The sequence below is a fragment of the Streptomyces sp. NPDC002566 genome (genome assembly GCF_042889585.1).
Classification (GTDB): Bacteria; Actinomycetota; Actinomycetes; order Streptomycetales; family Streptomycetaceae; genus Streptomyces.
On record NZ_JBIARD010000008.1, the window covers coordinates 253,073 to 310,743 of the forward strand.

42 protein-coding genes, 1 other RNA gene and 1 pseudogene (2 of these 44 running past the window's edge) are annotated in these 57,671 nt (G+C 72.1%); 17 read left to right on the forward strand and 27 right to left on the reverse strand.

Features of this window, described 5'->3' with window-relative positions; all coding sequences use genetic code 11:
• The 15 genes from ACFYXA_RS30075 to ftsE form a co-directional block, all read right to left on the reverse strand.
• Positions 1–1,572, reverse strand: the 5' portion of a protein-coding gene (locus tag ACFYXA_RS30075; protein WP_389038759.1) for a HelD family protein. It extends 816 nt beyond the left edge of the window; the window shows 1,572 of its 2,388 coding nt (coding positions 1–1,572); it begins with the start codon at positions 1,570–1,572; the stop codon falls past the left edge of the window.
• A 137-nt stretch (positions 1,573–1,709) separates the two neighbouring features.
• Entirely contained in the window at positions 1,710–2,489 is a 780-nt protein-coding gene (locus tag ACFYXA_RS30080) for a zf-HC2 domain-containing protein (protein ID WP_352252655.1), read from the reverse strand.
• A 50-nt stretch (positions 2,490–2,539) separates the two neighbouring features.
• Complete coding sequence (locus ACFYXA_RS30085) at positions 2,540–3,061, reverse strand: sigma-70 family RNA polymerase sigma factor (protein WP_010039908.1); 522 nt, start codon at positions 3,059–3,061, stop codon at positions 2,540–2,542.
• A 277-nt stretch (positions 3,062–3,338) separates the two neighbouring features.
• Positions 3,339–3,527 carry a hypothetical protein gene (locus ACFYXA_RS30090; RefSeq protein ID WP_389038763.1) on the reverse strand — a complete coding sequence of 63 codons (189 nt, stop codon included), beginning with the start codon at positions 3,525–3,527 and terminating at the stop codon, positions 3,339–3,341.
• Between the two features lie 77 nt (positions 3,528–3,604).
• Complete coding sequence (locus ACFYXA_RS30095; protein ID WP_389038766.1) at positions 3,605–4,237, reverse strand: CGNR zinc finger domain-containing protein; 633 nt, start codon at positions 4,235–4,237, stop codon at positions 3,605–3,607.
• A 178-nt stretch (positions 4,238–4,415) separates the two neighbouring features.
• Positions 4,416–5,600 carry a uroporphyrinogen-III synthase gene (locus ACFYXA_RS30100; RefSeq protein WP_389038769.1) on the reverse strand — a complete coding sequence of 395 codons (1,185 nt, stop codon included), beginning with the start codon at positions 5,598–5,600 and terminating at the stop codon, positions 4,416–4,418.
• Between the two features lie 120 nt (positions 5,601–5,720).
• Positions 5,721–7,127 (reverse strand): nitrate/nitrite transporter, encoded by a 1,407-nt coding sequence (locus ACFYXA_RS30105; protein ID WP_352252663.1) that lies wholly within the window; start codon positions 7,125–7,127, stop codon positions 5,721–5,723.
• Between the two features lie 177 nt (positions 7,128–7,304).
• Positions 7,305–8,642 carry an acyltransferase gene (locus tag ACFYXA_RS30110; RefSeq protein ID WP_389038773.1) on the reverse strand — a complete coding sequence of 446 codons (1,338 nt, stop codon included), beginning with the start codon at positions 8,640–8,642 and terminating at the stop codon, positions 7,305–7,307.
• On the reverse strand, positions 8,642–10,714 hold the full coding sequence (locus tag ACFYXA_RS30115; RefSeq protein ID WP_389038909.1) for a bifunctional polysaccharide deacetylase/glycosyltransferase family 2 protein: 2,073 nt from the start codon (positions 10,712–10,714) through the stop codon (positions 8,642–8,644). Before ACFYXA_RS30115 ends, ACFYXA_RS30110 begins: the two co-directional genes overlap by 1 nt.
• 354 nt (positions 10,715–11,068) lie before the next feature.
• Positions 11,069–12,115 (reverse strand): hypothetical protein, encoded by a 1,047-nt coding sequence (locus ACFYXA_RS30120; protein ID WP_389038776.1) that lies wholly within the window; start codon positions 12,113–12,115, stop codon positions 11,069–11,071.
• Between the two features lie 823 nt (positions 12,116–12,938).
• Positions 12,939–13,336, reverse strand: a transfer-messenger RNA (tmRNA) gene (ssrA, locus tag ACFYXA_RS30125).
• A 97-nt stretch (positions 13,337–13,433) separates the two neighbouring features.
• Positions 13,434–13,967 (reverse strand): SsrA-binding protein SmpB, encoded by a 534-nt coding sequence (gene smpB, locus ACFYXA_RS30130; RefSeq protein WP_242620632.1) that lies wholly within the window; start codon positions 13,965–13,967, stop codon positions 13,434–13,436.
• Positions 13,968–14,083: 116 nt separating this feature from the next.
• Complete coding sequence (locus tag ACFYXA_RS30135) at positions 14,084–15,265, reverse strand: S41 family peptidase (protein WP_351099101.1); 1,182 nt, start codon at positions 15,263–15,265, stop codon at positions 14,084–14,086.
• Positions 15,266–15,333: 68 nt separating this feature from the next.
• Positions 15,334–16,251, reverse strand: a complete 918-nt coding sequence (gene ftsX / locus ACFYXA_RS30140; protein WP_351099103.1) for a permease-like cell division protein FtsX — start codon at positions 16,249–16,251, stop codon at positions 15,334–15,336.
• A gap of 36 nt (positions 16,252–16,287) precedes the next feature.
• Positions 16,288–16,977, reverse strand: coding sequence for a cell division ATP-binding protein FtsE (gene ftsE / locus ACFYXA_RS30145; protein WP_130436517.1), 690 nt, complete (start codon positions 16,975–16,977; stop codon positions 16,288–16,290).
• Between the two features lie 226 nt (positions 16,978–17,203).
• Here ftsE and ACFYXA_RS30150 point away from each other — a divergent pair, with 226 nt between their 5' ends.
• Positions 17,204–17,395: a hypothetical protein gene (locus ACFYXA_RS30150; protein ID WP_130436516.1), complete on the forward strand. Its 192-nt coding sequence runs from the start codon at positions 17,204–17,206 to the stop codon at positions 17,393–17,395.
• 123 nt (positions 17,396–17,518) lie between these two features.
• Here the strand turns inward: ACFYXA_RS30150 and ACFYXA_RS30155 are convergent, their stop codons facing one another.
• The 4 genes from ACFYXA_RS30155 to ACFYXA_RS30170 form a co-directional block, all read right to left on the reverse strand.
• A complete protein-coding gene (locus ACFYXA_RS30155) occupies positions 17,519–18,427 on the reverse strand; it encodes a hypothetical protein (protein ID WP_389038788.1) in 909 nt (302 codons plus the stop codon).
• Positions 18,428–18,698: 271 nt separating this feature from the next.
• Positions 18,699–19,805, reverse strand: coding sequence for a peptide chain release factor 2 (gene prfB / locus ACFYXA_RS30160; RefSeq protein ID WP_130436514.1), 1,107 nt, complete (start codon positions 19,803–19,805; stop codon positions 18,699–18,701).
• Positions 19,806–19,904: 99 nt separating this feature from the next.
• Positions 19,905–21,146: a serine/threonine-protein kinase gene (locus ACFYXA_RS30165; protein ID WP_389038791.1), complete on the reverse strand. Its 1,242-nt coding sequence runs from the start codon at positions 21,144–21,146 to the stop codon at positions 19,905–19,907.
• A 197-nt stretch (positions 21,147–21,343) separates the two neighbouring features.
• The gene (locus tag ACFYXA_RS30170; RefSeq protein WP_389038794.1) at positions 21,344–23,083 is read right to left on the reverse strand and encodes a serine/threonine-protein kinase; all 1,740 of its coding nucleotides are present in this window, start codon (positions 23,081–23,083) and stop codon (positions 21,344–21,346) included.
• A gap of 436 nt (positions 23,084–23,519) precedes the next feature.
• Here ACFYXA_RS30170 and ACFYXA_RS30175 point away from each other — a divergent pair, with 436 nt between their 5' ends.
• From ACFYXA_RS30175 to ACFYXA_RS30200, 6 genes are all read left to right on the forward strand, one after another.
• Positions 23,520–27,221 (forward strand): FHA domain-containing protein, encoded by a 3,702-nt coding sequence (locus ACFYXA_RS30175; protein WP_389038797.1) that lies wholly within the window; start codon positions 23,520–23,522, stop codon positions 27,219–27,221.
• Between the two features lie 214 nt (positions 27,222–27,435).
• A complete protein-coding gene (locus ACFYXA_RS30180) occupies positions 27,436–28,812 on the forward strand; it encodes an ABC transporter substrate-binding protein (RefSeq protein ID WP_389038801.1) in 1,377 nt (458 codons plus the stop codon).
• Positions 28,813–28,879: 67 nt separating this feature from the next.
• A complete protein-coding gene (locus ACFYXA_RS30185; RefSeq protein WP_389038804.1) occupies positions 28,880–30,163 on the forward strand; it encodes a carbohydrate ABC transporter permease in 1,284 nt (427 codons plus the stop codon).
• A gap of 180 nt (positions 30,164–30,343) precedes the next feature.
• Positions 30,344–31,240 (forward strand): carbohydrate ABC transporter permease, encoded by an 897-nt coding sequence (locus tag ACFYXA_RS30190; protein WP_352252133.1) that lies wholly within the window; start codon positions 30,344–30,346, stop codon positions 31,238–31,240.
• Positions 31,241–32,084: 844 nt separating this feature from the next.
• Positions 32,085–34,289: a CDP-glycerol glycerophosphotransferase family protein gene (locus ACFYXA_RS30195; RefSeq protein WP_389038809.1), complete on the forward strand. Its 2,205-nt coding sequence runs from the start codon at positions 32,085–32,087 to the stop codon at positions 34,287–34,289.
• Between the two features lie 8 nt (positions 34,290–34,297).
• The gene (locus ACFYXA_RS30200; protein ID WP_389038813.1) at positions 34,298–36,541 is read left to right on the forward strand and encodes a CDP-glycerol glycerophosphotransferase family protein; all 2,244 of its coding nucleotides are present in this window, start codon (positions 34,298–34,300) and stop codon (positions 36,539–36,541) included.
• 100 nt (positions 36,542–36,641) lie between these two features.
• On the opposite strand, the gene ACFYXA_RS30205 is transcribed toward ACFYXA_RS30200, so the two are convergent.
• Positions 36,642–37,055, reverse strand: coding sequence for an organic hydroperoxide resistance protein (locus tag ACFYXA_RS30205; RefSeq protein ID WP_130436506.1), 414 nt, complete (start codon positions 37,053–37,055; stop codon positions 36,642–36,644).
• Positions 37,056–37,200: 145 nt separating this feature from the next.
• Between ACFYXA_RS30205 and ACFYXA_RS30210 the strand changes: the two genes are divergently transcribed.
• Positions 37,201–37,812, forward strand: a complete 612-nt coding sequence (locus ACFYXA_RS30210; protein WP_389038816.1) for a MarR family winged helix-turn-helix transcriptional regulator — start codon at positions 37,201–37,203, stop codon at positions 37,810–37,812.
• A gap of 96 nt (positions 37,813–37,908) precedes the next feature.
• Positions 37,909–38,889: a UDP-glucose 4-epimerase GalE gene (gene galE / locus ACFYXA_RS30215; protein ID WP_352252142.1), complete on the forward strand. Its 981-nt coding sequence runs from the start codon at positions 37,909–37,911 to the stop codon at positions 38,887–38,889.
• 42 nt (positions 38,890–38,931) lie between these two features.
• Here galE and ACFYXA_RS30220 read toward each other — a convergent pair whose 3' ends face one another.
• Entirely contained in the window at positions 38,932–39,558 is a 627-nt protein-coding gene (locus ACFYXA_RS30220; RefSeq protein ID WP_130436504.1) for a TetR/AcrR family transcriptional regulator, read from the reverse strand.
• Between the two features lie 184 nt (positions 39,559–39,742).
• Between ACFYXA_RS30220 and ACFYXA_RS30225 the strand changes: the two genes are divergently transcribed.
• Both ACFYXA_RS30225 and ACFYXA_RS30230 read left to right on the forward strand, forming a co-directional pair.
• Positions 39,743–40,660 carry an ABC transporter permease gene (locus ACFYXA_RS30225; protein WP_389038821.1) on the forward strand — a complete coding sequence of 306 codons (918 nt, stop codon included), beginning with the start codon at positions 39,743–39,745 and terminating at the stop codon, positions 40,658–40,660.
• A complete protein-coding gene (locus tag ACFYXA_RS30230; protein WP_389038824.1) occupies positions 40,653–41,504 on the forward strand; it encodes an ABC transporter ATP-binding protein in 852 nt (283 codons plus the stop codon). Before ACFYXA_RS30225 ends, ACFYXA_RS30230 begins: the two co-directional genes overlap by 8 nt.
• Positions 41,505–41,589: 85 nt before the next feature.
• Here ACFYXA_RS30230 and ACFYXA_RS30235 read toward each other — a convergent pair whose 3' ends face one another.
• Both ACFYXA_RS30235 and ACFYXA_RS30240 read right to left on the reverse strand, forming a co-directional pair.
• Positions 41,590–42,591, reverse strand: a complete 1,002-nt coding sequence (locus ACFYXA_RS30235; RefSeq protein ID WP_389038912.1) for a hypothetical protein — start codon at positions 42,589–42,591, stop codon at positions 41,590–41,592.
• A gap of 228 nt (positions 42,592–42,819) precedes the next feature.
• Positions 42,820–46,545: pseudogene (locus ACFYXA_RS30240) on the reverse strand (NAD-glutamate dehydrogenase); the annotation flags it as partial.
• A gap of 583 nt (positions 46,546–47,128) precedes the next feature.
• On the opposite strand from ACFYXA_RS30240, the gene ACFYXA_RS30245 reads away from it, so the two are divergent.
• Positions 47,129–47,695: a DJ-1/PfpI family protein gene (locus tag ACFYXA_RS30245; RefSeq protein WP_352252150.1), complete on the forward strand. Its 567-nt coding sequence runs from the start codon at positions 47,129–47,131 to the stop codon at positions 47,693–47,695.
• Between the two features lie 7 nt (positions 47,696–47,702).
• Here the strand turns inward: ACFYXA_RS30245 and ACFYXA_RS30250 are convergent, their stop codons facing one another.
• A complete protein-coding gene (locus ACFYXA_RS30250) occupies positions 47,703–48,527 on the reverse strand; it encodes a helix-turn-helix domain-containing protein (RefSeq protein ID WP_389038829.1) in 825 nt (274 codons plus the stop codon).
• A 236-nt stretch (positions 48,528–48,763) separates the two neighbouring features.
• On the opposite strand from ACFYXA_RS30250, the gene ACFYXA_RS30255 reads away from it, so the two are divergent.
• From ACFYXA_RS30255 to ACFYXA_RS30265, 3 genes are read left to right on the forward strand one after another with little or no spacing between them, the layout of a single operon-like run.
• The gene (locus tag ACFYXA_RS30255; RefSeq protein ID WP_389038832.1) at positions 48,764–49,435 is read left to right on the forward strand and encodes a DUF4097 family beta strand repeat-containing protein; all 672 of its coding nucleotides are present in this window, start codon (positions 48,764–48,766) and stop codon (positions 49,433–49,435) included.
• 27 nt (positions 49,436–49,462) lie between these two features.
• On the forward strand, positions 49,463–50,419 hold the full coding sequence (locus ACFYXA_RS30260; RefSeq protein WP_389038835.1) for an ATP-binding cassette domain-containing protein: 957 nt from the start codon (positions 49,463–49,465) through the stop codon (positions 50,417–50,419).
• Complete coding sequence (locus ACFYXA_RS30265; protein ID WP_389038838.1) at positions 50,416–51,228, forward strand: ABC transporter permease; 813 nt, start codon at positions 50,416–50,418, stop codon at positions 51,226–51,228. Before ACFYXA_RS30260 ends, ACFYXA_RS30265 begins: the two co-directional genes overlap by 4 nt.
• 119 nt (positions 51,229–51,347) lie before the next feature.
• Here ACFYXA_RS30265 and ACFYXA_RS30270 read toward each other — a convergent pair whose 3' ends face one another.
• Entirely contained in the window at positions 51,348–52,010 is a 663-nt protein-coding gene (locus tag ACFYXA_RS30270) for an HAD family hydrolase (protein WP_389038841.1), read from the reverse strand.
• Between the two features lie 72 nt (positions 52,011–52,082).
• Positions 52,083–52,601, reverse strand: coding sequence for a DUF6912 family protein (locus tag ACFYXA_RS30275; protein WP_389038844.1), 519 nt, complete (start codon positions 52,599–52,601; stop codon positions 52,083–52,085).
• A 332-nt stretch (positions 52,602–52,933) separates the two neighbouring features.
• On the opposite strand from ACFYXA_RS30275, the gene ACFYXA_RS30280 reads away from it, so the two are divergent.
• Positions 52,934–53,719, forward strand: a complete 786-nt coding sequence (locus ACFYXA_RS30280; RefSeq protein WP_389038847.1) for an Rv3235 family protein — start codon at positions 52,934–52,936, stop codon at positions 53,717–53,719.
• 88 nt (positions 53,720–53,807) lie between these two features.
• On the opposite strand, the gene secA is transcribed toward ACFYXA_RS30280, so the two are convergent.
• Positions 53,808–56,651, reverse strand: coding sequence for a preprotein translocase subunit SecA (secA, locus tag ACFYXA_RS30285; protein WP_352252166.1), 2,844 nt, complete (start codon positions 56,649–56,651; stop codon positions 53,808–53,810).
• A 443-nt stretch (positions 56,652–57,094) separates the two neighbouring features.
• Between secA and ACFYXA_RS30290 the strand changes: the two genes are divergently transcribed.
• Positions 57,095–57,671, forward strand: partial view of a GNAT family N-acetyltransferase gene (locus ACFYXA_RS30290; RefSeq protein ID WP_389038851.1) — the 5' portion only. It continues 20 nt past the right edge of the window; the window shows 577 of its 597 coding nt (coding positions 1–577); the start codon lies at positions 57,095–57,097; its stop codon lies off the right edge, out of view.

The window sequence follows — 57,671 nt, forward strand, 5'->3', positions numbered from 1 at the left end:
GTCGAGCATCGCGATGTCGTGCACGGAGTGGCCGTCCCGCTTGAGGGAGCGGGCGACCCTGCGGACCTCGCCGGGGTTCAGGACGCGGCGGGCCCACCGGCCGAGCCGGCGCTCGTCGGCCATGGCCGCCAGGACGGCCTTCGGCGTCAGCTCCGGCCACCAGGCGTCGAGGAACCCGATGAAGGAGTCCTCGCCCGTGACGTCCTCGTCGAAGGAGGAGCGCAGCTCGGCCGCCAGTTCGGGGTCGCTGTGCCGGCCGGCGGCGCCGGAGCGCTCCCACAGGGCGTCCAGGAGGAGCTTGCGGGCGCGGGGGCGCAGCAGGTTCACCGGCGCGGTGCCGCCGAGCGCGGCCCGGCGGATCCGGTCGAGCTCCTCCGCCTCCAGCTCGAGACGCCGTCCGAAGGCGACGACGCGCAGCCGGGTGGGCGGGCCGGCGGGGGTCTGGCCCGCCGGTTCGCCGCCGTCGAGGGTGAGCTGTCCCGCGTCGGGGGCGGGGCGGCCCTGTTCGAGGGCTCCGCGGGCCGCTTTGCGCAGCACCTTCAGCATGCGGTACGAGCCCTTGGCGCGGGCGACCGCCGGGGAGTCGTACAGGGTGGCCTGGACGCCGTCGACCAGGGAGCCGATGGCGCGGATGGCGACCTGGCCCTCCTCGCCGAGGGAGGGCAGGACGCCCTCGGTGTAGGCGACGAGCAGGGGGGTGGGCGAGACGATCAGGATGCCGCCCGAGTAGCGGCGGCGGTCCTGGTAGAGGAGGTAGGCCGCCCGGTGCAGGGCGACGGCCGTCTTGCCGGTGCCGGGGCCGCCCTCGACGTAGGTGACGGAGGCGGCGGGGGCGCGGATGACGAGGTCCTGCTCGGCCTGGATGGAGGAGACGATGTCCCGCATGGTGTGGCCGCGGGCCTGTCCGAGGGCGGCCATCAGGGCGCCGTCGCCGACGACGGGCAGCTCACGCCCGTCGAGGAAGGCTCTCAGCTCGGGGCGCATCAGGTCGTCCTCGACGCCGAGGACGCGACGGCCCTTGGAGCGGATGACCCGGCGGCGCACGACCCGGCCGGGGGCGACCGGGGTGGAGCGGTAGAACGGGGCGGCCGCGGGCGCCCGCCAGTCGATCACCAGCGGGGCGTAGTCCTCGTCGAGGACTCCGATGCGGCCGATGTGCAGGGTCTCGGCGATGTCGGCGGTGTTGTCGTCCCGCACGGCGCCGTCGGCGGGCTCCACCGAGGTGTAGGCGCCGTCGGGCCCCTTCTCGCCGTCCTTGCCGTTGAGCAGGTCGATGCGGCCGAAGAGGAAGTCCTCGAACTCGTTGTTGAGCCGGTTGAGGTGGATGCCCGCACGGAAGACCTGCGCGTCCCGCTCGGCGAGCGCGCCGGGCGTGCCGACGTGGCCGCGCTGGGCCGCGTCGTGCATGAGGAACTCGGCCTCGTGGATCTTCTCCTCGAGCCGCCGGTACACCCGGTCCAGGTGTACCTGTTCGACGCTGATCTCCCGGTCGCGGACCGAGTCCAGGACTGAGTCCTGGACCGCGTCCCGTACCGGGCCGACCGCGGTTTCCTGCTGAGCCTGAGCGGCCACCGGGCCCCCTTCTGACGTGCTGGGCAGCCGTCAACCGTACGCGAAGGGGACCGGTCGAGGCGAGGGGCCTGCCCGGACTCGCCGGACAGGCCCCGAAGCTGCGGGAGGGAAACGGAGGAAAGCGACCGCCGGAAGGCTCAGGCGTCGATCTGCACGAGCTTCTTGCCGTCGAACGTCATGACCTCGAAGTGGTCGATCTGGTTCGGGGTGAAGGCCGCGCCGCCCTGAACGTACAGGGGCTGCTTCGCCTGGTCGGTCTTGGCGCCGGGGAGGCCGTAACCCCACTCCGGGACGGACCAGGAGGAGACGGTCTCGCGCTCGCCGTTCTTGCCCACGGCGATCAGCGAGCACTTGTTCGGGCCGGCCACGTTCGACAGCTGGACGACGGCCTGGGTGCCCCACGCCTTCTCCGCCATGGCGACGGTCGCCGAGACCTTGGTGGAGGCGTCGGTGGCCGACTTCTTGTCGGGCAGCGCGTCGAAGACGCCCTTGGCGGGGTTGGCGGTGTCCGCCTGCAGCGTCTTGGCGTCCTTGCCGCTGTCGCCGCCGGTCATCGCGAGCACGCCCAGCGGGCCGCCGGCGATCAGCGCGACCGCGGCCGCGAGCATGAAGAACGAGCGGCGGCGCTTGGCGGCGCGGCGGTCGGCCACCTCGTCGACCAGCCGTTCCGCGAGCCGCGGGTTGGGCTTGGCGGACAGGGACTCGCCGATCGCGGGCGTCCCGGAACCCGGCAGGTCCGCGAGTGCGGCCAGCATCGGCTCCATCCCTGCGAGCTCGTCGAGCTGTTGGGCGCACCACTCGCAGCCGGCGAGATGCGCTTCGAAAGCGGTCGCCTCGGCGTCGTCCAGGATGCCGAGGGCGTAGGCGCCCACGGTCTCGTGTTCGCTCGGGCTCGGAGATCCCACAGATCCCTGCATGGGGCCAGACATACCCGGCCCTCCCGCTCCGAACCCCCCGTAAATGCTCATCACGCCGTCACACCCCGCTCTTCCAGAGCCAGCTTCATCGACCGCAGGGCATAGAACACCCGTGAGCGCACGGTGCCGCTGGGTATGCCCAGCGTCTCGGCCGCCTCGTTGACGGTACGCCCCTTGAAGTACGTCTCGACGAGGACCTCCCGGTGGGCAGGGGTCAGGTCGTCGAGAGCGTCCGACAGGGTCATCAGCCACAGCGCCTTGTCGATCTCATCCTCCGCGGGAATGACCTCCAGCGGCGACGGGTCGACCTCCTGCGGCCGGGCCTGCCGGCTGCGGTGGCCGTCGATGACGATGCGGCGTGCGACCGTCACCAGCCAGGGGCGTACCGATCCGGTCGCTCGATTGAGCTGGCCGGCGTTCTTCCAGGCCCGGATGAGCGTCTCCTGCACGACGTCTTCGGCTCGTTGACGGTCTCCGGCAACCAGGCGCAGGACATACGCAAGCAGGGGTCCGGCATGCTCCCGATACAGGGCACGCATCAGCTCCTCGTCAGGCTCCGAGGGCTGGGACATGCGATGTCGGGCCCTCGATCCACGTTCATTGGCCACGGCCGCATCCTTGCGCACGCCCACCTCCGGTGTCCGGGGGTTCCCCCAGTCGGTCGCTCCCACACCGGTACGCAAGCGATGAGTTGAGTGTTCAAAGTGAGGCGACAGTTTTCTTCGCGGTGTCATGACGAGGGGGACATGGGGGCACATTCCCACCCCTCTTCCTTCACAACTCCGCCACACCGGGCCGAACGTGGGCGCTTCCCGGCCTGCCGTAAAGGTAAACAGGGTGTAACCGAAATCACTTCGACGGCGGGGGAGCGAACACCGCATAAGGGACGGGCGAGTTGGGCGGCCACGCCCTCGCGGTCTGCGGGACGGCGGAGTCGGGGTGTTCGGAAGGGGCGATCGGCAGGGTGCCGGAGACAAGGGCGTGAGGTGCCGGAGTCGTCTTCGGGTTGCCGCTGACGGGGGTGGAGGTTGCCGCCATCGGGGTTCCGTTGCAGGTAAGTGGAGTTGAGGGGGCGACAGGGGAAGCGGGGAGGGGGCCTGCGGAGACTGAGGCCGTCACGACCGGTCCGGCGCGGGCGGCGTGCGGTGGAGGGCCGTGCGTCTGCGATGGCGGGCCGCCCGCTCCCGGTTGCCGCAGACCTCGCTGGAGCACCAGCGCCTCCTGCGCCCGCGGGAGGTGTCGACGTACACGATCGGGCAGTCGTCCCCCTCGCACTGCCGCAGCCCTGCCCGCGCGGCGGGATCGGTCAGCAGCTCCACGGCGTCCCGCGCGACTCCGGCGAGCAGTTCGGCGCACGCCGGAGGGCCGGCCAACTCCCGGACGAGCGTGCCGTCGTGGACGTGCACGGCGCGCGGTGCGGGGGGCGCGGCACGGGCCGCCGCCTCGTTGACGCGGGCGAGTGCGCGGGTGAGGGCGAGGTCGTACGCCTCACGGGCCAGCCAGCCGCGTACCAACTGCCCGACGTGTCCCCGCAGTTCACGGAAGGCGGCCGGCCAGTCGGGATCGGCGTGGGTGAGGGGCGTGCCCGGCGGGACGAGTCCGGAACCGCTGATCCAGGCGCGCAACGCGGGGAGGGCGTCGAGGCGCTCGCTCGGGTGGGTGGTGGCCAGGAGGTCCAGGCAGATCCGCCCAGCGTCGAACCGCAGACCGTACGGGGCCGGGGCGGCCGGGTGCGTAGCCAGCGTCATGTGCCTGTCACCGCCTCGAAAAGGCCTCGGGGTCCTTCCACAGTGCCGGGCGGCCGACGCCCTGCGGAAGACCCCGTACCGACGCCGTGCCGGGAGCGAGTCGCCCGGGCCGCGGTTCAGCGCACCCTGGAGACCGTCCACCCCGGGTGCCGGACGATGCCGTCGACCGAGCGTCCCTTCACGCGTCCGCGTACTTCGTGTCGGCCGCCGGGTCCAGGGCGAGGCGGTAGCCGCGTTTGACCACCGTCTGGATCAGCTTCGGGGTGCCCAGCGAGGTGCGGAGGCGGGCCATCGCGGTCTCCACCGCGTGCTCGTCGCGTCCCGCGCCGGGCAGCGCGCGCAGCAGGTCCGCGCGCGCCACGACCCACCCCGGCCGCCGGGACAGCGCCCGCAGCAGGGACATGCCGGCCGGCGGCACGGGCCGCAGACAGCCGTCGACCAGCACCGCGTGCCCCCGGATCTCCACCCGGTGCCCGGCGACCGGCAGGGCCCGGGCCCGCGCCGGCAGTTCCTGGCACAGCAGTTGCACCAGCGGGCCGAGCCGGAACCGCTCGGGCTGCACGGTGTCCACCCCGTGCGCCTGGAGCGGCAGCGCGGTGACCGGACCCACGCAGGCCGGCAGCACGTCGTGGTGGAGGGCGGCCAGCAGCTCGGACAGCAGCCCCCGCTCCTCCGCCCGCGACAGCAGCGAGGCGGCGGCGGGCGCGCTGGTGAAGGTGACCGCGTCCAGCCCGCGGGCGACGGTCGCGTCGATCAGCCGGTCCAGCGGGGAGAGGTCCTCGGGGGGCATCCACCGGTACACCGGCACGCCCACCACCTCCGCTCCCCCGGCCCGCAGCGCCTCCACGAACCCCGGCAGCGGCTCCCCGTGCAGCTGTACGGCGACCCTGCGCCCCTCGACGCCCTCCTCCAGCAGCCGGTCGAGCACCTCCGCCATGGACTCGCTCGACGGCGACCAGTGCTCCGTCAGTCCCGCGGCGCGGATCGCGCCCTTGACCTTGGGCCCGCGGGCCAGCAGCTCGACGTCCCGCAGCCGGGCGAGGAGCCGCTCGCCGAGGCCCCAGCCGTCGGCGGCCTCCACCCAGCCCCGAAAGCCGATGGCCGTGGTGGCGACGACGACGTCCGGCGCCTGGTCGAGGAGGTTCTCGGTGGCGGCGAGCAGTTCGCCGTCGTCGGCGAGCGGCACGATCCGCAGGGCGGGCGCGTGCAGCACCGCCGCGCCGCGCCGCTGGAGCAGCGCTCCGAGCTCGTCGGCCCGGCGCGCGGCGGTGACGCCGACGGTGAACCCGGCGAGGGGCCCGTGCCCTTCCGCGTCCCGGCCGTCGCCGCCCTGTTTCGGTCCCTGCTGTTGCTGCTCGTACATAACTCTCGTCCCGCGCTCGAGTCGAAGCACCTACACGAGGTGGTGTCTCACCTGCATGCCGAGCGAGCCTGTCAACGGCGCGTGACAGGCTCGGTTCGGCTACATGTCGCCAGTGTTACGTCACACCTCGGCGTAACTGAGCTGGGGCTTCGCCCCGGAGGAGGCGCCGGAGGCGGTGATCCGCCCGGCCGGGCGGCGAAGGTATACGGCCCAAGTGACCATGAAGCAGACGGCGTAGAAGGCGAGGAAGGCGACGAACGCGCCGGTCCCCGAGCCGTAGGAGAGGAAGGACTGCCGGAAGGCCATGTTGATGCCTACGCCGCCGAGCGCGCCGACCGCCCCGATGAGGCCCATGGAGGCGCCGGAGAGCCGGCGTCCGTAGGCGGCCGCCTCTTCGCCGACGAGCCCCTTGGCGAGGGCCTTCGCCTGGAAGATGCCGGGGATCATCTTGTACGTCGAGCCGTTGCCGAGTCCGCTGAGCACGAAGAGCACCACGAACACGGCGACGAAGAGCCCCAGCGACTTCTGCATGCTGGCGAAGATCAGGACGGCGGTGGCTGCGGCCATGCCGACGTAGTTGTAGAGGGTGATGCGGGCGCCGCCGTAGCGGTCGGCGAGCCAGCCGCCGACAGGGCGGATCAGGGAGCCGAGGAGCGGGCCGATGAAGGTGAGGTAGGCCGCCTGGAGCGGCGTACGGCCGAACTGGTTGGTGAGGACCTGCCCGAAGGCGAACGAGTATCCGATGAACGACCCGAACGTGCCGACGTAGAGGAAGGACATGATCCAGGTGTGGGCGTCCTTCGCGGAGTCGATCGCGGCGCCGGTGTCGTTGGTGACGGACGCGAGGTTGTCCATGCGGAGCGCGGCCAGGGTCGCGGCGACGACGATCAGCGGGATGTAGATCCCGAGCAGCACGCGCGGGCCGCCGCCGGCGCCGATGACGGCGAGGCCGGCCAGCTGGAGGACCGGCACGCCGATGTTGCCGCCGCCGGCGTTGAGGCCGAGCGCCCAGCCCTTCTTGCGGAGCGGGAAGAAGGCGTTGATGTTGGTCATGGAGGAGGCGAAATTGCCGCCGCCGATGCCCGCGAGCAGGCCGACGATGAGGAACGTGCCGAACGACGTCCCCGGCTTCATCACCGCGAAGGCGGCGACCGTGGGCACGAGCAGCAGGCCCGCCGAGACGATCGTCCAGTTGCGGCCGCCGAAGACGGCGACGGCGAAGGTGTACGGCACCCGGACGACGGCCCCGACCAGCGTGACCATCGACGTCAGCAGGAACTTGTCGGCCGGGGTCAGCCCGTACTCCGGGCCCATGAAGAGCACCAGCACGGACCACATGGTCCAGACGGAGAACCCGATGTGCTCGGAGAAGACGGAGTAGAGGAGGTTGCGGCGGGCGACCTTCTCGCCGGTGGCCTTCCAGAAGCCCTCGTCCTCCGGATCCCACTGCTCGATCCAGCGGCCCCCTCGCTTCGGGGAGGGTGCTGAGGATTTCTGGGCTGCGGGACCTGTCCCGACGGTCGTCATGGCGCCTCCACGTGCTCCGGGGCTCGGGTGCTTCGGGGAACTGGTCCCGAAGGTAGGCAGCACGCGTTTCCGCCCTGTGCCCACGAGTGACCGCAAGGGAACGTTGCTCTCACCTCGCCGGGTGGCGAGATGAGAGGTCCTGTTCGGCCGGGCGGTTCGTGGAACCGGCGTTCGGTTTCACCGGGACCGGTGGGCGCCCGGGTCGCCGGTCGGCCACAGGCGGGGGGTGCGGGAGGCCGCCAGGTCCTCCGTCCAGCCGAAGCAGAGCACGCACAAGGCGGTCAGAAGCCAGACCAGGGGGAGTTGGGGCCAAGGGCTCTGCAAAAGCCAGGCGGCGTGCGTCTCCAGGGCCGGGACGTCCCACAGGTGGTCCCACAGGGACTCCGCCAGGACGATGCACACGTTGTGCCACAAGTAGATCGTCACCGCGCGGGAGTTGAGCAGCGTGATCAGGCCGTCCCAGCGGCGCAGCCGGCGGGGCCACTCCTGCCAGGCGGGGCTGATGTGCAGCAGGATCAGCACCGTCGCGAAGGACCACAGGGACTGGGCGAACGGCATGTCGTCCAGGTCGTGGCCCTGCCGCAGCCCGTCGGACAGGGCGTGCCAGAGGCCGGCGGCGCCGACCGCAGGGGCGAGGGAGAGCACCGCGTACCGGGGGACGCGGCGCAGCACGCCCTGCTGGTGGGCCATGCCCAGCAGCCAGCACGCGCCGAACGCGCCCATGTCGCTGAGCACCGACTCCACCCGCCAGTACGGCACGGACAGCGGCCCGTACTCCAGCGCCGCCGACAGCGCGATCGGCGCGAGGACCGTCGGCCAGGGCGCGGCGCGCAGGGCGCGCAGCATCAGGGGGGAGAGGAAGACGAACCAGAGGTAGGCGCGCAGGTACCACAGGGGCACGCCGATCGCCGTCGTCCACTCCGCCCCGAGCAGGCCGTGGACGCCGGGCAGCCCTTCGCCGTAGGGCGGGTCGCTCAGCGGAAGGATCCAGAAGCCGAGGTGCAGCCACCAGCCGACGGGGTGGGCCTCGCCGTCGTCGGGGCCCCAGCCGCCCAGCAGCATCCCGGTCACGCCGATCGCCCCCAGCAGCCACAGCGGCGGCAGGAGGCGGCGGACGCGGCCCCGGACGACGGCGGGCGCGGGGCGCTTGGCCAGGGAGCGGGCCATGAGGTTGCCGGCCAGGGCGAACATCACGCCCATGGAGGGGAAGACGACGGGCAGCCAGGCCCAGCCCATGAGGTGGTAGAAGACGACGCGGAAGAGGGCGATCGCGCGGAGCAGGTCGAAGTAGCGGTCCCGGCCGCGCGGGCGGGGACCGGCCGGCGGGGGCGCGGGAGGCGGGTCCTGTGCCGTGACCGCGCCGGCGGGCGGGGCGGACGGCCCTGTCGCCGGCGGGTGCGGGTCCGGGTCGGGCGGCCCCGGCCGGCCCCTCCGCGTCGCCGCGTGCCGGCTTCGGCCCGGCCGGGCCTCGGAGGCCGTCGCGCCGGGCGGGGCGTCGGGGGGCTGCGGGGGCATCAGGCCGCTCCCCTCTCCATGGCCGGCTCGCCCGGCGGCGCGGCGACCTGCCCCTTGCGGCGCAGCTTCTGCCAGCGCAGCCGGCCGCCGGTGAGCGCCGTGATCCAGGACTGGAGCAGCACGATGTACATCAGCTGGCGGTAGATGAGCTGCTGGAGCGGCAGGGAGACCAGCGGCGTCAGGCGCTCGCGGTCAAGGGCGAACGCGTACGCGGCGCAGGCCGCCTGGACCGCGAGGACGCCGAACCAGGCCGCGATCGTCTTGCCGGTCGGGCCGAACAGCAGGCCGTAGACGAGGAACAGGTCGATCAGCGGGGCGAGCAGCGGGGCCACGACCATGAAGAGCGAGACGAGGGGCAGCCCGACCCTGCCGAAGCGGCCGGAGGGGCCCCGCTCCACCAGGGCGCGGCGGTGCTTCCAGATCGCCTGCATGGTGCCGTAACACCAGCGGTAGCGCTGGGACCACAGCTGCTGGATCGACTCCGGGGCCTCGGTCCAGGCGCGCGCCTTCTCCGCGTAGACCACCTTCCAGCCGTCGCGGTGCATGGCCATGGTGATGTCGGTGTCCTCGGCGAGGGTGTCGTCGCTCATGCCGCCGACGCGGTTGAGGGCCGTGCGGCGGAAGGCGCCGACCGCGCCGGGGATGGTGGGCATGCAGCGCAGGACGTCGTACATACGGCGGTCCAGGTTGAAGCCCATCACGTACTCGATGTGCTGCCAGGCGCCGATGAGCTTGTTCTTGTTGCCGACCTTGGCGTTGCCGGCGACGGCGCCCACCTCGGGGTCGGCGAACGGCTGGACGAGTTCGCGGACGGTGGACGGCTCGAAGACGGTGTCCCCGTCCATCATCACGATGATGTCGTGCCGGGCGTTGGCGATGCCCCGGTTGAGCGCGGCCGGCTTGCCCGCGTTGACCTGGCGGACGACGCGTACGCCGGGCAGGCCGAGGTCCTCGACGATGCGGGCGGTGCCGTCCGCCGAGCCGTCGTCGATGACCAGGATCTCGACCGGGTGGTCGCTCTTGACCAGCGAACGGACCGTGTTCTCGATGCACTTGGCCTCGTTGTACGCCGGGACGAGGACCGACACCGGTTCGGTGACCGGTGCGTCGGGGCCCCAGACGAAGTCGCGGCGGCGGGTGCGGCGGGTGTGGATCGCGGACAGCAGCAGCATCAGGCCGAAGCGGGCGAAGACGAGGAAGCCGATGACCGCGAGACCGACGACGAGGACGCCCGTGAGGTCGTCGGCCGCGCCGACCAGGGCGGTCCAGGCGCGGCCCTTCCACAGGTCGAGGCCGGCGACGGCGGTGTGCGCGCTCGGGGCGTCGAGCGCCTCGGTGAGGTTGTCGAACCGGTAGCCCTGGCTCTTGAGTTGGGGCAGGTAGACGTCGAGCGCCCGTACCGTCTGGCTGCGTTCGCCGCCGGAGTCGTGCATGAGGACGATCGCGCCCTTGCCCTCGGTCGGCGTGGAGTTGCGGATGATCTGCTCGACGCCGGGCCTGCGCCAGTCCTCGCTGTCGGATCCGGTGAGGACGGTGAGGTAGCCGCGGCTGCCGACGTACTCGGTCACCGGCCAGGAGCTGTCGTCGAGGGCGGAGGCGCTGGAGGAGTACGGCGGGCGGAACAGCGAGGTGCGGATGCCTGCGGCGCCGGCGAGGGCGAGCTGGTTCTGGGTCAGCTCCCAGTCGATGCGCTTCTTCGACTGGTAGGAGAGGTCGGGGTGGTTGAAGGTGTGCAGGCCGATCTCGTGGCCCTCGTCCACCATCCGCTTGACGAGTTCGGGATACCGGGAGGCCATGGTGCCGGTGATGAAGAAGACGGCGTGCGCGTGGTGCTTCTTCAGCACGTCGAGGACCTTCGGCGTCCAGCGCGGGTCGGGGCCGTCGTCGAAGGTGAGGACGATCCGGCGGTCCGGCACGTCCATGCTGGTCGGCTGTTCGCCGCGGGTGTCGACGACCGGACCGCCCTCCAGGATCTTCCGGGGGACGTGGTCTGCGGCGGCCTCGCTGCGGATGCGGTGGTCGGCGAGGACCTCGCTGTGCACGTAGCCGCGCAGCATCAGCATCGCCATCATCGCGACGAGGACGAGGAGCGGGAGCAGGTGGCGCAGGCGCAGGGGCGGAAGCAGTCGCCGCCGGGCAGCGGCGGCCCGGCTGTCGCCGTCGGCGGCCCGCCCGCCCGGTATCCGGCGGCCGCGCGACCGCCGTGGGGCGGAGCGCTGCGCGGCGCGCGGCGCGGAACGCCGCGCGGAGCGGTGGCCGCCACTCGAACGGCGGTCGCCGTCGGTGTGGTGGTCGTCGGGTGTGTCCGGTGCGTCGTCGGGCGAGGGAGCGGAGGGGACGGACTGGGCCGGGTGACCGGCGGACCGTCGGGTCGCACGCCGGCCGGTGTGGGATGCCATGAGGGGGACGTTCTCCGGGGATCAGAGTCAGACGGCGAGGCCGCCGGGGACGGCGACGGAGCGGGGAGCGGACGGGAGCGCGGCGGTCGTCGAGCCGGGGAGGACCGCGAGGACGGGCACGGTGGCTGCCGAGCCGGGGACGGTCGAGTGGAGCCCCGCGGCGGAGACCGGGCCGGGTGTCAGCGTCCGGGGCGGCCCGGTGACGGCCGGCGGGACGAGTGCCGTCATGGCGCCGGTGGCCGGCAGGGCGGCGGACGACGCCGTGGTGTGCGTCGTCGAGGTGTCGTGGGCCGGCGCCGGCTGAGGGGCGCCGCCCGCCACCGTGGTTCCCGCGCCTCCCGCCGGCGAGGGCGAGGCGTCGGGCGAGGGCGAGGTGCTGGGCGAGGGCGACGGGGGCGGCGCGGAGGACGCGGCCGGGCTGCTCGGCGCCTGGAGCGACGGCTCGCGGCTGGAGGCCTCCGGGCTGGGCCGCAGGAGGGAGGCGCTCGCCGAGGGCCCCGGGGAGGCGGACGCGCTCGGTGGGGCGGCGCTCCCCCGTGCACTGGGCGACGCGCTCGCGGCCGGGGGCGCCGACGCGGCGCCGGAGGCGGTGCTTCCGGGGCGGTCGGGCGCCGGTTCCTCCGGGTCGCTCGTGCCGTCGGACGACGCCGAGGGCTGCGGGCCGGTGTCCACCTGACTGGCCGGCTCCTCGTCCTTCGGGCCCGGCACCGGCAGCCAGGGCGCGCTGGAGTTGCCCGACAGGAGCGTGCCGACGATGACGACGGCGTAGGCGGCGCAGGCGAGTCCGACGGCGATGCCGATGCGGCGGAAGGTGCGGCTGCGGCGGCCTGACTCGTCGACGAAGACGGGCACCTCGGAGGCGTCCTGCCCGTTGCCGGGCGGGGAGTCGAGCTGGACGGTCACCTCGTCAGGGTCGTGGTCGTCGTCGCCGTCCGCTCCGCCGGCCTCGTCCGCGACACCGGTGAGGCCGCTGAGGCCGGTGGGGCCCGCGCTCGACGCGCCGGAGCCGCCGCCCAGGACGCCGGACGTCTCCCCGGCGCTCTCTGCCCAGGGATCCCGGAGCCCACCGCTCAACCGTTCATTTTCGGAAAGGTTGTTCGAGAGTGACGGCGTCCCGGTTTCGAGTGGATTACCCGGTAATGCCCGGCAGCCGCCGCCGGCGGAAAGCTCCGGGTAGGGCGACCGCGCGCTCCCCTCCGTGACACCTCTCGACGACCACCGCACGGATCCGGGAAGCGCCTGAGCGCTTCCTTCCGTCATCGGTACGTTTCCGGTCGGCGACGCCGCTTCCGGCCACTCCGGAAAGGCGTCTTCCAGCCATTTGCTCACGTGTGCGATTCCCCCCATGGGACACCACGGGTCTGTACCGGGCGCGTCTACGACGGCGAGCACATGCCGCGAATCCGGACCCCCACCCGGTCAACACGCCCCATTTACCCGGACTTTGCTCAGGTCGACGAATCTAGCGCAGACGTGCTTCCGATGTTCACGTTGTCGCATTTATGCTCAGAGGTCATGTTCATGCCTATGTCCGAAATCGATCCCCGGACCGGCCGTATGATCCAGGACGCCACGAACCCGAGTTCGAGCCCCGTCCGGCGCAACATGTTGAGCGCCGAACGGACCAGCCCCTTTCGCCACACCGGCGACACGGGGGTCGACACGACCGGCTCGACGAGCGGTCTCACCACCGTTTGAGGCATGGCCGGAAAGTCGACTACACCGAGAATCGGATTACGGGCTTTTGTCATGATGGGCCGGAATTCCTCGCAACCGGCATGTGTCGCCGGCGGCCGGGTTCGCCGTCCCGGCGGCGTCCGTGACGACCCTGCCGCTGTCGCTCAAAACGACGAAAGCCCCGCTGCTCGAGAGCAGCGGGGCTTCGCCCACATGGGATGAGTGGAGATGGCGGGAATCGAACCCGCGTCCAACGGTGCGGAAACAGGGCTTCTCCGTGTGCAGTTCGCTACGATTTTCTCGGCCCCGGCGATCACGCGAACAAGTCGCCGACGGGCCCAGTCACTGTTTGGTTTCCCTCTTCACCCCGTGACCGGGATCAAGGTTTAGTCCCCTAGCTGATGCCAGGATCCGGGTCGGGAACACCCCCGGGCTGACACTCCCATCAGAGAGCAGACGCTGTCGCTACCTGAGATCAGGCGGCGAGAGCGAAGTGCTCGGGAGAATCGCTCTTGGAATTGGCGATTATTTTTTTCGGCCTGTGGTTTACGAGATCATGGCCGCTTCCTCGACACGCTTCCCCTGCTTCGACAACCGCTGTCGAAACCGATCATCCCCATGTTGTTTTTTCAACCCCTCCGAGGAGGGAAGCGCACCCGCTGTGGGGTGCAGAACCCATCGTACGTGACCGACGCACGCCGATGCCAGCGCATTACTACGCGCCCCGCTGCCGCCGCTTCGCCGCCGCGATCGCGCGGTCCGTGTCCCGGCGGTCCTGCTTCTCCCGCAGGGTCTGGCGCTTGTCGTACTCCTTCTTGCCGCGCGCCAGCGCGATCTCGGCCTTTGCCCGGCCGTCCTTGAAGTAGAGGGCGAGCGGCACGATCGTGTGCCCCGTCTCCTCGGACTTCACCGCGAGCTTGTCGATCTCCTCGCGGTGCAGCAGCAGCTTGCGCTTGCGGCGCACGGAGTGGTTGGTCCAGGTGCCCTGGAAGTACTCCGGGATGTGGGCGTTGTGCAGCCAGGCCTCGCCGTCGTCGATCTGGACGAAGCCGTCGGCCAGCGAGGCCCGGCCCTGGCGCAGCGACTTCACCTCGGTGCCGGTGAGCACGATCCCGGCCTCGTAGACGTCGATGATCGCGTAGTCGTGCCGGGCCTTCTTGTTCTGCGCGACGATCTTGCGCTTGCCGTCCTTGGCCTTGCCCTCGGCCGGCTTGCCCTGCTTCGGCTGGGACTCTTTCGGTACGTACATTCCCTTGCTCATAGTGCGGCCATTTTCGCACCAGGAGGGGGCCGGGGGGAAAGCCGATTACGAGGTTCGCGACGGGAGCACGCGAGCCGACCGGCCCGCCCGGACCGCCGGCCCGCTCACGCCGTGTCGCCGAGCCCGTCCAGGACGCTCTCCGCGCGCTCCAGCGCGCCCTCGTCCGCCTCCAGGTCCGGGGTGACGCCCTGGCCGTCGACGCTGCGGCCGGACGGGGTGCGGTAGTGACCCACGGTCAGCTCGGCGACGGAGCCGTCGGGCAGCCTGCTCGGCATCTGCACCGAGCCCTTGCCGAAGGTGCGCGAGCCGACGACGACCGCGCGGCCCCGGTCCTTCAGGGCGCCGGTGAGCAGCTCGGCCGCGCTCATGGTGCCGCCGTCGACGAGCGTGACCAGGGGCCTGCCCGTGTCGCCGCCGGGCTCGGCGTGCAGGACGCGCTGGTCGCCCTCGACGTCATAGGTGGCGACGAGACCGCCGTCGAGGAAGACGGAGGCGGTGGAGACGGCCTCGGTGACCAGGCCGCCGGAGTTGCCCCGCAGGTCCAGGACGATCCCGTCGTCGCCGGGGGCCGCACGGACGGCGGTGCGGACGCTGTCGCCGACGCCCTTGGTGAACGCGGCGATCGTGATGACGGTGACGCCGTCGGCGAGCCGGCGGACGGTGACCGAGTCGGTGGACAGGCGGGTCCGGCGCAGCGTCTCGGTCCACGCGCGTGTGCCGCGTTCCAGACCGAGCCGGACGGTGGTGCCGGCGGGCGCGTCCAGGGCGTCGCCGCGCAGTAACGAGACGACGTCGGTGACCGGCCGTCCCTCGACGTTGGTGCCGTCCACACTGCTCAGCCGGTCCCCCGCGCGGATCCCCGCGGCGGCGGCGGGCGACCCGGACCGCACCTCGGTGATCTCGATCCGGCCGTCCCGCTCGCGCCGCGCCTCCAGGCCGACGCCGGTGTACCGGCCGTCGAGGGACTGCGCGAACTCCTCGTACTCGCCCTCGGAGTACACCGCCGCCCACCGGTCCCCGCTGCGGCTCACGGCGCGCTCGGCGGCCTCCAGGGGCGACTTGCCGTCGGCCATCGCCTCCTCGGCGGCCCGGGTCACCGCTTCGGGGCGGCTGGAGAGCGTCGCCGTCGTACGCCCTTCGCCGACCGCCGACTCCCGGCCGCCGCGCAGTTCACCCGGCAGCGAGCCGGTCGCCGCCCCCGCGGCGACCACGCCGGCGAACACCAACGTCAGGGCGACTCCCCGGCCGAGGCGACGGGACGGACAGAACGGGTCATGGCCTGACATGGCCGTGAGTCTAGGGGAACGCGAAGGGGCCGTACGTTCGCTTGACCGTACGACCCCGTTGGCGTGCGTCACACCTTCAGGTACTTGCGCAGAGCGACGAAGGCGGCAAGGGCGGGGATCAGCACGCTCGCCGCCAGGATGAGCGGCAGCTTGGTCAACACGGCGTCCCAGCCGACGAAGTTGATGAGGGTCAGCTTCTGCGACAGCGCCATGCCGTGGTCGATCGTGAAGTACCGCCCGACCACGAGGAAGGTGCACGCGAGGGACCCTCCGATCAGTCCGGCGACCGCGGCCTCGGCGATGAACGGGGCCTGGATGTAGAAGCCGGACGCGCCCACCAGGCGCATGATGCCGGTCTCCCGCCTGCGGCTGAACGCCGAGACGCGCACGGTGTTGACGATCAGCAGCAGGGCGACGATCAGCATGAGCGCCATGACGCCGAGCGCGGCCCGGTTCATCAGGTTCAGCATCGTGAACAGGCTGTCCAGGATGCCCTTCTGGTCCTGCACCGACTGCACGCCTTCCCGGCCGTCGAAGGCGGTGGCGATGACCTGGTACTTCTCCGGGTCCTTCAGTTTGATGCGGTACGACTCCTGCATCTGGTCCGGCGTCAGCGAGGCGGCGAGCGGCGAGTCGCCGAACTGCTCCTTGTAGTGCTTGTACGCCTGGTCCTGGGTCTCGTACGTGACCGTGTCGACGACCGGCATCTTGTCGAGGTCCGACTTGATCCGCTTCTTCTGGTCCTCGGTGACCGCGCCCTTGGCGCAGTTGGGGTCGGACGCGGCGTCACTCTTGTTGCAGAGGAAGATCGAGACGTTGACCTTGTCGTACCAGTAGCCCTTCATCGTGCTGACCTGGTCGCTCATCAGGAGCGACCCGCCGAACAGGGCGAGCGACAGGGCGACGGAGACGATGACGGCGAACGTCATCGTCAGGTTGCGACGGAGACCGACACCGATCTCGGACAGTACGAACTGGGCGCGCATGGCGGGTTCTTCGGGCCTTTCCGTGGACGGTCGCGGTCAGTGCTGGTAGCCGTAGACGCCGCGTGCCTGGTCGCGGACGAGGCGGCCCTTCTCCAGCTCGATGACGCGCTTGCGCATCTGGTCCACGATGTTCTGGTCGTGCGTGGCCATGACGACGGTCGTGCCGGTGCGGTTGATCCGGTCGAGCAGCTTCATGATGCCGACGGAGGTCTGCGGGTCGAGGTTGCCGGTGGGCTCGTCCGCGATCAGCAGTTTGGGCCGGTTCACGAACGCGCGCGCGATGGCGACGCGCTGCTGCTCACCGCCGGACAGCTCGCCCGGCATCCGCTCCTCCTTGCCGCCGAGGCCGACGAGGTCGAGCACCTGCGGAACGGACTTGCGGATCTCGCCGCGGGACTTGCCGATCACCTCCTGCGCGAAGGCGACGTTCTCCGCCACCGTCTTGTTCGGCAGCAGGCGGAAGTCCTGGAACACCGTGCCCAGCTGGCGGCGCATCTGCGGCACCTTCCAGTTGGACAGGCGCGCGAGGTCCTTGCCCAGCACGTGCACCTGGCCGTGGCTGCACCGCTCCTCGCGGAGGACGAGCCGCAGGAAGGTGGACTTGCCGGAGCCCGAGGACCCCACCAGGAACACGAACTCGCCCTTCTCCACTTCGAGGGAGACATCCCTGAGTGCGGGGCGGGTCTGCTTGGGGTAGACCTTGGACACGTTGTCGAATCGGATCACGGGTGCACCACGGGTCGCCGGGGGTAGATGAGCGTGACCTTACGCGAACCGGGTACGCGCGCGCAGGCACCGGTTGCGGTTGCGCGGGGGTTGTGCCCTTTTGTACGGGCGACGCTCTTCCCGAGCGCCCGCGCGGGGGCCCGGGGAACCTGGCACAGTGGTGGGGGGAACGTTCGCGCCCGCGCGAGCGTTGTGTCTGTGGAACCGGTGCAAGGAGGGCGAGCGCATGACGTACGACCGGCTGGTGTGCGCTAACTGCGCCGCGCCCGTGAGCGAGGGCCGGTGCCCTGTGTGCCGTGCGAACCGCGAGCGGCTGCAGCAGGACAACTTCTTCGCGGGCCTGAACCCGATGGCGCTGATCGCGCTGCTGGCGGTGCTGGTCGCGGCGGTGGCGCTGCTGGCCCACCAGACCGCCTAGGCCGGCGGCCGGGCCACCGCGGAAACCCTCAGAACGAGACCTCAGGACGCCCGAGAGGCCCGGAGCTGCGAGCTCCGGGCCTCTCGGTGTGCGCGCTTACGGTGCGTGCGGGTGCGGCTGCCGTCAGGCGGCCGCGCCGCCGCGGCCCTCGACGAGGCGCGGCAGCACACGGAAGCCGATGCCGCCGGCGATCATCGTCGCGGCGCCGAGGATCATGAACGTGGTCTCCCCGGCACCGGTCTCGGCCAGCTCCTTGCCACCGCCCTGGGCGGAGGCGTCGGAGACGGTGTCCGAGGTGTCGGTCAGCGCGGAGGTGCCGGCGTCCTGCGGAGAGGTGTTGTTGCCACCGTCGGGGGTGGTGCCGGGACCTCCGGTGGTGGAGCCGCCGGTGACGGAACCGCCGGTGGTGTCGTTGCCACCGTCGGTCGAACCGTTGGTACCGGTGCCGGTGGTGCCGGTCGTACCCGTAGTACCGGTGGTGCCCGTCGTACCCGTGGTGCCGGTGGTACCAGTCGTGCCCGTGGTCCCCGTGGTACCGGTAGTACCCGTGGTGCCGGTCGTACCCGTGGTGCCGGTAGTACCGGTCGTACCCGTAGTACCCGTAGTACCGGTCGTACCCGTGGTGCCCGTAGTACCGGTGGTGCCAGTCGTGCCGGTGGTGCCCGTGGTACCGGTCGTACCCGTAGTGCCCGTCTCACCAGTCGTACCGGTGGTGCCGGTCGTACCCGTGGTACCAGTGGTGCCCGTCTCACCGGTCGTACCCGTCGTGCCGGTCGTACCCGTCGTGCCGGTGGCGCCACCCGGGTCGGGGCACTCCGGGCCCGTGCTGACGTCGCAGGGGTCCGGCTCACCCGGGTCGCCCGGGTTGTGCGGGTTCCGGTCGCCCTTGCCCGTGATCGTCTCCACCAGGTTGCTCGTGCCACCCTCGTTGCCGGTGGCGGAGGCGACGCCCGCGACGGTCAGCGAGGCGCCCGCGGCGATCACGGCGCCGGCGGCTATGCGCGCGACCCGGATCCGCGTCTTCTTGGTCATATGGTTGCTACCCCCAGTAGCCGAATCGTGAATGAGGCAGCGACGGGGCGGTGATCGACGGGGGCAGCTGAGTCGTTCGCCAAGTCCCCCGGTTCACATGCGCCCCAGAGATACGCATGCCACGCTTCACCCTTCCGAGTTTTCAAACCAACGTCAAGGCCGTTGCGCACGCAATGTCCAAGACGGCCCGCTATGCCGGAAGTTGAAGACTGTGAGTGTGACCTAAAAGGCAACCGCCCCTGCTCGAGGGGCGGTTGCCTTGTCGACAAACCTACTTCTCCTGCTGCTTGCGCCAGCGAATCCCGGCCTCCAGGAACCCTTCGATCTCACCGTTGAACACGGCCTCGGGGTTGCCGACCTCGAACTCGGTGCGCAGGTCCTTGACCATCTGGTACGGGTGCAGGACGTACGAACGCATCTGGTTGCCCCAGGAGTTGCCGCCGTCGCCCTTGAGGGCGTTCATCTTCTCCTGCTCCTCCTGGCGGCGCCGCTCGAGCAGCTTGGCCTGGAGGACGTTCATCGCGGTCGCCTTGTTCTGGATCTGCGACCGCTCGTTCTGGCAGGAGACCACGATGCCGGTGGGCAGGTGGGTCAGACGCACCGCGGAGTCGGTGGTGTTGACGCCCTGGCCGCCGGGCCCGGAGGACCGGTAGACGTCGACCCGCAGCTCGGACTCGTCGATCTCGATGTGGTCGGTCTGCTCGACCACGGGAAGCACCTCGACGCCCGCGAAGGAGGTCTGGCGGCGGCCCTGGTTGTCGAAGGGCGAGATGCGCACCAGACGGTGGGTGCCCTGCTCGACGGAGAGGGTTCCGTAGGCGTACGGCACCTGCACGGCGAAGGTGGTCGACTTGATGCCGGCCTCCTCCGCGTACGACGTCTCGTAGATCTCGGTCTTGTAGCCGTGCTGCTCGGCCCAGCGCAGGTACATGCGCTGGAGCTTCTCGGCGAAGTCCGCGGCGTCGACGCCGCCGGCCTCGGCGCGGATGTTGACGAGCGCCTCACGGGCGTCGTACTCGCCGCTGAGCAGCGTGCGGACCTCCATCTCGTCCAGCGCCTTCTTGACGGCGGCGAGTTCGCTCTCGGCCTCGGCACGGGTGTCCGGGTCGTCCTCCTCCTCGGCCATCTCGAACAGCACCGCGAGGTCGTCGATCCGGCCGCGCAGGGCGTCGGCCTTCCTGACCTCGGCCTGGAGGTGGGACAACTTGCTGGTGATCTTCTGCGCTTCGTCCGGGTTGTCCCACAGGGACGGCGCGGCCGCCTGCTCCTCGAGCACGGCGATGTCTGCCCTCAGCTTGTCGAGGTCCAGAACGGCCTCGATCGACTCCATGGTCGAGGAGAGGGACTTGAGCTCTTCGGATACATCGACGACTGCCACGCTCCCAGCGTAACGGCTCCGCCGACCGGGAACGCCGGTGCGGGCGGGTACGCACCCCGGGGGCTCGGCCCCCGGGGACGGGAAGAGGCGTCCGCGATCTCAGGGAGACGCCGGCGCCGAGTTCTTCGTGTCCTGCGGTGCGGCCCCTTCGTCGGAGGTCGCCGCCCATGTGCCCACGCCGATCGCCGCGACCAGCACCAGCGCCGCCACCCCCAGCGTGATGCGCCGCCGCCGCGCCGCCGCGCGGGCACGTGCCGAGCCGGGCCGGGGCGATCCCGCCGTGCGCGGCACCCGCGCCGTCCCGTGCGCTCCGCCGGCGAGCTCGTCGGGCGCGGGCACCCGCATCGAGGTGTGCGTGTCGCGGTTGGAGTCCGGTTTCGCGCCGGGCACGAGCGGCACGGATCCGCGCCGTACCGCCGTGGAGGCCGCGGGCGACGGCTCGGCCTCGTCCGGTTCGCCCCTCGGCTCGTCCTCCGCCGCCTCGGCGTCCGGCTCGTCGACGTCCAGCGGCGGCATCCCGGCCAGCATGGGCAGCTGCTCCCGCAGCCGTGCCGCCAGCTCGGTGGCCCGCAGCCGGGAGGCGGGCGCCTTGGCCAGGCACTGCACGATCAGCTGCCACAGCTCGTCGGGGATGCCCGGCAGCGGCGCGACCGTCTCCGTGACGTGCCGGCGCAGCACCGCGCCCGGGTGCCCGCCCCCGAACGGCGTGAAGCCGGCCAGCAGCTCGTACAGGACCGTGGCCAGCGCGTAGATGTCGACGGAGGCGCGGGGCGGCAGCCCTTCGACGATCTCGGGGGCGAGGTAGTCGGGCGTGCCGATGATCTTCGTGGCGCGGGTGCGCTTGGGGGTGTCGATCAGCTTGGCGACGCCGAAGTCGGTGAGCAGCGCCCGGTGCGAGCCGCCGGGGCCCAGCGGGCCCTGCATGTCGAGCAGGATGTTCTCCGGCTTGACGTCGCGGTGCACGACCCCGGCCGCGTGCGCGACCGCGAGCCCCTCCGCCACGTCCGCGACGATCGCCACCGCGGCCTCGGGCGCGAGCCGGCGCTCCCGGTCCAGCCGGGTGCGCAGATCGGTGCCCCGGACGAGGTCCATGACCAGCGCGAGGTCGTTGCCGTCGACCACCAGGTCCCGTACGGAGACGACGTTGGGGTGTTCCAGGCCGAGCAGGGCGGTGCGCTCCTGCACGAAACGGCCCACCAGCTCCTCGTCGGACGCGAGGTCCTCGCGCAGCAGCTTGACGGCGACGGGGCCGTCCGGTCCCTCGCCGAGCCACACCGTGCCGGCACTGCCGCGTCCCAGGATCTGGTGGGCGGTGTACCGGCTGCCGATCTTCCGTGCCAAGACTGCTCCTACCGACGCGTGTTGCCGACGCTGCGCCCTCCGGGGGCCGTGACATCGACAGCGACAGCGACGACGTCGGCGGCGGGCGCCGCGGGCTCCCCGGAGCCCCGGCCGACAAAACTACGCGTCCGAGGAGCCAACCTTCACCGCGGAGACGGAAATCACCCGCCGGGAGTCGACAAATCGCCAAACCGGCGTCAGTTGCCCGACCCGCCCGCGCCGCCGCCGGAGCCTCCCGTGCCGCCGCCCGAGCCGGAGTCCCCGCCGAGGTCGCCGATCCACTTGGTGGCCTGCTCGAACCAGTCGCCGAGCTGCGTCCAGTAGCCCTTTCCGGTGCCGATCCAGCTCTGGAGCGGGCTGAGTTCCCAGATCAGCCATCCGGCGACGACCAGGATGACGATCGTGAACAGGCAGCCCTTCAGGCAGCCGAGCCCGGGGATCCTCATCGGGTTGGCGCTGCGCTGCCGGGGCTGGCGCGGCTGCGGAGGTTCCGGCGCGGGGCGGCGCTGGGGCTGCTGCGGCTGGGGTGTCGCGTACCGCTGGGGCTGTTGCTGCTGCGGGGCGTACTGCTGCTGCGGCTGCGGGTGGCCGTAGCCGCCCTGCTGGCGGCGCTGCTGCTGCGGTTGCTGCTGCTGGCGCGGAGGCTGCTGCTGCTGGCGGGCGACCTGGCGCTGGGGGCGGCGGCGCAGCGGGTCCTCGTCGGGGTCGACGTAGTGGATCTGCGTCTGTTCGTTGCGGTCGCGGGCGGCGCGCAGCTGGTTCTGCCAGGGGTGCGGCTGCTCGGGCTGCTGACCCTGCTGCCCGGGCTGGTGCGGCGGGACCGGCGGCAGCACGGCGGTCGGATCGGCCGCGCCCCCAGGACCGCTCGGGCCGCCCGGTCCCGCGGTGTGGGGCAGGACGGCGGTGGGGTCGGCGGCGCCGGGCGGGTTCCCGGGGCCGGAGGTGTGCGGGAGCACGCTGGTCGCGGCGTTCGGGTCGTACGCGCCGGCGGGAGCGCCCGGGGGCGTGCCGGGGACGGTCGCGGGCGCCGGGTCGGGCGCGAGCACATGGCCGACGCCGTCGGCGGCGGCGATCTGCATGGAGTTGGCGTGCACGCCGACGCCCTCGGCGACGATGCGCAGCCCGCGCGCGAGGTTCTGGGCGCTGGGCCGGTCCTCGGGGTTCTTGCGCAGACAGCGCTCGATGACCGTCCACAGCGGGTCGGGGACGGTGGAGGGGCGGCGCGGTTCGGCGCTCAGGTGCTGGTGGAGGACTTCCAGGGCGGAGCCGCCGGAGAACGGCGGGCGGCCGGTGACCAGTTCGTACAGCAGGATGCCGGCGCCGTAGACGTCGACGGCGGAGGTCTGCGGGCGGCCCTCGGCGGACTCCGGCGCGACGTAGGCGGGCGTGCCGACGAACTCGCTGGTGCGGGTCAGGCCCGGGGAGTCGGCGAGGCGGGCGATGCCGAAGTCGGTGAGCATGGGGTGCATCTCGCCGCCGGTCTGGGCGAGCAGCACGTTGGCGGGCTTCAGGTCGCGGTGGACGACGCCGTCGGAGTGGCTGGCGGCGAGCGCGTCGGCGATCTGGGCGGTGAGCAGGGCCGCGGCGACGGGGCTGAAGGGGCCGTTCTCGCGCAGGTAGCGGTGCAGGTCGGGGCCGTCGACGAGGTCCATGACCAGCGCCAGCAGATCGCCCTCGACGACCAGGTCGCGGACCCGGACGATGTTCGGGTGCGTCAGGCGCAGCAGGACGGAACGCTCCCGCAGGAAGCGCATCACGACGTCGGGGTCGCTCGCGAGCTCCTCCTTGAGGACCTTGATCGCGACGGTCTCCCCGGGCTGACCGGGCACGGCCGCCTCGGCGCCGGCGGTCTCGCGCTGGCGGGCCCGCCAGACGGTGCCCGTGGCGCCGCGTCCGAGCGGCTCCTCAAGGAGGTACTTGCTCCCTACCGGACGCACGTCATGCGCTCCCTGCTGCTTGCTCGGCTGCCTGCTCGGCCGCTTGTCTGATCTGGTCGTCTGCCGGTCCTGCGAGGTCCGCAGCCCTGGAGGTCCGGATTCCGACCCACTGTAGTGCCGCCGCGCCGCCACGGGGCTGTCCTCCGGCTGTGGGCCTTCGCATAGGTGTTTCGAAGGAACACGGGAGAAAGACGCTCCCTTTGGTTCCTTGGTTGCCGAAGACGGGCGTGACCGATCTCAAGCGGTCGTGGAACGGTCGTCGCCGCGGCGTCTGTCAGGCACTTTTGCGGGCAGAGCCGACCAATCAAGATCACTTGCCGCTCGGAGGCGGGCGCGTTGTCGGCGACAGGTGCGAGGATGCCTGGAGTACTGGCCTGTGTGCTCGTGTAGGGGTGGGGGGAAGTCCGCGCCCGCGCAGAAGGGACCGCTGACGGCGATGCAGATCCGGCTGACCGTCGTAGACCCGACATGCCCGCCCTCGCCCACGCCCGACTCCGCTCGCGCGGGGGGATCGACGGCGCGCGGCCGCAGCGCGAGCTGTGACGTGCTGGTGACCGCCCCCGCGGGCACCGCGCTGGCCGCGGTGGCTTCCGCGCTGGCCGCGGCGGTCACCGGGGAGAGCGGCGCCGCGCCCTCCGGGGGAGCGCAGCCCGTGCTGTACGCGGGCGCGGAGCGGCTCGACGCGCAGCGCTGCACGCTGGGCGAGCCGCCGCTGACCGACGGCGCGGTGCTGGCCGTGGGCGCACCGGCCGACCCCGAGCCGCATCCGGAGGTGGAGGACGCACCGGCCCGGCTGGACGTGGTCGCCGGCCCGGACGCGGGCGGGGTCCATCTGCTGCACGGCGGTCAGATCCGCGTGGGCCGCTCGGCCGACGCGGACGTCCCGATCGACGACCCGGACGTCTCCCGGCTGCACTGCGCGGTGACGCTGTCGCCCGACGGCCGGGTCATGGTCGCCGACCTCGGCTCCACCAACGGCACCACCCTGGACGGCGGCCCGGTCCGGGGCCACCCGGTCCGCCTGTCGCCGGGGGCCCTCCTCAGGGTCGGCGAGTCCGCCCTGCGGCTGGCTCCGCCCGGGGGCCCGGGGGCGCGGGTGCCGACGACGCCGGACGGCGAGGGGCACGTACGCGTGACGTACGGCGACACCCCGGGCGGGGAGCCCGACCGAGCCGCTCGACCGCACGGCGGGAGTCGCTTCGGTGCGGCGGAGGGCGAGCCGGACGGGCCGCACGCGCGCGTGACGCAGTACGCCGGCGAGGCCGCCGACGGGCCCGCGCACGTGAGCGAGCGGGGAGCCGACCGCACGAGGGCCGACGGCGCCCCCTCGGGGCCGACCGGGCACGCCTACGGCACGGTCGACTGGAGCGGCTCGCCGGCAGGCCCGGACGGGCGGCGGACTCCGCGCCCGGGGGGCACGCCCCTGGTGCCGGGCCAGGGCGGGGCGCCGCGCATCGAGAGCCACGCCGGGTCGCTCCCGCCGGGGGCGCCGGGGGGCGGCGCCGCCTCCGCGCCCTTCGGGGACCGCTCCCCTGTCGGTGAGACGCACGCCGGCCGGTCCGGCCTCGGGTCCTTCACCACCGGCGCGTCGGGGCGCGACGGGCACGCACCCCGCACGCCCGCGCCCCCTGCCCACCCCCGCACGCCCGCCGAGGACGGCGGCGCCCCGTACGCGCCCCCCTCCGCGGCCCACCCCGGCGACGAGACCGGCCCCCAGCCCGCCTCCCGCCGCAAGGGCACGCCCCTGCGCGGCACCGAGATACCTCCGGGCGTCCGCCGTCGAGGAGGTCTCTCCGCGTGGGCGCGGAGGCTGACCGGCGGACGCGGCGAGGCCCAGGAGGACGCCGCGGCAGCACAGCCGGACGAGGCCGATCCCGCGGTCGCCGTCCCGGCAGCTCCCGCCGTCCTCGCCCCGTACCCCGTGCCGGACACCTGGCCGGACCCGGCCGCGCTGCTGCTGACGGCGCTCGGCCCCGGCCCCCGCCTCTGGGAGCGCGGTCCAGGTCACCCCGAGGCGCTCGCGGTGCGGCTCGGCACGGCGGACCGGACGGCGCCCGACGGCTCGGGCCTGCTGCCCGCCGTCCCCGTCACGGCGGGACTGCGCGAGGTCGGCGCACTGGGCCTGGCGGGGCCGCGCCCGCGGCTGGCCGGGCTGGCGCGCGCGGTGCTGGCCCAGCTCGCCGCGCTGCACTCCCCGGACACCCTGGAGATCGTGCTGATCAGCACGGACCGGGCCCGCTCGGACGAGGAACGCGCCGCCGAGTGGTCGTGGCTGGGCTGGCTCCCGCATCTGCGCCCGGGTCACGGCCAGGACTGCCGGCTCCTGCTGGCCTACGACCGCGAGCAGGCCGCGGCCCGCGTCGACGAGCTGATGCGCCGCCTGGAGGACCACCTCGCGGACGCCAGGACCACCGCCCCCACGCCCGTCCCCGCGCCCCGCGGCGCGGCCCACCGGCCCTCCTGGGCGGCGGCGGACGACGGCCCTGAGGGCTTCCCCGGCCCGTACACGGTCGTGGTCGTGGACGGCGACCCCGGCGGCACGGATCTGCGCGAGGCGACGGCCCGGCTGGCCTCGGCCGGCCCCCGCGCCGGGATACACGTCGTCTGCCTGGCGGAGACGCCCTCCGCCTCCCCCGCCTCCCCGGTGGCGAAGACGTACGAGGCGGCCTGCGCGACGGCGCCCACGTTCCGCGCCTGCGGGGCGGTCGCGCTGCTCAGCGGTGACGTGGCCACGGCGCTGCGGCTGCTGCGGGTCGCGCCGTCCGGGACGGCGGGACCGGGGTCCGCGGGGCCGGACGGGGAGCGGCCCGGACCGGTCGGCCACGGCACCGTCGGCACGGTGGACGCCGTCTCGGCCGCCTGGGCCGAACGCTTCGCGCGGGCGCTCGCCCCGCTGCGCCCCGACGGCGCCGGCGGCGAGCGGCACACGCGTGTGTCCGCGCCGCTGCCCCCCTCGGCGCGGCTCCTGGACGAGCTGGGCCTCGCCCGGGCGACCCCGGCGTCCCTGATGGCGCGGTGGGCGGACGCGGCCGACGACGCCGGGGCGCTCGGCGGCCGGGCGTGCGCGGTCCTCGGGGCGGGCCCGCGCGGCCCGGTCCCGGCCGACCTCGCCGCCGACGGCCCGCACCTGCTGATCGAGGGCCCGCCCGGCAGCGGCCGTACGGAACTGCTGCGGGCGGTCGTGGCCTCGCTGGCCGCCGCCGAGCGCCCCGACCGGCTGGGGATCGTCCTGATCGACGGCCGGGACACCGCGGGCAAGAGCGGCGGGGGCCCGGGCGACGGTCTGCGCGTGTGCACCGACGTGCCGCATGTGACGACTCATCTCACCGCCAACGACCCGGTCCGCATGCGGGAGTTCGCGCAGTCGCTGAGCGCTGAGCTGAAGCGGCGGGCGGAGCTGGTGGGCCGCGCGGACTTCGCGGAGTGGCACCGGCACCGCGCGCTGTCGGGCCGTATCGGCCCGCAGCGGGGGCCGAGCGGTCACGGCGGCGGACAACCGGGCGGTCACGGCGGCGGACAGCCGGGCGGCCAGGAGGGCGGGGCCGCCGACCTGGACGGCCCGCCCAGCTCGACGCTGCGGCTGCGCCCCGGAGCGGCGGCCCGGCAGCGCACCGAGGCGCCCCCGCCGCTGCCCCGGCTGGTGGTCGTCGTCGACGACCTGGACGCGCTGGTCTCCCCCGCCCTCGGCTCACCCGGACGGCCCGCCGCCGGCTCGGTGATGCGCGCGCTGGAGGCGGTGGCCCGCGAGGGCGAGCGGCTCGGGGTGCACCTGGTGGCGGCCGCCGGCCCCGGGGGCCGTACGGCGGAGTCGGAGCCGGCCCGGCAGGCGACGCTGCGGATCGTCCTCGACCCGCCGGGATCGGGCGCGGACGGGCCGGTGCCGGGCCGCGGCCGGGTGCGGACCGCCGACGGCCGGCTCACCCCGTTCCAGGCCGGCCGTGTCACCGGCCGCATCCCGCGCACGGCGACCCTGCGCCCCACGGTGGTCCCCCTGGAGTGGCAGCGCATGGGCGACCCCCCGGCCCGCCGCCCCGTGCGGGAGCTGGGCAACGGCCCCACCGACCTCGCCCTCCTGGCGAGCGCCCTGGAACGGGCGGCCCGTGAGGTCTCGGCGGCGCAGGTCCCGTCCCTCCTGTGACGAGGGGCCGCGCAGCCCAGGGCCTGTCACCTGTTCGGTCGTGGCGAGCTCGTCCGGCGCTCGGCGACGGGGGCGGCGGGCGCACCCCGTCACGACGCGGTCACAATCGGCCGCTTGACAGCGCAGGCGCTCTTGCCGACCCCCGGTGCCCGGCGTAGACCAGTGGCACGGGACAGCGCTCGAACGTTCGACGAGGACGAAGAACGGGGCAGTGATGCGCAGGAGCGACACCATCCGGACACCGAGGACCGTGAAGACGGCCGCCGCGATCCTCGCGGGAGCGCTCGCGCTCTCGCTCACCGCGTGCGGCGGGGACGACGACAAGAGCGGCGGGAGCGAGAGCAGCCCGGCGAAGGACCCGGGCAGCACCGTGACCCTCCCCAAGCTGAACGGCACGACGCTCGAGGTCGCCGCCGTGTGGACCGGCGCCGAACAGGCCAACTTCAAGAAGGTGCTGGCGGAGTTCGAGAAGCGGACGGGCGCCAAGGTGACGTTCGTGCCCGCTCAGGACCCGATCATCAACTTCCTGGGCTCGAAGGTCGCGGGCGGGCAGCCCCCGGACGTCGCGCTGCTTCCGCAGCCGGGCGCGATCAAGCAGGCCGTGGAGAAGAAGTGGGCGAAGCCGCTGGGCGCGGCGGCCCTGAAGGAGCTCCAGAAGAACTACTCGCAGGGCTGGCAGGACATCGGCAAGATCGACGGCCGGCAGTACGGCGTGTACTACAAGGCCGCCAACAAGTCGCTGTTCTGGTACAACGCGAAGGTCTTCGAGAACGCGGGGGCCGCCGAGCCCAAGACGTGGGACGAGCTGCTCACCACCGCGCAGACGGTCTACGACTCCGGTGTCACGCCGTTCTCGGTGGGCGGCGCCGACGGCTGGACCCTGACCGACTGGTTCGAGAACGTGTACCTCTCCCAGGCGGGCCCCGAGAAGTACGACCAGCTGGCGAAGCACCAGATCAAGTGGACGGACCCGTCCGTGAAGGACGCGCTGACCGCGCTGGCGCAGGTCTGGGGCAAGAAGGACTACGTCGCGGGCGGCGCGGCAGGAGCGCTGCAGACGGACTTCCCGGCCTCGGTGACGCAGACCTTCACCGGCGGCGACCAGCCGAAGGCCGCCATGGTCTACGAGGGCGACTTCGCGCAGGTGAACATCGACCAGGCGGGCGTCAAGGTCGGCACGGGCGCGAAGGTGTTCCCGTTCCCCAAGGCCGGCGACACCGCACCCGTGGTGTCCGGCGGTGACGCGGCGGTGATCCTGAAGGACTCCGGGGGCGCGCAGGCGCTGGCGACCTTCCTCGCCTCCCCCGACGCGGCGGCCATCCAGGCCAAGCTGGGCGGCTACCTCTCGCCGAACAAGAACCTCGACCCTTCCGTCTACCCGAACGACGTGCAGCGCAAGATCGCAGAGTCGCTGATCGCGGCCGGCGACGACTTCCGCTTCGACATGTCCGACCAGGCCCCGCAGGCCTTCGGCGGCACGCCCGGCAAGGGCGAGTGGAAGGCGCTGCAGGACTTCCTGAAGAACCCGTCGGACGTCGCGGGCACCCAGCGGAGGCTGGAGGCCGACGCGGCGGCCGCGTACGGCGGCTGAGGCGATGGCGTCCGCCACGGCGGCGAGGGACGGCTCGTCCCCCGCCGCTCACGGGTCGCGGGGGAGCGTGACCGGCACGCGCTGGACCGTGGCAGCGCTGTTCCTGCTGCCCGCCCTGGTGCTGCTGGGCGCGCTCGTGGTCTACCCGATCGGGTACTCGCTCGTGCGCAGTCTCTACGACCAGTCCGGTGACGGGTTCGCCGGACTCGACAACTACCGAACGCTGTTCACGGACGACGGCATCCGCACCGCGCTCAAGAACAACGTGATCTGGGTGGTGTTCGCGCCGACGGTCGCGACCGCGCTGGGTCTGGTCTTCGCGGTGCTGACCGAACGGGTGCGCTGGGGAACGGCGTTCAAGCTGGTCGTCTTCATGCCGATGGCGATCTCGATGCTCGCCGCCGGCATCATCTTCCGGCTGGTCTACGACCAGGACCCGGACAAGGGCGTGGCGAACGCGGTGTGGGTGGGCGTGCACGACACGTTCGCGCAGTCGTCGGCGTTCCCCAAGGCGCACCCGGGGCGGAACTCGCCGCTGGAGCCGGTGAAGGGCGGCGGATTCGTCACCAGGGCGCCCGTCCGCATGGGCGACTCGGTGGCGCTGCCCCTGGTGGGCGTCGCGCCCGACCTGATGCCCGACGACGCGAAGCGGGCCGTCCTGCCGGCGGGAAAGCTGGGCGAGGTCACCGGCTCGACCTGGCAGGACTTCACCCGCGGCGAGGGCGTCGGCAGGCCGGGGCAGCCGGACGCCTCCGAGCTGGGCTATCCGGGGATGCGGATCGAGGCGGTCAAGGACGGCAAGGTGGTCGCCTCCACAACGGCCGCGGCGGACGGCAGCTTCACCCTGCCCGCGGCGGCCGACGGGGCGCTGCTGCGGCTGCCCGCGAGCAACTTCCAGGAGGCGTACAACGGCGTGGACTGGCTCGGCCCGTCGCTGGTCACGCCGGCGATCATCGGCTCGTACATCTGGATGTGGGCGGGCTTCGCGATGGTGCTGATCGCGGCCGGGCTGGCGAGCGTGCCCCGGGAGCTGATGGAGGCGGCGCGGGTCGACGGGGCGAACGAGTGGCAGGTGTTCCGCAGGATCACCGTGCCGCTGCTGGCGCCGGTCCTCGCGGTGGTCGCCGTCACCTTGATGATCAATGTGCTGAAGGTGTTCGACCTGGTCTTCATCATCGCCCCCGGCTCCTCACAGGACGACGCGAACGTGCTCGCCCTGGAGCTGTACCGCAAGGGCTTCTCCGAGGACCAGCCGGGCGTGGCCAGCGCGATCGCGGTGTTCCTGCTGCTGCTGGTGATCCCGGTGATGTGGTTCAACGTGCGTCGGCTGCGGCGGGAGGTCAGGCGATGATCGTGCACCCGTCTCTCTGCTGGGGGCCCGGGGGTCGCCCCCCGGATGAAGGCAGTAACGTGCGTCGGCTGCGGCGGGAGGTCAGGCGATGACCGTGCACCTGTCCCTCTGCTGGGGGCCCGGGGGTCGCCCCCCGGATGAAGGCAGTAACGTGCGTCGGCTGCGGCGGGAGGTGCGGCGATGATCGTCGACATCGAGACCGGGGGGACGACGGACGCGCGAGCCCGGCGGTCGTTCGCCTCGCGGGTCGTCGAGAGGCTCAACGGCGGCCTGGTCCGCGTCTTCCTCGTCCTCGTAGGCCTGTTCTGGCTGGTGCCGACCATCGGGCTGCTGATCTCCTCGCTGCGCACCCCGGAGGACATGGGCGCGAGCGGCTGGTGGAAGGTGTTCGCGGAGCCGTCCCGGCTGACCTTCGACAGCTACAGGCGGCTGCTGGAGAACGACGACATCACCGGCTCCCTCGTCAACACGGCCCTGATCACGGTCCCGGCGACGATCCTGGTGGTGGTCGTCGGCTCGCTCGCCGGATACGCGTTCGCCTGGATGGAGTTCCCCGGGCGCGACTGGTGGTTCCTGGGCGTGGTCGGCCTGTTGGTGGTGCCCGTGCAGGTGGCGCTGCTCCCGATCGCCGAACTGTTCGGCAGCATCGGCCTGTTCGGTTCCGTCCTCGGGGTGATCCTGTTCCATGTGGGCTTCGGTCTGCCGTTCGCGGTGTTCCTGCTGCGGAACTTCTTCGCGGAGATCCCCCGTGAGCTGCTGGAGGCGGCCCGCCTCGACGGCGCGGGCGAACTGCGCCTGTTCGCAAGGGTCGTGATGCCGCTGGGCGGTCCGGCCATCGCCAGCCTGGGCATCTTCCAGTTCCTGTGGGTGTGGAACGACATGCTGGTCGCGCTGGTGTTCACCGACGCGGACAGCCAGCCGATCACGGTCGCCCTGCAGACGCAGGTACGGCAGTTCGGCAACAACATCGACGTGCTGGCGCCCGGCGCGTTCATCTCGATGGTGATCCCGCTGGCCGTGTTCTTCGCGTTCCAGCGGCAGTTCGTGTCCGGCGTGATGGCCGGCGCGGTCAAGTAAGCGGTCAAGTGGGCGGCGACGCAAGGGGGGTGGGCAAGGGGGCGGACAGGGTGGCGGCCCAGGGGGTGAGCCGTCAACAGGACGCCCCCGCCGTTCACCCGGTGTCCCCCGGATGCAGTAGGCGAACGTAACCAAGTCACTCCATCGGCCGTTCCCGGGCAAGGCCCTGTCTTCTGCCCGCGCCGACCCATGGATGTCTTTTGCCCAGGTTCAGTGTCACCGTCCCCGCGTCGGAGGTTCGGGGGTACCCGCGGCCCGAACGCTCCGGCTCCGTGCCGCCCCGGGTCCGTGTGCGCCCGCGCCGGCGGCGGGCCCACGGCCTCGGCTCCCCCGTCGCCCGGCCTCAGCACGGTATGCCGGGCGCGCCCGTCCCGCCCCGGGCCCGGCGGCGGCACACCGTCATCCGGCTGAGGACGCACCGCGCCCGCCGGGCGCTGCGGGCGGCGGCCCGCACAGCCCGCCACCGACTGCGGATCCGGATCCGGATCCGGTTACGGCCGTCCGCTTCCGTCGGCCATTCGGCACCCCTCCCGTGCACGCGGACGTCTTCCGGCCGGCACGAGCCGCCCCGCCGGGGCCGTGCCCGGCGCCTCCGACTCGGCGTGGAGCGGGTCCCGCAGCGCCCGTCCACCGGCCTCGCGGTCACGGCCCGCGTCCGGCGTCCCGCCGCGCCGCCGGGGACCGAGCCGCGCCCGCCGCTCGCCGCCGAGCCGCGATCCGCCGGCACCGCCGTCACCGTGCGCCTCTGACGCCGTTTGCCCTTCCGGGAGCCCCTCCGACGCCCACGGCTCGTCGCGGCCCGCGCGGACCGGGTACCGGCGACCACCGACAGAGAAAGAGCAGAATGCCCCGCTTCAGCATCATCGTCCCGTCCCACGGGGTCGTGGGCCGGCTGTCCCAGGCGCTGGACTCCGTCCTCGCCCAGTCCTTCGGCGACTTCGAGCTGATCCCGGTCTGCGACGCACCGGACGCCCCGGCCGCGGCCGTCGCCGCCGGGTACGCGGAGCGGGACTCCCGGGTGACGGCGGTGCACTCCCCGCCGTCGGCGGGACTCGCCGGGGCGCGCAACACCGGGATGCGGGCGGCGACCGGCGCCTATCTGCTGTTCCTCGACGGCGACGACTCCCTCGCCCCGGGCGCGCTGACCGCCCTGGACGCCCGTCTGACGCGGACGGGCGACGTCGACGTCCTGTACGCCGAGCACGAGCGGACCCCCTGGTGGGAGGGCGAGCCGGCCAACCCGGCGGCGGCGCTGCTGGCGCGGGCCCCCAAGGGCGCCTTCGCCCCCGGCGAAGCCCCCCGGGTGACCGGCGTGGAACTGCCCGTGTGGGCCACCGCCTACCGGCGCGACTTCCTCACCGAGCACGAACTCGTTTTCCCCGAAGGCCACTTCACGGACCTCGGCTTCGGAGGGCTGGTCACCGTGCGGGCGGAGCGCATCGCGGTCCTGCGCTCGGTCGTCGTGCGGCACCATGTGCGCCGGCAGGGCAGCCGGATCAACCTGCCGGGCACGCACCACGCCGAACTCCTCGACCAGGTCGACCTGGTGCTGCGGACGGCCGCCGAACAGGGGCTCTCGAAGCGGCGGTCGGGACCGCTGTTCGAGCAGCTCTTCGCGCTCGTGCTGAGGACGGCCGCGCATCCGGCGCGGCTCCCGGGAGCGAGCCGCAGGGCGTTCTTCCGCCGGGCCGGCCGGCTGCACCGCCGGCACCGGCCGGACGGCTTCCGCACGCCCGGCGGCAGCGTGGGCGTGCAGCACCGGCTGCTCGCGGCGGGCGCGTACACCGCGTTCCGCGCGCTGCGCGGCGCCAACCAGCAAGCCTCTGCCGCCGCCCAGCGCCTCCCCCGCCCCGCCGGCCTGCGCACCCGGCTGTACTACCGGCGTCAGCTGCGCCGACCTCTCGACCCCGACCTGGCTGTGTACTGCGCCTATTGGGGCCGTGGCTACGCCTGCAGCCCGGCCGCGATCCACGCCAAGGCCGCCGAACTCGCCCCGCACATCCGGCAGGTGTTCCTCGTCGAACCCGACCAGGTGCACGCCATGCCCGCCGGGGTCGAGTACGCCGTCCTCGGCAGCCGCCGCGCCTGGCAGGTCCTGGCCCGTGCCAAGTACCTCGTCAACAACGCCAACTTCGCCGAGGGCGTCGTCAAACGCCCGGGCAGCGTGCACGTGCAGACCCAGCACGGCACCCCGCTGAAGAAGATGGGCGTCGACCAGTCGACGTACCCGGTGGTCGCGGCCGCGACCGGCAGCTTCACCAAACTCCTGGGCCGGGTGGACCGCTGGGACTACAACCTCTCCTCCAACACCCACTCCACCCAGATGTGGGAGCGCGCCTTCCCCGGCTCCTACGAGCAGCTGGAGTACGGCTATCCGCGCAACGACGTCTTCTGCACGGCGACCGCGGACGACGTCACCCGGATCCGGCGCGAGCTGGGCGTCCCCGAGGGCAGGACGGCCGTCCTGTACGCGCCGACCCACCGCGACTACGAGAGCGGCTTCGGCGCCGGCCTGGACCTGGAGGCGTTCTGCGAGGCCGCCGGCGACGACGTCGTCGTCCTGCTGCGCGCCCACTACTTCTACGACCGGGGCACCCGCGCGGGCACCGGCCGGGTCATCGACGTCACCGGGCACCGCTCCACCGAGGAGGTCTGCCTGGCCGCCGACGTCCTGGTCACCGACTACTCGTCGATCATGTTCGACTACGCCAACCTGGACCGCCCGATCGTCGTGTACGCCGACGACTGGGAGGTCTACACCGAGACCCGGGGCGTGTACTTCGACCTGATGGCTCAGCCGCCGGGGGCGGTCGCCCGTACGCCCGAGGAACTGGCGCGCCTCTTCAGGGACGGCTCCTACGCGTCGGCCTCGGCCCAGGCCCTCAGGGACGCGTTCCGGTCCCGTTTCTGCCAGTTCGACGACGGCCGGGCCGCCGAGCGCGTGGTGCGGCGGGTGCTGCTCGGCGAACCCCCGGAGGCGATCCCGCCCGTGCGCCCCCTCGCCGAGCGCACCCCGGCCCCCGCCGCCCGCACCTTCGTAAGGAGCTGACCCCAGCAGTGCCTCGCTTCAGCATCATCGTCCCCTGTTTCAAGGTGCAGGGCTTCCTGCGCGAGTGCCTCGACTCGGTCCTGGAGCAGTCGTACCGCGACATCGAGGTGATCGCCGTCGACGACCGCTCACCCGACGGCTGCGGCGCGATCCTCGACGAGTACGCGGCCCGCGACGACCGCGTGCGGGTCCTGCACCTGCCGGAGAACGTCGGCCTCGGCCGCGCCCGCAACGCCGGTCTGCCGCACGCGAGCGGCGACTACCTGTTCTTCCTCGACAGCGACGACACCCTGACCGAGGGCGCGCTGCACGCGATGGCCGACCGGCTCGACGAGAGCGGCGACCCCGACGTGCTCGTCTTCGACTACGCGCGCACGTACTGGTGGGGCGGCACCCGCCGCAACGCCCTCGCGCACATCCTCGCCGAGTGCGGGGACGGCGTGTTCACCGCGGCGCAGCGCCCCGAGATCCTCGACCTGCTGATGGTCGTGTGGAACAAGGTGTACCGGCGCGGCTTCGTCGAGGAGTACGGCTTCCGCTTCCCGCCCGGCTACTACGAGGACACCCCCTGGACGTTCCCGGTCATGCTCAGCGCCGGGCGCGTCGCAGCCCTGGACCGGATCTGCCTGAACTACCGCCAGCGCCGGCAGGGCAACATCCTGTCCACCACCAGCCGCAAGCACTTCGACATCCACGACCAGTACGAGCGGGTGTTCGCGTTCGTCGACTCCCGCCCCGAGCTGGCGTCCTGGCGGCCCTATCTGCACCGCAAGATGGGCGAGCACTGTCTGGACATCCTCGCCAAGCCGGACCGGCTGCCGCCGTCGGACAAGGCCGAGTTCTTCCGCCGCACCGCCGAGCTGTTCGCCCGCCACCAGCCGCCCGGCGAGCCGACGCCCGCCGAGCTGCGGGTGCTGCGGCAGCCCTACGCCGTCTACCGGGTCCGGCGGCAGACCGGCCGGGCGGGCCGTGAGCTGGCCCGGCGGGGGGCGTCGGCGCGCAGGGCGGCCGCGGGCCGCGCCCGCCGAGGGCTGACGGCCGCCGGGCCGCGCCGGGCGCCGGACCGCGAACTCGTCGTGTACTCGGCGTTCTCGCACCGCGGCGTGCTCGGCGACCCCGCCGCCGTCTACCGCGCGGCCCGCGAGATCGCCCCCGCGCTGCGCGGGGTGTGGGTCGTGCGCGACGAGGAGACCGCGGCGCTGCTCCCCGAGGACGTCGAGCACGTGCTGCTGGACTCCCCCGACTACCGGCGGGTGACCGCGCGGGCCGGCTGGTTCGTCAACAACGTCAACTGGCCCGGCACGCTGGTCAAGCGGCCCGGCAGCGTCCATATCCACACCCACCAGGGCACCCCGCTGAAGTACATGGCGGCCGACCTGCTGACCAAGCCCGGCGCCCGGCACGGGGTGGACGTGCCGCAGATGCTGCGCCGCGCCGACCGCTGGGACTACAGCCTGGTCGCCAACCCGCACTCCGAGCTGGTGTGGGAGCGGGCCTATCCGTGCCACTTCACGTCGGTGCGGACCGGCAGCCCCCGCAACGACGTGCTGGTGAACGCCGGTCCGGCGGACGGGGCGGCGGTGCGCGCCCGGCTAGGGATCCCCGCCGGTCACACCGTCGTGCTGTACGCGCCGACCCGCCGCGAGTACCGGCGCGGCGGGCATGTGGACCGGATCGACCTGGCCCGGTTCGCCGCCGACCTCGGCGAGGGCCACACCCTCGTGGTGCGGCTGCACCCGTCCCTGGCGACCGGTCCGGCGCGCGGCCTGGGGCTCAGCGATCTGCACCGGCGCGGGATCCTGGTCGACGCGACGGACGAGCCGCACGTCGAGGACGTCATGCTCGCCGCCGACGTGCTGGTCACCGACTACTCGGCCCTGATGTTCGACTACGCCAACCTGGACCGGCCGATCGTCGTCCACGCCGACGACTGGGACGTCTACAAGGCGAGCCGGGGCGCCTACTTCGACATCACCGCCGACGCGCCCGGCCATGTCTCGCGCAGCTACCGGGAGCTGACCTGGCTGTTCTCCTCGGGCGGCTGGCGGGACGAGGAGTCGGCGCGGCTGCGGGCGGGCTTCCGGGAGCGGTTCTGCGTGTGGGAGGACGGCCGGGCCGCCGAGCGGGTCGTACGGACGCTGCTGCTGGGCGAGCCGCTGCCGGAGCAGGCCCCGACGGCGGTTCTCCCGCCGATCTCGCCGTCCTCCCCGGCCTCGCCGGCCGACGACGAGGGCGTGCTGGCGCCGATGTGAGCCGGGGCCGGCCGGGGCGGCGGTGCGGGCCGAAGGCGGCGGTCGCCAGGCCCGGCCGGGGGCGGCGGTCGGCCGTTGTGGGGCCGGGTCCTCTTCAGGACTACTCGATGACGAGCTCGACCTCGATGTTGCCGCGGGTGGCGTTGGAGTAGGGGCAGACCTGGTGGGCCTGCTCGACCAGCTTGCGGCCGGTGGCCTCGTCGAGGGAGTCCGGCAGCTCGACGCGGAGGGCGACCTTGAGGCCGAAGCCCTCGCCCTGCTTGCCGATGCCGACCTCGGCGGTCACGGCGGCCTCGCTGACGTCGACCTTCGCCTGACGGCCGACCAGGCCGAGGGCGCTGCCGAAACAGGCGGCGTAACCGGCGGCGAAGAGCTGCTCGGGGTTGGTGCCCTGACCGTTGCCGCCCAGCTCCACCGGCATGGCCAGCGCGAGGTCGATCTTGCCGTCGGAGCTGACGGCGCGGCCCTCACGGCCGTGGGTGGCGGTGGCGACAGCGGTGTACAGCGCGTCCATGGATGAACCATCCCTCTCGGAAGTCCTGCGTGGTCAGGGGCGGCCGGCCCTTTCGCCGGGGCGTCCGGGGGGCCTGACGACGACAAGTAGAGCACACAATTAAGTTGCGCACAACTTAATTGCTGGCCCGAGTTACGCTGGAGGCATGACCCCGATGTCCCCCCGCTCCGCCGCACCCGCCTCCCCAGCTCCGGGCGCCGCCGCCGAAGCCCCGGAAGCCGTCGAGGCCGGGGCCGCCGACGCCACGGAAGCCGCGGAGAGCGCGGTCACCGAGGCGAACTGGCTCCGGCTGGACCGCCAGATCTGCTTCTCCCTGCACGCCGCGTCACGCGCCTTCAACGGCGTCTACCGCGTGATCCTCAAGGACCTCGGGCTGACCTACCCGCAGTACCTGGTGATGCTGGTCCTGTGGGAGGAGGGCGCGCTGCCCGTCAAGAAGCTCGGCGCGCATCTGCGCCTCGACTCCGGCACGCTGTCGCCGCTGCTCAAGCGCCTGGAGGCGGCCGGCCTCGTCCACCGCGAGCGCAGCGCGCGTGACGAGCGCTCGGTCGAGGTCCGCCTGACGCGTGAGGGCACGGAGCTGCGCGAGCGGGCGCTGCGGGTGCCGCGCCGGATCGTGAGCGCGACGGGGTTCGAACTGGAGGAGATCCGCGAACTGAAGGAGCGCCTGGACGTGCTCACCGCCGCACTGGACTCGGCGGCCGCCCAGGAGGACCCGGACGCCGGCGAGCAGGCGGACACCGTACGTACCGACTGACGCGCACAGAGTTATCCACAGGCTCTGCGGAAGCGTGCGCCGCCTGATTCACTAGGTTTCGGGCGCACCGGGCGTCCATGAGGGGGATGTGACGACATGACCTGGTTGATCACAGGCGGGGCCGGATACATCGGGGCGCACGTGGTGCGGGCGATGACCGGGGCGGGCGAGCGGGCGGTGGTGTACGACGACCTGTCCACCGGGATCGCCGAACGGGTGCCGCGAGGGGTGCCGCTGGTGGCGGGCTCCACACTGGACGGCCCGCTGCTGGAGCGCACGCTCGCCGAGCACGAGGTGACCGGTGTCGTGCATCTGGCGGCGAAGAAGCAGGTCGGGGAATCGGTGGACCGGCCCCTGCACTACTACCGGGAGAACGTGGAGGGCTTGAGGGTCCTCCTGGACGCGGTCACCGCCGCCGGGGTCCCCTCGTTCGTGTTCTCCTCCTCGGCCGCCGTCTACGGCATGCCGGACGTGGACCTCGTCACGGAGGAGACGCCGTGCGCGCCGATCTCGCCCTACGGCGAGACGAAGCTGGCGGGCGAGTGGCTGGTCCGCGCGACCGGCCGGGCCACGGGGCTGTCCACCGCGTCGCTGCGCTACTTCAACGTGGCCGGCGCGGCGAGCCCGGAGCTCGCGGACGCCGGCGTCTTCAACCTGGTGCCCATGGTGTTCGAACGCCTCACGGAGAACGCCGCGCCGCGCATCTTCGGCGACGACTACCCGACGCCGGACGGCACCTGCGTCCGGGACTACATCCACGTCGTCGACCTGGCGGAGGCCCATGTCGCCGCCGCCCGCGCCCTTCAGGCCTCCCCGGGGCACACCCTGACCCTCAACATCGGCCGCGGCGAGGGCGTCTCCGTCCGGGAGATGATCGACCGGATCAACGCCGTGACCGGCTACGACCGCCCGCCGACGGTCGACCCGCGCAGACCGGGGGACCCGGCCCGTGTGGTGGCCTCCGCCGACCGCATCGAGACCCTCCTCGGCTGGAAGGCCGCGCACGACGTCCAGGACATGATCGTCTCCGCCTGGGAGGGCTGGGTGCACCTCCACCCGGAGGCGGCCCGTTCCTGAACGGCCGGCACAGCTCAGCCGCGCTTCGGGACCGCCGCGGGGTCACAGGGCCTTGATCGCCTCCGCGGTCGCCCGGGTCAGGGCCGCGAGGTAGTCCTTGGGGAGTTTCGGGCTGCGGATGACCACGGAGCGCCAGTAGAGCGGGCCGGAGATCAGGTCCAGGGCCAGCTCCGCGTCGGCCTCCCGGCGCACCTCGCCGCGCTCGGTCGCCGCCGCGACGATCTTCAGGGCGACGCCCTCCTGCCCGTCGCGCAGGGCCTTCTGGAGGGCTTCGGCGATCTCCGGGTTGCGGGCCGCTTCGGCCTGGAGGTCCGGGATGATCTGCGAGGCCACCGGGTGCCGCAGCGCCCGTGACGTGACCTCGTACAGCATTCTCAGGTCGCCCTCCAGGCTGCCCGTGCACGGCGCGGGCAGGCCCTGCACGGCGATGGCCGAGACGATGTCCAGGACCAGGTGCAGCTTGGAGCGCCAGCGCCGGTAGACGGCGGTCTTCCCCACCCCGGCGCGTCGGGCGATGCCCTCGATGGACATCCGGGCGTAGCCGACGGTCGCGAGCTCCTCGAACACGGCGGCCCGGATGGCCTCCGTGACGTCCTCGCGCAGCACGGCCGCTCCGGCGGGGGCCCGGCGGCGCGGACGCGTCGAGGGCTCGTCGGCGTTCGTCGTCATGCCGACCAGCATAGGCCGTCACGACGATACGGTTGCGTTCCGACGTCGACTCGCCTTACGCTCGCGTTGCGACGATACGGTGCCGTCCCGACGTAAGAGGACGGCAAGGAACGCGTGAGGAACGCCGCCCGCCCGTGCGCGCCGCCCCGAGGCGTCACCCTCCCCCCGAGTGAAAGCAGCGGATGTGAGTCAGGTCCTCCACACACCGCCCCCGACGCGGCCCGACCCCCACGAAGACCTGGCGGCGCTCGCCGCCCGCCACGGCCTCTCGGTCAGCGGCGCCCGCCCTTCACTGCCCGCCTATGTGCGCCAGTTGTGGGCGCGCCGCCACTTCATCGGCGCGTTCGCCACCGCCAAGCTCACCGCCCAGTACAGCCAGGCGAAGCTGGGCCAGCTCTGGCAGGTGATGACCCCGCTGCTCAACGCGGCGGTGTACTTCTTCATCTTCGGCGTGCTGCTGGGCACCAAGCAGGGCGTGCCGGACTACGTCCCGTTCCTGGTCACGGGCGTGTTCGTGTGGACGTTCACGCAGAGCTCGATCATGGCGGGCACCCGCGCCGTCTCCGGCAACCTCGGCCTGGTGCGGGCCCTGCACTTCCCGCGGGCCGCGCTGCCCATCTCGTTCTGCCTCCAGCAGCTCCAGCAGCTGCTGTTCTCCATGGGCGCGCTGGTCGTGATCCTGCTCTGCTTCGGCGTGCCGGTCTCCGCGTCCTGGCTGCTGGCCGTCCCGGTGCTGCTGCTGCAGTTCACCTTCAACGCCGGCGTCTCGATGGTCATGGCCCGGCTCGGCGCGAAGACCCCGGACATCGCCCAGCTGATGCCGTTCGTCCTGCGCACCTGGATGTACGTCTCGGGCGTGATGTGGAGCATCGACAAGCTGGCCGGCGCCCACCACGGCCTGCCGTCCTGGGTCGCCCCCGTCCTCCAGGCCAACCCCGCCGCCGTCTACATCGACCTGATGCGCTTCGCCCTGATCGACTCCTTCCACGCCGGTCAGCTGCCGCACCACGTGTGGCTGATCGCGACGGGCTGGGCGCTGCTCGCCGGAGTCGGCGGGTTCATCTACTTCTGGAAGGCTGAGGAGACGTACGGCCGTGGCTGACAACACCACCCCCGACACCGGCCGCGCCGGCGGCGAGCGGATCCCCACCGTCGTCGTCGACGGCGTCGACATCGTCTACCGCGTCAACGGCACCGGTGCCGGCCGGGGCTCCGCGACCGCCGCCCTGCACCGCATCCTGCGCCGCGGGAAGGCCGAGAAGGCGGCCGGCGTGCGCAAGGTGCACGCCGTGAAGAACGTGTCGTTCGTCGCCTACCGGGGCGAGGCGATCGGCCTCATCGGCACCAACGGATCCGGCAAGTCGACCCTGCTCAAGGCGGTCGCCGGCCTGCTCCCGGTGGAGAACGGCAAGATCCACACCGACGGCCAGCCCTCCCTGCTCGGCGTCAACGCGGCGCTGATGAACGACCTGACCGGCGAACGCAACGTCCACCTCGGCGGGCTCGCCATGGGCATGTCCCGCGAGCAGGTCAAGGAGCGCTACCAGGACATCGTCGACTTCTCCGGGATCAACGACAAGGGCGACTTCATCACCCTGCCGATGCGGACCTACTCCTCCGGCATGGCCGCCCGGCTGCGGTTCTCCATCGCCGCCGCCAAGGACCACGACGTCCTGCTGATCGACGAGGCGCTCGCCACCGGCGACCGCTCCTTCCAGAAGCGCTCCGAGGAACGCATCCGCGAACTGCGCAAGCACGCCGGCACGGTCTTCCTGGTCAGCCACAGCAACAAGTCCATCCGCGACACCTGCGACCGCGTGCTGTGGCTGGAGCGGGGCGAACTGCGCATGGACGGGCCCACCGAGGAGGTCCTCCAGGCCTACGAGGCGTTCACCGGCGGCCCCGACAAGAACAAGACCAAGCCTGCGGCGCCCAAGGCCGCCTGAGCACCCTCACGCCCCCGGCGACGACAGGGCGCCCCGAGCCGTCACGGCCCGGGGCGCCCTGTCGTCGGACGTCCTCGCCCACCCGCTACGAGTGCGTGCGCAGCAGCGTGCGCATCGTCCGCATCGCCACCGACAGGTTCGCCAGGTCGAAGGAGTCCGACCCCTGGATCTCCTCCAGCGTGGTGCGCGCCCGGCCCAGGATCGCCTGGTTGCGCTGCTCCCACGCCGTGAAGCGCTGCTCGGGCGTCGAGGTGCCGTTGCCGACGGCCAGGACGTCCGCGGTCAGCGCCGCGTGGGCCGCGTACAGGTCCTCACGGATGGAGGCGCGGGCCATGGACTGCCAGCGGTCGGCGCGCGGCAGCTCGATGATCCGGTCCATCAGCTGCGTGATCCGCAGCCGGTCGGCGAGGTCGTAGTACACCTCGGCGACGTCCAGCGGGTCCTTGCCCATCCGGTCGGCCACCGACACGATGTCCAGCGCCGGGAACGCCGAGGAGAACCCGGCGACCCGGGTGGCGAGCTCGTCGGGCACACCGGCCCCGGTCAGCTCGTCGTAGATCATCTGCCACCACTCGAGGTCCGCGCCGCGCAGCAGCTTCGTCAGCTGCGCCCACACCTGCTCGACGCGCTCGGCGAAGAACTCGACCGTCTCGGCGAGCTGCAGCGGCTGCGGCCGGTTGTTCAGCAGCCAGCGCGTACCGCGCTCCACCAGCCGGCGCGAGTGCAGCCGGATCCGGGTCTGCACCTCCGCCTCGACCTGGTTGTCGAGCGCCTCGACCGCGTCCCACACCGGCGCCGAACGGAAGATCGCCCGGGCCGCGGTCTGCGCCCGCACGATCTCCTCCAGCGACGCCCCGGTCTCCTCCCGCAGCCGGTGCAGATAGGTCGTGCCGCCGGTGTTGACGGTGTCGTTGACCAGCACCGTCGTGGTGATCTCACGGCGCAGCGGGTGGTGCTCGATCTGCTCGGCGAACTCCTCGCGCAGCGCCGTCGGGAAGTACGCGTACAGCAGGGAGTGCAGGTAGGGGTCGTCGGGCAGCGAGGTGTGCAGCAGCTCGTCCGACACCGTGATCTTGGTGTACGCCATCAGCACGGCCGTCTCCGGGCTGCTGAGGCCCTGCCCCGCGCCGAGCCGCTCGCGGATCTGCCGGTCGGTGGGCAGGAACTCCAGCGCGCGGTCCAGGTGGCCCTCGCGCACCAGGTGGCGCAGGAAGCGCTGCTGGGCGTGGAGCATGTCCTTGGACTGGGCGAGGGCGTTGGCGATCGCCGTGTTCTGCGCGTAGTTGTTGCGCAGCACGAGCGCGCCGACCTCGTCGGTCATCTCGGCGAGCAGCTTGTTGCGCTGCTTGACCGTCATGTCGCCCTCGGCGACCAGCCCGTTCAGCAGGATCTTGATGTTCACCTCGTGGTCGGAGGTGTCCACGCCCGCGCTGTTGTCGATGGCGTCCGTGTTGATCTTGCCGCCGGTGCGGGCGAACTCGATCCGGCCCAGCTGGGTCAGGCCCAGGTTGCCGCCCTCGCCGACGACCTTGACGCGCAGGTCCTGCCCGTCGACGCGGATCGGGTCGTTGGCCTTGTCGCCGACGTCCGCGTTGGACTCCGTGGAGGCCTTCACGTAGGTGCCGATGCCGCCGTTCCACAGCAGGTCCACCGGCGCGCTGAGGATCGCCTTCATCAGGTCGGCCGGGGTCATCTTGGTGACGCCGGCCTCGATGCCGAGGGCCTCGCGGATGTGACTGCCCACCGGGATCGCCTTCGCCGTGCGGGGGAAGACGCCGCCGCCGGCGGAGATGAGGGAGGTGTCGTAGTCGGCCCAGCTGGAACGGGGCAGCTCGAACAGGCGGCGCCGCTCGGCGTAGGAGGTCGCCGCGTCCGGGTTCGGGTCGATGAAGATGTGCCGGTGGTCGAAGGCGGCGACCAGGCGGATGTGCTCGCTCAGCAGCATGCCGTTGCCGAACACGTCACCGGACATGTCGCCGATGCCGACGACCGTGAAGTCCTCGACCTGCGTGTTCACGCCCAGCTCGCGGAAGTGCCGCTTCACCGACTCCCAGGCGCCGCGCGCGGTGATGCCCATCGCCTTGTGGTCGTAGCCGGCGGAGCCGCCGGAGGCGAAGGCGTCGCCCAGCCAGAAGTCGTAGCTGCCGGCGACGTCGTTGGCGATGTCGGAGAACGTCGCCGTGCCCTTGTCGGCGGCGACCACCAGATAGGTGTCGTCCTCGTCGTGCCGGACGACGTCCGCCGGGGGCACGACCTCGCCGGCGACCATGTTGTCGGTGATGTCCAGCAGCGCCGAGATGAACGTGCGGTAGCTGGCGACGCCCTCCGCCAGCCACGCGTCACGGTCCACGGCCGGGTCGGGCAGCTGCTTGGCGACGAAGCCGCCCTTGGCGCCCACCGGCACGATGACCGTGTTCTTCACCATCTGCGCCTTGACCAGGCCGAGGATCTCCGTGCGGAAGTCCTCACGCCGGTCGGACCAGCGCAGACCGCCGCGCGCGACCTTGCCGAACCTCAGGTGCACGCCCTCCACCCGAGGCGAGTACACCCAGATCTCGAACGCGGGGCGCGGCGCGGGCAGGTCGGGGATGGCCTGCGGGTCGAACTTCATCGACACGTAGTCGTGCGGGGCGCCGCTCGCCGACTTCTGGAAGAAGTTGGTGCGCAGCGTCGCCTTGATGACGGTGAGGAAGGACCGCAGGATGCGGTCCTCGTCGAGGGACGCCACCTGGTCCAGGGCCGCGTCCAGCTCCTCGAGGAGCGCGTCGACGATCTCCATCCCGGCGCGCTGCCGGTCCGGCGACATCCGCGCCTCGAACAGCGACACCAGCAGCCGCGTGGTGTGGACGTTCGTGCGGAGGGTGTCCTCCATGTAGTCCTGGCTGAACGTGGAACCGGCCTGCCGCAGGTACTTGGCGTACGCGCGCAGCACCATCGCCTGCCGCCACGTCAGACCCGCGCCCAGCACCAGCGCGTTGAAGCCGTCGTTCTCCGCCTGACCGGTCCAGGTCGCCGAGAACGCCTCCTGGAACCGCTCGCGGGCGTCGTCACCGAGGTGGTCGCCGGCGCCGCCGCGCAGCGAGGTCGGGATGCGCAGGCCGAAGTCGTAGATCCAGGCGACGCTGCGGTCCGTGCAGCGCAGCTCGTAGGGCCGCTCGTCGACGACCTCGACGCCGAGCCGGTTCAGCACCGGCAGCACCGCCGACAGCGAGATCGCGTCGCCCTTGCGGTAGATCTTGAAGCGGCGCTCGTCGGGGGCCGCGCCGACCGGCTCGTACAGGCTGAGCGAGAAGTTGCGCTCCTCGGTGAGCCGTTCGATGTGGACGAGGTCGGACACCGCGGAGCGCGGGGTGTGGTCGGCCTTGTAGCCCTCGGGGAAGGCGTTGTTGTAGCGGCGCAGCAGCTCCGCCGCCCGCTCCTCGCCGAGTTCGGCGGTGAGCGCCTCGGAGAACGCGTCGGCCCACGACCGGGCCGCCTCCACCAGGCGGGCCTCGATGCGCTCCTTGTCGGAGTCGGACAGCTGCGGCAGTTCGGTGCCCGGCGGGACGCGGACGACGAAGTGCAGCCGGGACAGGATCGACTCGGTGTTCCAGGCGGTGAAGTCGACGCTGATGCCGCCCAGTTCCTCCTTGAGGATGTCGATGATCCGCAGCCGCACGCCGGTGGTGTAGCGGTCGCGGGGCAGGTAGACCAGCGCCGAGTAGTAGCGCCCGTACTCGTCCTGCCGCAGGTACAGCCGCAGCCGCCGGCGCTCCTGCAGGTACAGCACGGACGTCACGATCGAGCGCAGCTCGTCGACCGGGGTCTGGAACAGCTCGTCGCGCGGGTACGTCTCCAGGATCTGGAGCAGGTCGCGTCCGTCGTGGCTGTCGGGCGAGAAGCCGGCGCCCTCCAGTACGGCGTCCACCTTGCGCCGGATCACCGGGACCCGCAGCACGGACTCGGTGTAGGCGGCGGAGGAGAACAGTCCGAGGAACCGCCGCTCGCCGACCACGTTGCCGTCGGCGTCGAACTTCTTCACGCCGACGTAGTCCAGGTACGACGGCCGGTGCACGGTGGACCGGCTGTTGGCCTTGGTCAGCACCAGCAGCTTGTGCTCGCGCGCCTTGGCGCGGGCGTCGGCCGGGAGCCGCTCGAAGGACGGGCTGACGGGGTGGGCGTCGCCGTCGGCGTGGTGCGGGTCGGCCCGCAGGATGCCCAGGCCGGTGCCGGGCACCGCCGCCAGGGAGTCGTCCTCCCGCAGCTGGTACTCCCGGTAGCCGAGGAAGGTGAAGTGGTCGTCGGCGAGCCAGCGCAGCAGCTCGCGGGCCTCCTCCACCTCGGGCCCGGGCAGGTCGCCGGGGACGGGCTCCTCGTCGAGCCCGCCGGCGATGCGCAGCGCGGCCTCACGCATCTTCCCCCAGTCCTCGACGGCCTCGCGGGCGTCGGACAGGACGCGCAGCAGGTCGGCGGTGATCTGCTTGAGGTCGGCGCGGTCGGTCTCGCGGTCCGTCTCGACGTGGATCCACGACTCGACGTGCGCGTCGTGCGGCAGGTCGCGGGACGAGGGCGCGACGGCGAGCACCTCGATGAGCTTGCCGGTGACGTCCCGGCGGACCACGACCTGGGGGTGGATGACGAGGTGGATGCCGCGGCCCTGGCGGGTCAGCTCGTTGGTGACCGAGTCGACGAGGAAGGGCATGTCGTCGGTGACGACCTCGACGACGGAGTGGCTGCAGGTCCAGCCGTTCTCCTCGACGGTGGGGGTGTGGACGCGCACGTTCGCCGTGCCCTGCGGCCGGTTCTCCGCGAGCCGGTAGTGGGAGAACGCGGCACCGAAGACGTCGACCGGGTCGCGGTACGTGAGGTCCTCGGGGGCGGTGTGCAGGTAGTAGCGCTGGAGGAACGAGAGCACGGATTCGTGGTCAGGGGCGCCCGGGGTTCCCTCAGTGCCCTCGCCCGTCGTCCCGGTCGGTAGGTGCGCCCCGACCGGGCTGTTCTCAGCGACCCGGGCCGCCCTCTCGAGCAGCTCGGCCTTGGCTTCGTCCAGCTTGGTCTGCATTGTCCTCTGGCTCCTGTCGCGCGCCGTTGCGTGACGTAGAAGGAAGTACGGTCTCTTTCCGTGCAGCGTGACGCCACGACGCGGGGTGTCCGGTCTGCTCCGACGCTATGCCGCAGGGTGAGATGAGCGGGGGGATATCGGCCATACTCGGTGCTCCCTGCGGGTGTGACGCTGCTCTCTGCACCGTCGGCTCCGGGGATCTGCACGGCGTCCTGGGGGCCCTCTTGACCCCGTCCCGCCCGCGAAGACCAGCGACCGCCGCCCGGCCCCGGAGTTCCTCCGAGGTCACCGGGCGCAGGGCAGGGGCCACGACGCCCCCGCGAACTATCGCGCTGATCACGCCACAAGGCTATCGCCCCCGACCGGGGGGTCGTCATGAGCCGTATGTGTACAAAACCAGGGGTCGAAGTTTGACGTTCTGCACAGGGGCGGGGGTGGGTGGGGTGTGTGAGGGGCGTGCCGCGGCAGAGGTCGCCTCGCGCCCGCCCGGGAGGGACCCTGAGAACACGCCGCCTCTTGGCAAGGCCGCCCCCGAGAGGCACGTTGCCCAGGAGGAGCGTCCGTCCGAGAGGAGCCGCCCGACATGACCGTCAAGATCCTCATCGTCACCGGCGACGCAGCGGAGAGCCTGGAAGTGCTGTACCCCTACCAGCGTCTGCGCGAGGAGGGCTACGAGGTCCACATCGCCGCCCCCGCCCGCAAACGGCTCCGCTTCGTCGTCCACGACTTCGAACCCGGCTTCGACACCTACACCGAGAAGCCCGGCTACACCTGGCCCGCCGACCTGGCCTTCTCCGAGGTCGATCCCGGCGAGTACGCCGCCGTCGTCGTGCCCGGCGGCCGCGCCCCGGAGTACCTGCGCAACGATCCCGAACTCCGCAAGATCCTCAAGTCGTTCTTCGACGCGGACAAGCCGGTCGCCCAGATCTGCCACGGCCCGCTCCTCACCGCCGCGGTCGACGGCCTCACCGGCCGCCGCGTCACGGCGTACCCGGCGCTGGAGCTGGACATGCAGACCGCGGGCGCGACCTTCCAGGACACCGAGGCGGTCGTCGACGGCACGCTGGTCTCCTCCCGCGCCTGGCCGGACCACCCCGCGTGGATGCGCGAGTTCCTCGCCGTCCTGCGCGTGAAGGCGCCGGCGACCTGACGCCGGGTCACGCGCGGCCCGGATCCGGCGCGGCGGCGTCGGATCCGGCGTCGGCTTCTGCTGCAACTTCGGCTTCGGCCCCGGCTTCGACTTCGGCTCCGGCATCGGCGGTCGAGGGCGCCGCGGTTTTCGTGTGAAGCACCGCCCGGGCCTGCTCCGCGGCGCGGGCGGTGCTCTCGGCGACGAAGTCGAGGAACCGGGCGACGTTCTCCAGCCGGGCGGCGGCCGGGGTGCCGGGACCGAGGACGCCCACGCCCTGCCGCGCGACCTCGACGACATGGGCGATGGCCCGGGCGCTGGCCATCATCGACTGGTACCAGACGTCGTCGTCGACGATGTACCGCTCGCGGCGCCGCTCGTCGCGCTCCCGGCGGACGAGGCTCTGACTCTCCAGGAAGGCGATCGCCTTGGAGACGGACGCCGGGCTGACCTGGAGACGCTTGACCAGTTCGGAGGCGGTGAGGCTGCCCTCGTCACTGAGGGAGAGGGAGGCCATGACCCGCGCCGGCATCGCGGTCATGCCGGAAGCCATCATGACGGTGGTGAACGTCTCCTCGAACTCGCGCACGGCCTCGGCGTCCCGCCCGTAGGGCTGCGGGGACGCCTCCGGCCCCCGGGGCGCGGCCTGCCGGCGCCGGTGCGTACGGCGCTCGGTGGCGCGGTGGGCCAGGTCGGCGCGGTAGGCGGTGGGACCGCCGTTGCGCATCACCTCGCGTGTGACGGTCGAGGTCGGGCGGTCCAGACGCCTGGCGATCTCCGCGTAGGCGAGGCCGTCGGCCAGTCCCAGTGCGATCTGCTGGCGTTCCTGCTGGCTGAGCCTGCCTCCCGGCATCGCGTTCTCCTCGTGTCGCCCGTCGAATGCCGCCAGCTTAGCGTTCACCTTCACCCATTGCAACGAACGAGCCCTCTGACGTTGCGTTAAGTTTCGATCCATTGCAATGATTTCAAGCCTATGAGCTGCACTGATACTGATTGATTGCAACATAAGTGTTGAGCGATCCATGAACGCAACGTAGCTTTTCCATCGTCAGAAACGAACGCGAACACAACGAGTCGATGGAGAACACCATGCAGACGTTCAACACCCCCGCCGCGATCGCCACCGTCCTCGACGTGCCCGCCGGCCGCATCCGCTTCATCGCCGCCGACCGCGCCGACACCACGGTCGAGGTCCTGCCCGCGGACGCCTCGAAGAGCCGCGACGTCAAGGCGGCGGAGGACACGACGGTCGAGTACGTCGACGGCGTCCTGCGGATCGAGGCCGCACCGGCGAAGAACCGCGTCCTCGGCCACTCAGGAGCGGTCGAGGTGACCGTCCAGCTGCCGGCCGGCTCCCGGGTCGAGGCGAAGGCGGCCGACGCCGAACTCCGGGGCGTCGGACGGCTCGGCGACGTCGCCTTCGACAGCGCGCAGGGCACGGTCAAGCTCGACGAGGCCGCCGGCGCCCGCCTCACCGTCCTCGCCGGCGACATCGCCGTCGGCCGTCTGGGCGGCTCCGCCGAGATCAGCACCCAGAAGGGCGACCTGCGGATCGCCGAGGCCGTCAGCGGCACGGTCGTGCTGCGCACCCAGTACGGACAGGTGTCGGTCGGCGCCGCCCGCGGGGTCTCCGCCTCCCTGAACGCCGGCACCGGCCACGGCCGGATCGACAACGCGCTGAAGAACACCGACGGCGCCGACGCCGGCCTGACCATCCACGCCACCACCGGCTTCGGCGACATCGTCGCCCGCAGCCTCTGACCCGCGGCCTCCGAGGAGACACCCACCATGACGAACCTGGCCATCGCGGCGACCGGGCTGCGCAAGTCCTATGGCGACAAGACCGTGCTCGACGGCGTCGACCTGGCCGTCCCCGAAGGGACGATCTTCTCCCTGCTCGGCCCGAACGGCGCCGGCAAGACCACCGCCGTGAAGATCCTTTCCACCCTCGTCACCGCCGACGGCGGCCAGGCCCGGATCGCCGGCCACGACCTCGCCGCCGCCCCGCAGTCCGTGCGCGCCGCGATCGGCGTCACCGGGCAGTTCTCCGCCGTCGACGGGCTGATCACCGGTGAGGAGAACATGCTCCTGATGGCGGACCTGCACCACCTGTCCAGGAGCAAGGGCCGGCGGGTGACCGCCGAACTGCTGGAGCGCTTCGACCTGGTGGAGGCCGCGAAGAAGCCCGCCTCCACCTACTCCGGCGGCATGAAACGCCGCCTCGACATCGCCATGACCCTGGTCGGCGGCCCGCGCGTCATCTTCCTCGACGAACCCACCACCGGCCTCGACCCCCGCTCCCGGCACACCATGTGGCAGATCATCCGGGAGCTCGTCACGGGCGGTGTCACCGTCTTCCTCACCACCCAGTACCTGGAGGAGGCCGACCAGCTCGCCGACCGCATCGCCGTGCTCCACGACGGCACGATCGCCGCCGAGGGCACCGCAGAGGAGCTCAAGCGGATCGTCCCCGGCGGCCATGTCCGGCTCCGCTTCGCCGACCCCGCCGCCTACCGCGGCGCCGCCCTCGCCCTCGACGCCGCCACCCGGGACGACGAGGCGCTGGCACTGCAGATCCCCAGCGACGGCACCCAGCGCGACCTGCGCGCCGTCCTCGACCGCCTGGACTCGGCCGGCATCGAGGCGGACGAGCTGACCGTGCACACCCCCGACCTCGACGACGTGTTCTTCGCCCTCACCGGCCCGGCCGACGTCCCCCACCAGTCCAAGGAGAACGCCCGATGAGCACCCCCCTGGCTCCGGCCCGCCCGACCCGGCTCTCCCTCGCCGTCCGCGACTCGGCCACCATGCTGCGCCGCAACCTCCTGCACGCCCGCCGCTACCCGTCCCTCACGCTGAACCTGCTGCTCACGCCGATCATGCTGCTGCTGCTCTTCGTCTACATCTTCGGCGACACCATGAGCGCGGGCATCGGCGGCGGGGACCGCTCCGCCTACATCGCCTACCTGGTGCCGGGCCTGCTGCTGATGACCATCGGCAGCACCACGATCGGCACCGCCGTCTCCGTCGCCAACGACATGAACGAGGGCATCATCGCCCGCTTCCGCACCATGGCGATCCACCGCGGCTCGGTGCTCGTCGGCCACGTCGTCGGCAGCGTGATCCAGTCGGTGGCCAGCGTGATCCTGGTGGGCGCCGTCGGTGTGGCCATCGGCTTCCGCTCCACGGACGCCACCGCCCTGGAGTGGCTGGCGGCATTCGGACTGCTCGTGCTGTTCTCCCTGGCGCTCACCTGGATCGCCGTGGGAATGGGCCTGGTCAGCCCGAACGCCGAGGCCGCCAGCAACAACGCGATGCCGCTGATCTTCCTGCCCCTCATCTCCAGCGCGTTCGTCCCCGTCGACGCGATGCCGGGCTGGTTCCAGCCGATAGCCGAGTACCAGCCGTTCACCCCTGCCATCGAGACCCTGCGCGGACTGCTCCTCGGCACGGAGATCGGCCACAACGGATGGCTGGCCGTCGCCTGGTGCGTGGGACTCGCCGTGCTCGGCTACTTCTGGTCGGCCGCGAAGTTCAACCGCGACCCGAAGTAGCCGCCATGACAGCGCGGGCCGCCTCCCGCACCACGCACCGCCCGAGGGCGGCGTATCCCGACACCACGTCGGAATGCGCCGCCCGGCTCGCGTTCCGGCCCCGCCCGGCCGTCATTCCCTTACGCGGCCAGCTCCTGAGCCACCTCGACCGCCTCCGCCAGCGAGTCCACCACCGGCACGCCCACCACCTCGAGACTGGCCCGGCCGTGCGAGCCGCCCGTGTACAGCACGGCCTGCGCCCCCACGTGCAGCGCGGCCACCGCGTCGTCCGCGGCGTCCCCGATCACCACCGTGCGCTGCGGCTCGACTGCGGCGAGCGCCTGGAGGTGACGCACCATGTGCTCCGCCTTGCTGCCCCCGGACGGCCCGGTCCGCCCGTCCACCCGCACGAAGTGCGGCTCGATCCCGAAGCCCCTGACGAGCGGCACCAGTTCGTCGTGCACGTACATGCTCAGCAGCGACTGGCTGCGCCCCGCCTGCCGCCACTCGGCGAGCAGCTCAGCCGCCCCCTCGGTGAGCCCGCAGCGCACCCGGTGCTCGGCGTAGTAGCGGTGGAAGACCTCGTCCATGACCTCCCACTCGGCGTCTGTGGGCAGGCGGCCCAACAGCCGCTCGTAGAACTTGGGCACCGGCACGCAGTACAGCGCCCGGTACCGCTCCAGTGTGATCGGCTCCAGGCCCAACTCGACGAACGCCGCGTTCGTCGCCCCGATGATCGCGTCGTTGTCGTGGAACAGCGTGCCGTTCCAGTCCCAGACGATGTGCGCCGCTGACTTCCCCATACCGGCAAACGTACCCGCCGCCGCCGACAATCAAGTGAACCCGGCTCGGCGGCCTCGCGGCCTCCAGGGTCCTCAGGCCCCGGAACCGACCATGTTGGGGATCTCCTGTGTGGCGAACCACAGCAGCTCGTGGTCCTCGACGCCGTCCACCAGCGCCTGCGCGTCATCGTCCCCGCCGTCCGCCGCCGCCAGCGCCTGCGCGCCGGCCGCCACGTCGGTCTCCGCGTCCCCGGCGTCGGCGTGCACCGAGGCAGCCTTGGCCAGCGGCACGGCGACCGTGACCCGCACCCGGCCGAGCGCCGCCTCGTCGCCGCCCTCGTCATCGGGGCCGGGGCCCACCGCGCCGTCGGGCACGTCGACGGCGACGACGACCCGCCGGGACGGGGCGGCCGGCTCCGCCGCGAGCAGCCTCAGCGAGGCCAGCGCGGCCCGGCCGAGGGCCGCGTACTCCAGCTCCTCCAGGTCGTCGGACGCGTACCACTCGCGCAACGCGGGCGTGACGGCGTACGCGAGGAGCGGCCCGGACCCCAGCTCCCCCGCCTTGTGCGCCTCGGCGAGGGAGGGGAGGGTCAGGGGGACGTACACGCGCATGGCAGGCCGCTCTTTCCTGGTCGAGGACTCCGGTCGGCACCCCGGCGAGGGGCGGCTGCCACCTCCCGAGGGCCTTCAGGATACGTGCGGCAGTACTCTTTCGAGTCCCCGCCCGCGAGGGTCGAAACGTCCACCTCGCGCCTCGGAATTCACCCGCGGCACCGCGCCTGCCAGGGGTTTCCCCTTCCCCCGTCACCCGGACAAGTGAATCGCGCCTGCCCGCGCCGCACCTTCGGGGTTCCTTGCCATGACCGGTCGCAGCCCGTACAAGAACGACCACGGAAAGTTACTGCCCGGTACGCACAGTCGGGCACGTACGAACGGGGACACCCATGCACAAGGTCATGACCAGGAAACCGCGCACCCCCGGCGGTCGCCCTCCGGGCCGCCGCGACACCCGCCGCCCCGCGGGCGCACCACCCCGTACGCCGAGCGGCGGCACGCCCCGCACGACACCCGGCGACGGCCGCCCTCCGGGCTCCCCGGGCGCCTCCCGCGGGAGCGGCACGGGCCCCGCCGACAACCGCCCCGCGACAGCCCCGGGCCCCGGACGCCCCGCCCCGGGCACCGCACGCACCACACCCCACCACCCGGGCCTCGACAGCACGGCACCGGGGCCGGTCGCGACGACGGTTACCGGCCGGCCCGGCTCCACGACCGTGCCCGGCCCGGCCCGCCCCACCACCGCACCGGGCCGGCCCGACTCCCCCACCGCTCCCGCCCGGCCGGCCACCGTTCCCGAGCAGACGCCGCGCAGGCCGTTCGTCCCGCCGCAGCCCCGCCCCACCGATCTCTTCGCCGACCGGCTGCTCGCCGTCCTCAGCGGGCGGCGCCCCGTGCACTGCATGCTCCGCCACACCGTCGGCCGCGCCTACGACGACCTGGCTCACCTAGCCGAACACGGCCCCCTGCGCACCTCCCGCGGCGTCAGCCCCGTCGTCCGCGACATCGGCTACTACGTCGCCCGCCCCGGCGCCATCGAGGCCTTCGCCCGCATCGGCGCCGGCGACCGGCTGCGCGCGATGGCCTTCCGCCTGGAGCTCGGCGCCGACCACCGCTGGCGCTGCACGGCCGTCGAGATCGACGGCCCCCGCCGACCCCGCCCCGCGGACGACTGACCGCACCGCGCCCCGCCCGGCACGGCGAAGGGCCGGACCACCCTCACCTGGATGACCCGGCCCTCACACCACACGAACCGCGAGACGGTTACTTCTTGCGGCGTCGCCCGGCCTTCGCCTGCTTGCGCCGCTCCGCGCGCGTCAGCCCGTCGGCCTCCGACCGCACCGGCTCGCCGTCACTGTCGAAGTCACCCTCGATGGTGCCGCCCTCGCCGTCCACGGTCGGCGCGGAGAAGTGCAGGTTCCGCCGCTGCGGAGCGTCCAGCCCCTTGGCGCGGATCTCCGGACGCCCGTTCGCCTGCGCCGGCACCACGTCCTGCTTCTCCATGTCGACCGGCGCCGCATCCTCCACCGGAACCTCCTCGACCTGCTGCTCCACCTGGACCTCCAGGTTGAACAGATAGCCGACGGACTCCTCCTTGATGCCGTCCATCATCGCGGTGAACATGTCGAAGCCCTCACGCTGGTACTCCACCAGCGGGTCCTTCTGCGCCATCGCGCGCAGACCGATGCCCTCCTGGAGGTAGTCCATCTCGTAGAGGTGCTCACGCCACTTGCGGTCCAGGACCGACAGCACGACCCGGCGCTCCAGCTCACGCATGATCTCGGAACCGAGCTGCGCCTCACGCGCCTGGTACTGCTCGAAGATGTCGTCCTTGATGGACTCGGAGATGAACTCGGCCGTCAGACCCGCACGGTCACCGGCCGCCTCCTCCAGCTCCTCCACGGTCACCTTCACCGGGTACAGCTGCTTGAACGCGCCCCACAGACGGTCCAGGTCCCAGTCCTCGGCGAAGCCCTCGGCGGTCTCCGCCGTCACATACGCGTCGATCGTGTCGTTCATGAAGTGCTGGATCTGCTCGTGCAGGTCCTCGCCCTCCAGAACCCGACGCCGCTCGCCGTAGATGACCTCACGCTGCCGGTTGAGGACCTCGTCGTACTTCAGGACGTTCTTGCGCGTCTCGAAGTTCTGCTGCTCCACCTGCGACTGCGCCGACGCGATCGCACGCGTCACCATCTTGTTCTCGATCGGCACGTCGTCCGGCACGTTCGCCATCGCCATCACGCGCTCGACCATCTGCGCCTTGAACAGCCGCATCAGATCGTCACCGAGGGACAGGTAGAACCGCGACTCGCCCGGGTCGCCCTGACGGCCGGAACGACCGCGCAGCTGGTTGTCGATACGACGCGACTCGTGCCGCTCGGTGCCCAGCACATACAGGCCGCCGAGCTCCTCGACCTCTTCCTTCTCGGCCTTCACCGCCTGCTCGGCCCTCTCCAGAGCCGCGGGCAGGGCGTGCGCCCACTCCTCGATGTGCTCCTCCGGGTCGAGACCGCGCTGCCGCAGCTCCGCCTCCGCGAGGTCCTCCGGGTTGCCGCCCAGCTTGATGTCCGTACCACGACCGGCCATGTTCGTGGCCACCGTCACGGCGCCCTTGCGGCCGGCCTGGGCGACGATCTGCGCCTCACGCTCGTGGTGCTTGGCGTTCAGCACCTCGTGCTGGATGCCCCGCTTGGACAGCTGCTGCGACAGGTACTCCGACTTCTCGACCGACGTCGTGCCGACCAGGATCGGCTGGCCCTTCTCGTGCTTCTCGGCGATGTCGTCGACGACCGCCTCGAACTTCGCGACCTCGGTGCGGTAGATCAGGTCCGACTGGTCCATGCGGACCATCGGCTTGTTCGTCGGGATCGGCACCACACCGAGCTTGTAGATCTGGTGGAACTCGGCGGCCTCGGTCATCGCCGTACCCGTCATGCCGGACAGACCGGGCTGTTCCTTGCCCTCGTGGTCGTGCCGCTTGTAGAGACGGAAGAAGTTCTGAAGGGTGATCGTGGCGAGCGTCTGGTTCTCGTCCTTGATGTCCACCCCTTCCTTCGCCTCGATCGCCTGGTGCATGCCCTCGTTGTAGCGGCGGCCGGCGAGGATACGACCGGTGTGCTCGTCGACGATCATGACCTCGCCGTCCATGACGACGTAGTCCTTGTCCTTCTTGAAGAGCTCCTTCGCCTTGATGGCGTTGTTCAGGTAGCCCACCAGAGGGGTGTTCACCGACTCGTAGAGATTGTCGATGCCCAGCCAGTCCTCGACCTTGCTGACACCGGCCTCGTGAATGGCGACCGTGCGCTTCTTCTCGTCGACCTCGTAGTCGCCGGTCTCCTCGATGCCCTTCAGCGGGTTGCCGGCCTCGCCCCGCTTCAGACGCGTCACCAGCTTGGCGAAGTCGCCGTACCACTTGGTGGCCTGGTCCGCCGGACCCGAGATGATCAGCGGCGTACGCGCCTCGTCGACGAGGATCGAGTCCACCTCGTCGACGATGGCGAAGTTGTGGCCGCGCTGCACGAGCTCGTCCTGCGACCACGCCATGTTGTCACGCAGATAGTCGAACCCGAACTCGTTGTTCGTGCCGTACGTGATGTCGCACGCGTACTGCTCGCGCCGCTGCGACGGCGTCATGTTGGCCAGGATGCAGCCGACTTCCAGCCCCAGGAACTTGTGGACACGGCCCATCAACTCCGAGTCGCGCTCGGCCAGGTAGTCGTTGACCGTGATCAGGTGGACGCCCTTGCCGGACAACGCGTTCAGATAAGCGGGCAGCGTGCCCACCAGGGTCTTGCCCTCACCGGTCTTCATCTCGGCCACATAGCCCATGTGCAGCGCCGCGCCGCCCATCAGCTGCACGTCGTAGTGCCGCTGGCCGAGCACGCGCTTGGCGGCCTCACGCACCGTGGCGAACGCCTCCGGCAGCAGGTCGTCGAGGCTCTCGCCGTCGGCGTACCGCTGCTTGTACTCATCGGTGAGGGCCCGCAGCTCGGCGTCGGAGAGGTCGACGAAGTCCTCTTCGATGGAGTTGACCTGGTCCGCGATGCGGTGCAGCTTGCGCAGGATCTTGCCTTCGCCTGCACGCATGATCTTCGAGAGGACGGACACGGGGGTTGGTCTCCTTGCCGGTCGGGCCTGGGACGGTCGGTTTCCTGATGACTGACTGAGCAACGGCCATCGTATGCGAGGACCCCGCCACGCCGGGAGGCCTGCCGTGGCGCGGACCGCACAGCGCGGCGCACATGCCCCACATTGTTCTCCACACCGCACAGCCATTGCTCTTCACACTGGACAACGGCCGGGCCTCACGGATGGTGCCGCAACCCGCGAACGAATTACGCGAACCGTGATCACCCGCACACAGGGTGCACTCGGCCGGCAGATCACCGGGCACCCACGCCGCTACCCGGCCCGCACACCACCCGGCACCCACGCCGTCACCCAGCCCGCACACCACCCGCCACCCACGCCGTTACCCGGCCCTGCACCCACGCCGTACCCGCCCGCAAATGACCTGGCGTCCACCCCGCCCACCCGCGCAGAATCGCCCGATGGAGCCCGTCACCCTCACCACGGACCGCCTCGTCCTGCGCGCCCCCGGCCCCCAGGACACCGACGCCGTCCACGCCTGCGCCCAGGACCCCGACATCCAGCGCTGGACCACCATCCCCTCCCCCTACCTCCCCGAACACGCCCGCAGCTTCACCGAACAGCTCTCCCCCGACGGCTGGGCCGACCGCTCCATGTTCACCTTCGGCGTCTTCCTCCCCGACGGCGCCCTCACCGGCATGCTCAGCCTCACCATGCGCTCCCCCGGCACCGCCGAGATCGGCTTCTGGGCCGCCAAGGAACACCGAGGCCGCGGCTACACCACCGAGGCCGCCCGCGCCGCCTCCCGCTGGGCCTTCACCCACCTGGCCGTGGACCGCGTCGAATGGCGCGCCGAAGTCGGCAACACCGCCTCCCGCGCCGTCGCCGAAAAGGCCGGCTTCACCCTCGAAGGCACCCTGCGCTCCGCCACCGACAACAAGGGAGTACGCCGCGACTGCTGGGTGGCCTCCCTCCTCCCCTCCGACCTCGGCCTGCCCTCCACCACCCCCTACCTGCCGGCACCGACCGACCGGCCCG

What these genes read in the sequence shown, in the direction of transcription:
- ACFYXA_RS30080 (WP_352252655.1), bottom strand. Translation starts at nt 2,489, where the DNA reads ATGCAGGGATCTGTGGGATCTCCGAGCCCGAGCGAACACGAGACCGTG.
- ACFYXA_RS30085 (WP_010039908.1), bottom strand. Translation starts at nt 3,061, where the DNA reads ATGTCCCAGCCCTCGGAGCCTGACGAGGAGCTGATGCGTGCCCTGTAT.
- ACFYXA_RS30090 (WP_389038763.1), bottom strand. Translation starts at nt 3,527, where the DNA reads ATGGCGGCAACCTCCACCCCCGTCAGCGGCAACCCGAAGACGACTCCG.
- ACFYXA_RS30095 (WP_389038766.1), bottom strand. Translation starts at nt 4,237, where the DNA reads ATGACGCTGGCTACGCACCCGGCCGCCCCGGCCCCGTACGGTCTGCGG.
- ACFYXA_RS30100 (WP_389038769.1), bottom strand. Translation starts at nt 5,600, where the DNA reads ATGTACGAGCAGCAACAGCAGGGACCGAAACAGGGCGGCGACGGCCGG.
- ACFYXA_RS30105 (WP_352252663.1), bottom strand. Translation starts at nt 7,127, where the DNA reads ATGACGACCGTCGGGACAGGTCCCGCAGCCCAGAAATCCTCAGCACCC.
- ACFYXA_RS30110 (WP_389038773.1), bottom strand. Translation starts at nt 8,642, where the DNA reads ATGCCCCCGCAGCCCCCCGACGCCCCGCCCGGCGCGACGGCCTCCGAG.
- ACFYXA_RS30115 (WP_389038909.1), bottom strand. Translation starts at nt 10,714, where the DNA reads ATGATGGCGATGCTGATGCTGCGCGGCTACGTGCACAGCGAGGTCCTC.
- smpB (WP_242620632.1), bottom strand. Translation starts at nt 13,967, where the DNA reads ATGTACGTACCGAAAGAGTCCCAGCCGAAGCAGGGCAAGCCGGCCGAG.
- ACFYXA_RS30135 (WP_351099101.1), bottom strand. Translation starts at nt 15,265, where the DNA reads ATGTCAGGCCATGACCCGTTCTGTCCGTCCCGTCGCCTCGGCCGGGGA.
- ftsX (WP_351099103.1), bottom strand. Translation starts at nt 16,251, where the DNA reads ATGCGCGCCCAGTTCGTACTGTCCGAGATCGGTGTCGGTCTCCGTCGC.
- ACFYXA_RS30150 (WP_130436516.1), top strand. Translation starts at nt 17,204, where the DNA reads ATGACGTACGACCGGCTGGTGTGCGCTAACTGCGCCGCGCCCGTGAGC.
- ACFYXA_RS30155 (WP_389038788.1), bottom strand. Translation starts at nt 18,427, where the DNA reads ATGACCAAGAAGACGCGGATCCGGGTCGCGCGCATAGCCGCCGGCGCC.
- ACFYXA_RS30175 (WP_389038797.1), top strand. Translation starts at nt 23,520, where the DNA reads ATGCAGATCCGGCTGACCGTCGTAGACCCGACATGCCCGCCCTCGCCC.
- ACFYXA_RS30180 (WP_389038801.1), top strand. Translation starts at nt 27,436, where the DNA reads ATGCGCAGGAGCGACACCATCCGGACACCGAGGACCGTGAAGACGGCC.
- ACFYXA_RS30190 (WP_352252133.1), top strand. Translation starts at nt 30,344, where the DNA reads ATGATCGTCGACATCGAGACCGGGGGGACGACGGACGCGCGAGCCCGG.
- ACFYXA_RS30195 (WP_389038809.1), top strand. Translation starts at nt 32,085, where the DNA reads ATGCCCCGCTTCAGCATCATCGTCCCGTCCCACGGGGTCGTGGGCCGG.
- ACFYXA_RS30205 (WP_130436506.1), bottom strand. Translation starts at nt 37,055, where the DNA reads ATGGACGCGCTGTACACCGCTGTCGCCACCGCCACCCACGGCCGTGAG.
- ACFYXA_RS30210 (WP_389038816.1), top strand. Translation starts at nt 37,201, where the DNA reads ATGACCCCGATGTCCCCCCGCTCCGCCGCACCCGCCTCCCCAGCTCCG.
- galE (WP_352252142.1), top strand. Translation starts at nt 37,909, where the DNA reads ATGACCTGGTTGATCACAGGCGGGGCCGGATACATCGGGGCGCACGTG.
- ACFYXA_RS30220 (WP_130436504.1), bottom strand. Translation starts at nt 39,558, where the DNA reads ATGACGACGAACGCCGACGAGCCCTCGACGCGTCCGCGCCGCCGGGCC.
- ACFYXA_RS30235 (WP_389038912.1), bottom strand. Translation starts at nt 42,591, where the DNA reads ATGGCGTACACCAAGATCACGGTGTCGGACGAGCTGCTGCACACCTCG.
- ACFYXA_RS30245 (WP_352252150.1), top strand. Translation starts at nt 47,129, where the DNA reads ATGACCGTCAAGATCCTCATCGTCACCGGCGACGCAGCGGAGAGCCTG.
- ACFYXA_RS30250 (WP_389038829.1), bottom strand. Translation starts at nt 48,527, where the DNA reads ATGCCGGGAGGCAGGCTCAGCCAGCAGGAACGCCAGCAGATCGCACTG.
- ACFYXA_RS30255 (WP_389038832.1), top strand. Translation starts at nt 48,764, where the DNA reads ATGCAGACGTTCAACACCCCCGCCGCGATCGCCACCGTCCTCGACGTG.
- ACFYXA_RS30260 (WP_389038835.1), top strand. Translation starts at nt 49,463, where the DNA reads ATGACGAACCTGGCCATCGCGGCGACCGGGCTGCGCAAGTCCTATGGC.
- ACFYXA_RS30265 (WP_389038838.1), top strand. Translation starts at nt 50,416, where the DNA reads ATGAGCACCCCCCTGGCTCCGGCCCGCCCGACCCGGCTCTCCCTCGCC.
- ACFYXA_RS30270 (WP_389038841.1), bottom strand. Translation starts at nt 52,010, where the DNA reads ATGGGGAAGTCAGCGGCGCACATCGTCTGGGACTGGAACGGCACGCTG.
- ACFYXA_RS30275 (WP_389038844.1), bottom strand. Translation starts at nt 52,601, where the DNA reads ATGCGCGTGTACGTCCCCCTGACCCTCCCCTCCCTCGCCGAGGCGCAC.
- ACFYXA_RS30280 (WP_389038847.1), top strand. Translation starts at nt 52,934, where the DNA reads ATGCACAAGGTCATGACCAGGAAACCGCGCACCCCCGGCGGTCGCCCT.